Genomic DNA, 55,556 nt, shown 5'->3' with positions numbered 1-55,556 from the left:
GTGCACCGCCCCGACCCGGCCACCGATATCGACGAGACGCTCTCCGTGCTCTCCGATCTGGTGCGCGCGGGCAAGATCATGGCGATCGGCACCTCGGACTTCCCCGCCGAGCAGCTCGTCGAGGCCCAGTGGGCCGCCGACCGGCGCAATCACGTCCCCTTCCACACCGAGCAGCCGCCGTACTCGCTGTTCGTGCGTGGCATCGAGGCCGATGTGCTGCCCACGGCACGGAAGTACGGGCTCGGCGTGCTGACCTGGAGCCCGCTCAACAGCGGCTGGCTGACCGGGCGGTTCCGCGGCAACGAGCCGATCGAACTGGACGCCTTCCGCCGCGTGGTGGCGCACAAGTTCGACCTCGAACTGCCCGGCAACCGGCGCAAGCTCGAAGCCGTGGAGGAGCTGCTGGTCGTGGCGCGGGACGCGGGCATCCCCCTGACGCATCTGGCGCTGGCGTTCGCCGCGACGCATCCGGCGGTGTCCTCGGTGATCCTCGGGGCCCGCACCATCGACCAGCTGACCGACCAGCTCGCCGCCGCCGAGGTCCGGCTCGACGACGAGATCCTCGACCGCATCGACAAGATCGTCCCGCCCGGGGTCACTCTCAACCCCTCGGACGCCGACTACCGCCGCCCGGCCCTGGCCGCCGCGGAGCGACGGCGCAGGCCCACCGCCTGACCCGCCCTCAGGACGTCAGCCGGCACCACCGGCCGCCGCCGACCGCGGACCCAGCACGAACCAGCGTGCGGGCAGCGCGACCCGCGTACCGTCGGGCAGGTACTCGGTCTGGGCCAGGGCCGTCGCGCCCTCGTCCAGGGTGGTGAGGCCTGCGTCCCTGAGCAGCCGCCGCACCTCCTGCGCGGTGGCACTGGCCGGCTTGAGCCCGTGGGCCAGTACCCGGCGCAGCTTCTCCGGCGGGCCGTCCGGGCCCTGCGCCACCTGCCGGAGCACCTCTTTGGAGGCCGGGGTCGGCTCGGTGACGAAGGCCCGTCCCCGCTCCCCCAGCAGCGCCGCGACCGCCGCGGCGACGGCGGCCCTGGCCTCGGGCTCGCTCTGGTGAATGACGGCACGCATATAGACATTGGTGTCGCCGATCCGCTCGCGCAGGGCCGCCACGGCCTCCGCGTCGACGAGGTCGAGCTGGGCGAACTCCGCGACGCCCGCGGTGTCGGCCCGGCGGGCGTGCTCGACGGCCGCGTGCGAGAGGTCCACACCGATCGCGCGGGCGAAACGGGTGGCGAGGTAGCGGGTCTGGGTGCCGTTTCCGCAGCCGAGGTCGACGAGGGGCAGCGAAGTGTCGGCGTGCGGCAGCAGCAGTTCGGTGTGGGGTACGGAGGTGAGGGAGGGGTCGGAGTCCCAGATCGCCTCGCCGGGCGCGTCCGAGGTGGCGGACCAGTAGCCCTCCCACGCCTCGCGGTAGTGCTGTGACACGTCCATGCGCGCTCCCGGTCCGTTCGTCCCGCGACGCCGTGCGGTGTTCCGCGGCGCCCTGCTCAGGACCGGACTACCCTCCCGGGACGGCCCGGGCAAGACCCCGCACGGCATCCCCCGTTCCCTGGACGGGCTTTCACCAGGTGTGCGGCCTGGGGCCGGGGATCTTGCCGAGTGCCTGCTCGAACCAGACGGTCTTGCCGTGCGCGGTGGTGCTGGTGCCCCATTCGCGGGCGAGGCCGCTCACCACGCGCAGGCCTCGCCCGGACTCGTCGTGGGAAGTGGCGTCGAGCAGCGTGGCCGGGGCGGGTTCGTCGTCGCTGACCTCGCACAGCAGGGCGCCGGTGCGCACCAGCCGGAGCACGATGTGATGGGACCGGCCGTGCTTCACGGCGTTGGTGACGAGTTCGCTGACCATCAGCTCGGCCGCCTCCACCGCGTCCGGCAGGTTCCAGTCGAGCAGCTTCCCGCGCACCAGTCGTCGTGATCGCGCCACTTCGCGCGGGTCCAGGGCGAGTTGCCACTCCGCGACGTCGTCGCCCGGGATGCCGTTCAGCCGGGCCATCAGCAGCGCGACGTCGTCCTTGCGGCCTCCGCTCGGGTTCAGTGCGCGGATGATGGTGTCGCAGGCGTCGTCCATGGAGGCCGCCGGGTGGGCGGCCGAGGCGCAGAGCGCGGCGAGTCCGGCGCCGATGTCCTGGCCGCGCACCTCGACCAGCCCGTCGGTGCACAGGACCAGCCGGTCGCCGGGCCGCACTCGTACGGTCGCGGTCTCGAAGGCGACACCACCGACACCGATCGGGGCACCGGTGGGGAGGGTCAGGAGTTCGGCGCGGCCGTCCTCGGCCCGGACGAGCACGGGCGGGATGTGCCCGGCGTTGGCGATCTGGACCTCGGAGCGGATCGGGTCGTAGACGGCGTAGAGGCAGGTCGCCAGATACTGCTCGCCCAGGCGCTGTGCCAGGTCGTCCAGGTTGCGCAGCAGTTGGGACGGTGGCATCTCCATCGTGGCCATGGTCAGTACGGCGGTACGCAACTGACCCATCATCGCCGCCGAGTTGAGGCCGTGCCCCATGACGTCGCCGACCACGAGGGCGGTCCGGGAGCCGGGCAGCTTGACCGAGTCGAACCAGTCGCCGCCGATCCTGCCGAGCCGGGCGCCGGGCAGGTACCGGGTGGCGATGTCGCAGCCGGCCATCCGGGGAGCGACCTGGGGCAGCATGCTGTCCTGGAGCGTCTCCGCGACGTTCTCCTGGAAGGTGTACATGCGGGCGTTGTCGAGTACCAGCCCGGCGCGGGCGGCCAGTTCGGCGCCGGTGGTGCGGTCCATGTCGTCGAAGGGCTCACGGCCGGGGCGGCGCATCAGAACCATGAAGCCGAGGACCACGTCGCGGGCCTTGAGCGGCACGATCAGCAGGGAGCGGTGGGTGATCAGCGGGCGCAGGTCGCGTTTCTCGAACTCGCCCGAGATCCGGTTGCTCGCCTCCTCGCTGACGTACGGGACGAGGACGGGTTCGCCGGTGACCATGCACTGGAAGAACGGGGTGTGTTCGGGGAAGGCGATGGACTCGCCGACGGGGACGGTGTCGTCCCAGCGGCCCGGTTCGTCGTTGTGCTCGACCCAGACCCGGTGCCAGACGGTGGTGACGTCGGGCGGTCCGTCCGGGAAGCCCTCGCCGGCCAGGACCGCGGCACGCAGATGCGTACCCGCGAAGTCGGTGAAGCGGGGCACGGCGGCGCTGGTGACCTCGCGGATGGTGCGTGCCAGGTCGAGGGAGGAGCCGATGCGGCCGCTGACCTCGTTGAGGAACTCCAGCCGCTCGCGGACCGCCGCGTATTCGAGGTCCAGTTCGGGGCGGGGGACGGTGCGGGGAGCGGGCGTTGCCTCGCCGTCGCCGAGCGGGGAGCGGGCGGGGTGCCCGGAGTCGCGTCGCGGCACACCCCAGTCGGGGGTGACCGGGACCTGGCTGCGGTGGCTGAACTCCAGGACCGGGTATCCGAGTTCGAGTACCTGGGCGACGATTCTGGTCGCCTCGCCGACGCTCATGCTGGGCAGGATCTCGGGCAGCCGGCCCGCCAGCTCCCGGTAGCCGGGGAAGTCGGTGTGGAGTGCGAACGCGGGGGCGACGGTCCCCGTGTCCCGGCCCTCGCCCGTGCCGCCCCCGCCCAGCCGGCCGGCGTCCGCGGCGAGCACCAGCAGCCGTTCGGAACCCGGGCCGACCAGCGGATAGGCCCACCACAGCACGTCGATCCGGCCGCGCGCCGGTTCGTCGATCCGGGCCCGGCCCGCCATCGGGTACGACAGGCTCCCGCCCGGCGGTCCGTCGGGCTCGGCGCCGAGTCCGCAGTCCGGAACGGGACCGGCTCCGGGCCGCTCCGCTTCCTCCACCCGGCCCAGCACGCCGATGACCGGGAGGAGTTCACCGGCCGGGCAGCCGACCGCATCCTGTCTGGTGACCCCGAAGAGCCGTCGCGCGCCGCTCGACCAGTGCGAGACGAGGCCGTGCGTGTCGACCACCGCGACGGCCAGCGGCACACGGCCCGACATGACGTCGCTCGGCAACGGTGTCCGCTGCGGCGGCACCTCGGGTTCCATGGGCGGAAGGCTCCTTCCCCACCGCAACGTTCTGCGGTCAGTGACTCCACGGTACGGCTCCGTGACCGGCGTCCGCCGGGCATCGGCGGAATCGGCCCGGTGGGTTGTGCGCCCGGCGCACCGGGACGCGCACACAGCGGCGGGCCACAGGTACGGGCCGGCCCCGGAAAGCCGCCGGCCGGCCCGTCCTCGCTCCGGACGCTCAGTCCTCGTGGCCCAGTTGGAGGTCGCGTTCGGTGCGTCCGCCGCCCGCCACCTGGAGCACGGTGGCCACCGGCGGATACCCGGCCGCGATCACGGTGTACTCGCCGGTGGACAGGTCCACGAAGCGGAACGCCCCGTCGGGGCCCGTGGTGAGGGTGTCGACCACATTGCCGGCCGCGTCCAGGAGGGTGACCCGGGCGTCCTCGACGGGCCGTCCGCCGCCGGCCCGTACGATGCCGCGCAGCACCGCGCCGCCGGCGAGTTCGACGTCCTGCCGGGTCTCCCTGGCCGCCTGCACGCTCACCGGCAGCGCGGCGGGCCGGAAGGCCGGGGCACTGGCGGCGAGGGTGTACTCCCCGGCCACCAGCTCCGAGATCACATAGCCGCCTTCGCGGCCGCTCCGGGTCGACGCGACGACCTCGCCGCGGACGTCGGTGAGGGTGACGGCGGCGTCGCGGACCGGGATGCCGTCGGCGGTGACGACCGTCCCGGCGAGCCGCCCGGCCCCGCCGAGCACCACGTCGAGCTCGACGGGCCGTTCGCCCACGGTGACACTGACGGCCTGCGGCTGGTGGCCGCCGGCGGCGGCGATGAGCACGTACGAACCGGCGCCCGGCACGCTCAGCGCGTACCGCCCGTCGTCGCCGCTCGCGCCCCGTCCGACCTGCTGGCCCTGGACGTCGATGAGGGTGAGGGCGGCGCGCGGGACCTTCGTACCGTCGGGGTGCTGGACGCTCCCGCACACCGGTACGCCCGGGAGGTGGACGGACGGCGGCGCGGCGGCCTCGGTGCCCGTGGGGGTCGTGGTGGTGCGGGCGGCCGGAACGGTCACGGACTCGGCGGCGCTTTCGGGGCTGTGGTGGGACACCAGCGGTTTCTCCTTGAGGAAGAAGGCGAAGAACAGGCCGAGCGCGAGCACCGGCACGAGGTAGAGGAAGATCCGCGGCATCGCGTCGGCGTATGCCTGGATGTAGCTGTCGCGCAGCGCGGGCTCCATGGCGTGGACCAGCTGCGGGGTGATCGACTCGGGGTCGGGGAGGTCGGCGCCGGACGGCAGGCGGACGGCGAGCGCGTCCGCGAGGCGCCCGGCGAAGAGCGTCCCGAAGACGGCGGCTCCGACGCTGCCGCCGATCTGCCGGAAGTAGTTGTTGGCACTGGTGGCGGAGCCGATGTCGGCGGGCGCGACGGAGTTCTGCACGGCGAGCACCAGGACCGGCATGATCAGCCCGATCCCGATGCCGAGCACGGCCTGCGCGATGCTGTGTTCGAGGTGCGGGGTGTCGGTTTCGAGGCGGGAGAGCAGCCACATCCCGACCACCGAGATGCCGCTGCCGAGGATCGGGTGGATCCGGTAGCGCCCGGTGCGGGAGATCAGCTGGCCGGAGACGACCGACGCGATGACGATGCCGCCCATCATCGGGAGCATCAGCAGCCCGGACTCCGTGGCCGTGGCGCCGTCGACCATCTGGAGGAAGGTCGGCAGATAGCTGGCGGCGCCGAACAGCCCGACCCCGACGATCGCCCCGACGAGCGCGGTGACGTTGAAGATCGAGTCACGGAACAACCGCAGCGGAATGATGGGTTCGGCGGCCCGGTGCTCGACCACCAGGAACAGCAGGGTCGTTGCGACGGCCCCGGCCCCCAGCCCCAGGATGGTGCGCGAGCCCCACGCGTACTCCGTGCCGCCCCAGCTCGTCAGCAGCACCAGGCAGGTGGAGGCGGCCGCGAGCAGCAGCGCGCCCAGCACGTCGAGGCGGGGCCGGACGGTGGGCCTGGGGAGTTTCAGCACGACGGTGATGACGGCGAGCGTGGCCAGGCCGAACGGGACGTTGATGTAGAAGCACCAGCGCCAGGACGCGTGGTCGGTGAAGAAGCCGCCGAGCAGCGGGCCCGCCACGGACGCGAGGCCGAACGCGGCACCGATGAGGCCCATGAACCGGCCGCGTTCCCTGGGCGGCACGACGTCCGCGATGATCGCCTGGACCCCGATCATCAGCCCGCCGCCGCCGATGCCCTGGACGGCGCGGAAGGCGATCAGCTCGTCCATGGTGCGGGACCAGCCGGCGAGCGCGGAACCGATGACGAAGACGACGATGGCGAACTGGAAGACGCCCTTGCGGCCGAAGAGGTCGCCGAGCTTTCCGTAGATCGGCAGTCCGATGGTGGAGGCGAGCAGGTACGCGGTGACGGCCCAGGACATCTTCTCCAGGCCGTGCAGCTCGCCGACGATCTTGGGCAGCGCGGTGGCGACGATCATCTGGTCGAGCGCCGCGAGCAGCAGCGTGAGCATCAGCCCGATGAAGATCATCCGGATGCGACGGCGGTCCGTCTCCGGTTCGCCGTACGGGGCGGGAGCCGGTGCCGGTCCGGCCTCGACGGAAGGCGGCGAGGGCGGTGCGGCGGCCGTTCCGGCGGTCTCCGCGCCGCCCGGCTCCTCCTCCAACAGAGTGATCCCACCCACCACGTGCCGCTCCCCTCGTCGCGTCTGCGCCGCCCATTTCTGCATTGCGCAACAACGGAGGGCAAACGCGACGGGAGGGGCGCCGGAGGCGCACTCAGGTGCTTAGTTCCCGGTGGGAGCCACTACGGCGCACAACCGGCGGGCCGTGAAAACCACCCGAACCGGTGAGGCCGGTCAAGCACGAAGAGGGCTACTTCTCGACCTCGGTGGCGAGATTCTGCAGCAGCTCGTCGTAGATCCGCCCGAGCCCCTTGGGCGCGAAGGTCTTCTCGAAGAATCCGCCGATGCCGCCGGCACCGTTCCAGACGGTCGAGACGACGGCCTTCGACCGGCCCTCGCCGGCCGGGGTGACGGTCCAGGTGGTGACCATCGAGGAGTTGCGGTCCTTCTCCACGAGCTGTCCGTCGGTGGGCTCGGTGACCTCCAGCAGGCAGTCGCGCACCCGCTTGCTGGTGGCCTGGAGCTTCCAGTGGACGAGGGTGCCCTCGCCGTCACCGCCCTCGCGCACCTCGTACTCGCTGAAGTGTCCGGGCAGCACCTTGCCCCGGACCTCCTTGTAGTCGGCCAGCGCGTCGAACACCGTCTCCGCGTCCGCCGCGATGACTCGCTCTGTCGTGGCCTCGACCTGCGCCATGGCTGTTCCTCCAGCACTCGGTTGTTCGGGGGTGTGCTGAGCCAATCACCTCGGACACTCCGCTCAAAATCCGGCCCGGTACGAAGGGGAGAAAACGATCAAGGGAACAAGTGTTCTATTCTCTGTCCAGTACTACCGAGGAGGCGTCCATGCGCTGGGACAATCTGGTCGAGAACCCCGCCACGACCGGGAACAGCGCGCTCTTCACCGCCGACGCGGTGACCACGCGCACCTTTGACACCCCCGAATTCCGGGGCATCACCTTCCACGAGATCCGGGCCCGTTCGATCGTGAACCGGGTGCCGGGCGCATCGCGGATGCCGTTCGAATGGACGGTCAACCCGTACCGCGGCTGCTCGCACGCCTGTGTCTACTGCTTCGCCCGCAAGACCCACAGCTATCTGGACCTCGACACCGGCCTCGGCTTCGACTCCCAGATCGTCGTCAAGATCAACGCCCCGGAGCTGCTCCGCGCACAGCTGGCGTCCAGCCGCTGGCACGGCGCGCACATCGCGATGGGCACCAACGTCGACTGCTACCAGCGCGCCGAGGGCCGGTACCGGCTGATGCCCGGCATCATCTCGGCGCTGCGCGATCACGCGAACCCGTTCTCGATCCTGACCAAGGGGACACTGATCCTGCGCGATCTGGAACTGCTGCGGCAGGCCGCCGAGGTCACCGACGTCGGCGTCTGCGTCTCGGTCGGCTTCGTCGACGAGGCACTGTGGCGCACCGTCGAGCCGGGCACCCCGTCCCCGCCTCGTCGCCTGGACGCCGTCCGCACGCTGAGCGAGAACGGTATCGACTGCGGCGTGCTGATGGCCCCGGTCGTCCCGTTCCTCGGCGATCACCCGGACCAGCTGCGCGCCACGGTCCGGGCGATCGCCGCCGCCGGGGCGACCTCGGTGACCCCGCTCGTCCTCCATCTGCGGCCCGGCGCCCGGGAGTGGTACATGCAGTGGCTCGGCGACCACCACCCCCATCTGGTGCGGCGGTACGAGCGGTTGTACGCCGAGGGCGCCTACGCGCCCAAGTGGTACCAGCGCCGCATCACCCGGTACGTCCACGAGCTGGCGGCCGAGTTCGGCATCGGCCCCTCGCACCGCGGCACCGCCCGGCGGCTCCCCTCACGCAAGGAGCGGCCCTCGCCGCCGGACGCCCCCGGGGCCACACAGCTGACCCTGCTCTGATCCGCGGGCACCGTGACGGAGATCCTGGCGGAACAACACCGGCAAACGGGTCAACTCTCCACACAACAGGTCCTTCCTGGTGCGAATGCGGGGAGCATGCGGCGGGGGCTGCGCCACGCGCAGCCGTGTTTCCCCCACCACGGGAGGCCATATGACGAAACGTTCTGGAGTTCTGTTCGCCGTCGGTGCGACGGTCGCCGGTCTGGTGACCGCCGCACCGTCCCCGGCGGCCGCCGACAACGGTGCACGGCCCGCCGCCGCCGCACAGCTCGAATGGACCGACTGCGGCACCAAGTCGCATCCGCGGCTGCAGTGCTCATCGGTCAGTACCCCGCTCGACCATGACGACCCGTCGGGCCGGCGGATCACCCTCGCCCTGTCCCGCATCCCGCACACTTCGAAGACCTTCCAGGGCCCCCTGCTCGTCAACCCGGGCGGCCCCGGCGGCAGCGGTCTGTCGATGGCCGGGTTCGTGGCGTCCTCGCTGCCCAGGGCGATCGCCTCGCAGTACGACGTGATCGGCTTCGACCCGCGCGGTGTCGGAAAGAGCCGGCCGGCGCTGGACTGCGTGCCCAAGTACTTCGACCCGCTGCGCCCCGACTCGGTGCCCGGCTCGCCCGGTGTCGAGCAGGCCAACCGGAACCGGGCCCGTTCGTTCGCCGAGGCGTGCGGGCGCAAGTACCCGGGGCTGCTGCCGTACATGGACACGGTCAGCGCCGCGAAGGACCTCGATGTGATCCGGCGGGCCACCGGCTCCCGGCAGGTCAACTACTTCGGCTACTCCTACGGCACCTACCTCGGCGCCGTGTACGCGAAGCTGTTCCCGGACCGGGTGCGACGCTTCGTGCTCGACTCGAACGTGGACCCGGACGGCGTCTGGTACGACGACAACATCAGCCAGGACTACGCCTTCGACGCCCGCCACAAGGCCTTCGCCGCCTGGGTGGCGAAGCACGACTCCACGTACCGGCTCGGCAGCGACCCCGCGAAGGTCGAGGCCGCCTGGTACGCGATGCGCGAGGCCGTCCGGACGCGTCCGGCCGGCGGGAAGGTCGGCCCGAGCGAGCTGGAGGACACCTTCCTGCCGGGCGGCTACTACAACGGGTACTGGCCGCTGCTGGCCGAGGCGTTCGCCTCGTACGCGAACGACGGCGACGAGAAGGCGCTGGTGAAGGCGTACAAGAAGTTCGGCGCGGTCGACGCCGCGGGCGACAACGGGTATTCGGTCTACACGGCCGTGCAGTGCCGCGACGTCCAGTGGCCCCGGCAGTGGACCACCTGGCGCGGCGACAGCCGTCGGGTGCACGCCAAGGCGCCGTTCTTCACCTGGAACAACAACTGGTACAACGCCCCGTGCGCCGACTGGCCGGTGGAGCCGCTGAATCCGGTACGCGTCTCCAACAGCGCGCTGCCTCCGGTGCTGCTCTTCCAGGCCACCGACGACGCCGCCACACCCTACGAGGGCGGGGTCACCCTGCACCGCAGGCTGCGCGGTTCCAGCCTGGTCGTCGAACAGGGCGGCGGCAACCACGGCATCACGCTGAGCGGCAACGACTGCCTGGACACCTATCTGGCGGACTACCTCGCCAAGGGCACCGTCCCACGCGGCGAGGGCAGCCGGGCCGACGCGGACGCGGTGTGCGCCAAGTCCCCCGACCCGCAACCGCTGACCGGCGAGGCGGCGGCCAAGTCGGCCCCGCGTACCGGCTCGGGCAGCAGGGGCGGCGTCCTGCACGGGCTGCTCGGCTTCCGCGGCTGACGCCCCCGGTCCGGGCACGGGCCGTCCTGACGGATGCGCCAGGATGGCCCGTATGACGACAGAAGCCACACCTGCCGGGATCCGGGTCCGGGACATGACCGTCGACGACTGCGAGACGGTCACCCGGATCCGGGCACGCGGCTGGCAGAGCGCGTACGCGGGGCTGGTGCCGCAGTCGTATCTGGACGAGATGGCACTCGCCGTCGCCGACGACACGGAGCGACGGCGGGCGTCCTTCGCCCGGGGGACCACGATCGTGAACCTGGTGGCCGAACGGCCGGGCGCCGGAGTGATCGGCTGGGGCTGCTACGGCCCGTCCCGGGAGACGGGCGGGCCGGTCGCACGGGGCGAGCTGTACGCGCTCTACGTGACGCCCGAACAGATCGGCACCGGGGCGGGCCGCGCCCTGATGACCGAGATACTCGGCCGCACCGCGGCCGCCGGCTTCCCGGACCTGGCGCTGTGGGTGCTGAAGGAGAACGCCCCGGCCCGCCGCTTCTACGAACGCGCGGGCTTCCGCCCCGACGGCGCCGAGGAGTCCTTCGAGGCGGACGGTGCCCTGGTGCCCGAGGTCCGCTACGTACGCGCTCTCGGCGGCCCCGAGGCCCGCTGACCCCGGCGGCCGCTCAGGGCGCGTCCAGCCGGCCGAGCGCGTCGCGCGCGGCGCCACCCAGTCTCGGGTGCGGCAGCGCCGCCTCCAGGAGCGGGCGGGCCCGCTCGTCCCCCAGCTGCCCGAGCCCCTCCACACAGGCCAGCGCCACCCGCCAGTGCGGATCGCCGGGCGCGAGCAGCGGCTCCAGGGTGCTCATCAGCGCCGGTACGGACTCCGGGGCCCGCAACGCGGTGAGCAGCCGTACCGGGTGCAGCGCGTACGCGGTGCGCAGGGTATTGGTCGCCAGGGCCGCCGCGGCCCGGGGCGTACGGGGGTCGCCGAGGAGCGCCAGGGCGTGGGCGGCCGAGACGCAGCGCTCCGGGTCGCGGTGGTTGAGCAGCAGGACCAGCGCCTCGAAGGCCCGTCGGTCCCCGCCGCAGCCGAGCCGGAAGGCGGCGATCTCGCGGGCCCAGAGCGGGCGTTCGCGCTCCACCAGGACCCGGGCCAGTTCCTCCTCGTCCTCGGTGGCGAGCAGTCCTCGGCACTGCGCCGACTCCCCCGCCGCTTCCGCCTCGTCAGCAAGCCGGTCCGCCAGCGACCGGAACTCCTCGTCCATGACCGTCAGCGTATCGGCGGGGACTCTGCGTATCGAGGGGCGGGGGAAATGTGGCACGGGGCACAACGACTGGGGGCTGGCGCGCTCGTTACCGGGCAGTTAATCTCATGTGAGCGGGACATCATCCCCGCTTGCTCCGGTGGCCTGGTGACGCAGCCACCCGGAGTGCTTGTCGGTTCGGCAGTTGTGCCAGACGTGACTTTGGGACAGAGTCCGTCGCCCCTTTCCGGGTCCGGGTGCGTTCATCGCGCCGACGGCCCCGAGTACCACGACACGCAATTCCCGCACGTGTCGCGCCGGTTCCCCCTCTTCCAGTGCGCGCCGTGCCTCCTCACAGTCGTCACTCATTGTCTGGAGTCCCGTGATGGACACCCCGCTCAGCACCATTGCCGTCGTCGGTCTCGGCACCATGGGCACCGGCATCGCCGAGGTCCTGGCCCGCGCCGGCCACGAGGTCATCGGCATCGACACCAGTGACGCGGCCGCCCGCCGGGCCGTCGCCGCCCTGGAATCCGCCACCGCCCGCGCCGTGCGGCGCGATCGGATCACCGAGGAGGAGCGGAGCGACGTCCTCGCCCGGTTCCGTACGTTCGCCGACCTCCAGGCCGCCGCGGAGGCGGAGCTGGTCATCGAGGTCGTGCCCGAGTCGTACGAGATCAAGCAGCAGGTCTTCCGGGAGCTCGACGCGATCGTCTCCCCCACCGCGATCCTGGCGACCGGCACCAACGCCCTGTCGGTGACCCGGCTGGCCGCCGAGTCGCTGCACCCGGAGCGGGTGCTCGGCCTGCACTTCTTCAACCCGGCGCCGGCGATGAAGCTGGTCGAGGTGGTCTCCTCGGTGCTGACCGCGCCGCCGGCCGTCGAGGCGGTCACGGCGCTCGCCCGCAGCCTGGGCAAGCAGCCGGTCGCGGTCGGCGACCGGCCGGGCTTCGTCGCCGACGGGCTGCTGTTCGGCTACCTCAACCAGGCCGCCGCGATGTACGAGGCCGGTTACGCCTCCCGGGAGGACATCGACGCGGCGATGAAGCTCGGCTGCGGTCTGCCTATGGGACCGCTCGCCCTGCTCGACCTGATCGGGATCGACACCGCCCGTACCGTCCTGGAGGCGATGTACGCCGAGTCGCGCGACCGGCTGCACGCCCCGGCGCCCGTGCTCAGGCAGCTGAGCGAGGCGGGGCTGACCGGCCGCAAGTCGGGCCGCGGCTTCTACACGTACGAGGGGCCCGGCAGCCGGACCGTGGTGCCGGACGCGCTGACGCCGCGGGACGACGGGGCGGCGGCGGCCGGGCGCACGGTGCGCTCAGTGGGCGTCGCGGGTTCCGGGACGATGGCCTCGGGGATCGCCGAGGTCTTCGCGAAGGCCGGGTACGACGTGGTGTTGGCCGCCCGCGGCCAGGAGAAGGCGGACATCGCCAAGGGCCGGATCGCCAAGTCCCTGGAGCGTTCGGTCACCAAGGGGCGGCTGACGGCCGAGGCGCGGGACGCGGCGCTGGCCCGGATCACCGCGGCCGGTTCGCTGGACGCCTTCGCCGACGTCGACCTCGCGGTGGAGGCCGTCGCCGAGGACCTGGCGGTCAAGCAGCAGCTGTTCGGGACCATGGACAAGGTCTGCAGGCCGGGCGCCGTCCTCGCCACCACCACCTCGTCGCTGCCGGTGGTGGCGATCGCGCGGGCCACCTCGCGTCCCGAGGACGTGATCGGGATGCACTTCTTCAACCCGGCGCCGGCGATGAAGCTGGTCGAGGTGGTCCGTACGGTGCTCACCGCCGACGATGTGCACGCCACGGTCCGCGAGGTGTGCGGCAAGGTCCGCAAGCACCCGGTGGACTGCGGGGACCGGGCCGGGTTCATCGTGAACGCGCTGCTGTTCCCGTACCTCAACAACGCGATCAAGATGGTCGAGGAGCACTACACGACCATCGACGACATCGACGCCGCGATGAAGCTGGGCGGCGGCTACCCGATGGGCCCGTTCGAGCTGCTCGACGTCGTCGGTCTCGATGTCTCGCTGGCCATCGAGAAGGTGCTGCACAGCGAGTTCCGCGACCCGGGCCTCGCTCCGGCGCCGCTGCTCGAACACCTGGTGGCCGCCGGCTGCCTCGGCCGCAAGACGGGGCGCGGCTTCCGCGAATATGCCCGGCGCTGACCGGGCCCGGCGCCGCGGCACCGCGAAGCCCGCTGACGGGTCCTTCGAGGCCAGGGGCGGTTGGGGCGGGCTGCTCGATCCCTCGGGCGGCCCGCCCCCACGGGAGCACTCCCCCGGCCCGATGCAGTACGTTCACACCATGTCCCAGCCCGCCAGGTCCTCCCGTGTCTCCGCCGCGCCCGACGCCCAGGAAAGTGCCGCAGGCACGCGCGCCGCCGCCCAACGGCTCAAGATGCGCCGCGAGCTGGCCGCCGCGGCGATGGAACTCTTCGCCACGAAGGGGTACGAGGCGACCACGGTCGACGAGATCGCGGGCGCCGCCGGAGTCGCCCGGCGGACCTTCTTCCGGCACTTCCGTTCCAAGGAAGAGGCGATCTTCCCGGACCACGACGACACCCTCGTCAGGGCCGAGGCCGTCCTCAATGCCGCCCCGGCGCACGAGCACCCCCTCGACACCGTATGCCGCGGCATCAAGGAAGTCATGAAGATGTACGCGGCGAAGCCCGCGGTCTCCGTGGCCCGTTACAAACTGACCCGCGAGGTCCCCACCCTGCGCCAGGCGGAGATCGCCTCGGTGGCCCGCTACGAGCGGCTGTTCACCCGCTATCTGCTGGGCCACTTCGACGAGCGCGACCACCATGTCGGCAACGACGACCCGCTGCTGGCGGAGGTCGCGGCCTCGGCCGTGGTCACCGCGCACAACCATGTGCTGCGCCGCTGGCTGCGGGCGGACGGCGAGGGCGATGTGGAGGCGCAGCTCGACCACGCCTTCTCGATCGTCCGGGACACCTTCGGGTCCGGCATCGGGGCCGGCCGGACCGTCGGCGCCGAGCCCGCGAAGCAGCCGGCCGCCTCGGTGACGTCCCAGGGCGAGGTGCTGGTCGCCGTGGCGCGTACCGACGCACCGCTCGACGAAGTGATGCGCACGATCCAGCAGGCGCTCCAGGACCGCTGAACGGGTACGGGCGGGGCGGCACGCCCCCGCCCCGGTCCGCGCCGAAATCTGGTTGCCGCTCCCACGCACCGGTGTTGTGGTGGGCGGATGAATCCTGGACATGAAGCGCTTCTGGCCCTGTTCGACCGCGAGATGCGCGAGCACGCCCGCCCCGACGCCCCCGGGGGCCGGGTCGAACGCACCGGAGACGTCGTACGGCAGGTCGGCGCGGCCGACGACTGGAACGGGGTCGTCTGGTCGGCCCCGGACCTCGGTCCGGCCCGGGCGGACGCGGTGATCGCCGAACAGGTGGCGCACTACACGGCTCTGGGGCACGGCGAATTCGAGTGGAAGCTGTACGCGCACGACCGGCCCGCCGATCTGGCCCGGCGGCTGTCGGCGGCCGGTTTCGAGGCGGAGGAGCCGGAGACCCTGCTGGTCGCCCCGGTCGCGGAGCTCTCGACCCGGGTGGCGCTCCCCGAGGGCGTACGGCTGCGCGTCGTGCGGGACGCGGACGACGTGGAGCTGATGGCCCGCGCCCATGAGCGGGCGTTCGGCTCCGACTGGTCGCGGCTGCGGCATCAGGTGCTGGCCCGGCTGGCCGAGGACCCGGACGGATTCGTCGGTGTCCTCGCCATGGTGGGCGACGAGCCGGTCAGCTCGGCCCGGATGGAGCTGTACCGGGGCACGGGCTTCGCGGGGCTCTGGGGCGGCGGCACGGTCGAACAGTGGCGCGGGAGGGGCATCTACCGGGCGCTGGTGGCCTTCCGCGCCCGGATCGCGGCGGAGCGCGGCTACGGATACCTTCAGGTCGACGCCTCCGACATGAGCGCCCCGATCCTGCGGCGGCTCGGATTCCTCGCCCTGAGCACCACGACCCCCTACGTGTACCGGTCGCGCTGATCGATCATTCGCGGTTCATTACCGGGCACATCACTGTGAAACACCCTCCACGCTGCTCATACGTGCCCGGCGGGTGACAAGTGAGAGAAATTGTTGGCACCGAGTGCCTTGCCAGGTGTCACGGAGTGCCATACGTTGAAGGTGTCCGGGCGGCCGGCGTGCTGCGAACTCACGTACGCCGGCTGTCCCCGCAAGCGATTCGCCTGCGCGCCCGGACGCCTGCGTCACAGGCAAAACCTTCTGCTCCACAGAGCAAGCCGAAGCTTTGACAGCCGAACCGACGGCAGCACCCTCTCACCGTTCCCTCTCCTGCTCGCAGGGATCGCAAGCGTTCCCTCAGCGCCCCCATCCGCCGGAGGCACCCCGTGAAGGAAATCCTGGACGCGATCCAATCGCCGGACAGCACAACCGCGGACTTCGCGGCCCTGTCCATCCCCGAGTCGTACCGCGCGGTGACCGTGCACAAGGACGAGACCGCGATGTTCGACGGCCTCGCCACCCGCGACAAGGACCCCCGCAAGTCGCTGCACCTCGACGAGGTCCCGGTGCCCGAACTCGGGCCCGGAGAGGCCCTGGTGGCCGTCATGGCGAGCTCGGTGAACTACAACTCCGTCTGGACCTCGATCTTCGAGCCGATGGCCACCTTCGGCTTCCTGGAGCGCTACGGAAAGCTCAGCGAGCTCACCAGGCGCCACGACCTGCCGTACCACGTCATCGGTTCGGACCTGGCGGGTGTCGTCCTGCGCACCGGTCCCGGTGTCAACGCCTGGCACCCCGGCGACGAGGTCGTCGCCCACTGCCTCTCGGTCGAACTGGAGTCCTCGGACGGCCACAACGACACGATGCTCGACCCCGAGCAGCGCATCTGGGGATTCGAGACCAACTTCGGCGGGCTGGCGGAGATCGCGCTCGTCAAGTCCAACCAGCTGATGCCGAAGCCGCAGCACCTGAGCTGGGAGGAGGCCGCGGCTCCGGGCCTGGTCAACTCCACCGCGTACCGCCAGCTCGTCTCGCGCAACGGCGCGGGCATGAAGCAGGGCGACAACGTGCTGATCTGGGGTGCCAGCGGCGGACTCGGCTCGTACGCCACGCAGTTCGCCCTGGCCGGCGGCGCCAACCCGATCTGTGTCGTCTCCAGCGAGCAGAAGGCCGACATCTGCCGGCGGATGGGCGCCGAGGCGATCATCGACCGCACCGCCGAGGGCTACAAGTTCTGGAAGGACGAGCACAACCAGGACCCGCGCGAGTGGAAGCGGTTCGGCAAGCGCATCCGTGAACTCACCGGCGGCGAGGACGTGGACATCGTCTTCGAGCACCCGGGCCGGGAGACCTTCGGCGCCTCGGTGTACGTGACCCGCAAGGGCGGCACGATCGTCACCTGCGCCTCCACCTCCGGCTACAACCACGAGTACGACAACCGCTACCTGTGGATGTCGCTGAAGAGGATCGTGGGCTCGCACTTCGCCAACTACCGCGAGGCGTGGGAGGCCAACCGGCTGGTCGCCAAGGGGAAGATCCACCCGACGCTGTCGAAGGTCTACTCCCTGGAGGACACCGGCCAGGCCGCGTACGACGTGCACCGCAACCTCCATCAGGGCAAGGTCGGCGTGCTGGCCCTGGCGCCCACCGAGGGCCTGGGTGTGCGCGACGAGGAGCTGCGCGAGCAGCACATCGACGCCATCAACCGGTTCAGGAACATCTGACATGACCGGCCGTCAGAAGGACCGCCCGTGGCTCATGCGGACGTATGCCGGTCACTCGACCGCGGAGGCGTCCAACGAGCTCTACCGGCGCAACCTCGCCAAGGGCCAGACCGGCCTTTCGGTCGCCTTCGACCTGCCGACGCAGACCGGTTACGACCCCGACCACATCCTCGCCCGCGGCGAGGTCGGCCGGGTCGGCGTGCCGGTGTCGCACCTCGGTGACATGCGCCGGCTGTTCCAGGACATCCCCCTGGAGCAGATGAACACCTCGATGACGATCAACGCCACCGCGATGTGGCTGCTGGCGCTCTACCAGGTGGTCGCCGAGGAGCAGGGCGCCGATCCCACGAAGCTCCAGGGCACCACGCAGAACGACATCGTCAAGGAGTACCTCTCGCGCGGGACGCACGTCTTCCCGCCCGGCCCCTCGCTGCGGCTGACCACCGACATGATCACGTACACGGTCAACCGCATCCCGAAGTGGAACCCGATCAACATCTGCAGCTACCACCTGCAGGAGGCGGGGGCCACTCCGGTCCAGGAGATCGCGTACGCCATGTCGACGGCGATCGCCGTGCTCGACGCGGTCCGTGACTCCGGACAGGTGCCCGAGGAGAAGTTCGGCGATGTGGTCGCGCGGATCTCCTTCTTCGTGAACGCGGGCGTCCGTTTCATCGAGGAGATGTGCAAGATGCGCGCCTTCGGCCGCATCTGGGACCGTGTCACGCGCGAGCGCTACGGCATCGAGAACCCCAAGCAGCGGCGCTTCCGCTACGGCGTCCAGGTCAACTCCCTCGGGCTGACCGAGGCGCAGCCGGAGAACAACGTCCAGCGCATCGTCCTGGAGATGCTGGCCGTCACGCTCTCCAAGGACGCCCGCGCCCGCGCCGTGCAGCTGCCGGCCTGGAACGAGGCGCTGGGGCTCCCGAGGCCCTGGGACCAGCAGTGGTCGCTCCGCATCCAGCAGGTGCTCGCGCACGAGAGCGATCTGCTGGAGTACGAGGACATCTTCGCCGGGTCGCACGTCGTCGAGGCCAAGGTGGACGAGCTGGTCGCCGAGTCGCTCGCCGAGATCGGCCGGATCGAGCGGATGGGCGGCGCCATGGCGGCCGTCGAGTCCGGCTATCTGAAGTCCGAGCTGGTCTCCTCGCACGCCGCCCGCCGGGCCCGGATCGAGGGCGGCGAGGAGCGGATCGTCGGCGTCAACATCTACGAGACGACCGAGCCGAACCCGCTCACCGCGGACCTCGACGGGGCGATCATGACGGTCGATCCCGCCAACGAGGCCAAGGTCGTCGCCGCCCTGCACGACTGGCGCGACAACCGCGACGAGGCCCGCGCCACCGAGGCGCTGGCCGCGCTGAAGAAGGCCGCTGCGGGCACCGGCAACATGATGGAAGCGACCGTGGAGTGCGCCCGCGCGGGTGTCACCACCGGCGAGTGGTCCTGGGCGCTGCGCGACGTCTTCGGCGAGTTCCGGGCCCCGACGGGCGTCTCGTCCGCGCCGGTCGCGGTGACCGCCGAGGCGGGCACCCCGCTGGCCCTGGTCCGCGAGAAGGTCGCCCGGACCGCGGCCGACCTGGGCGCCGGGCGGCTGCGGCTGCTGGTCGGCAAGCCGGGGCTGGACGGGCACTCCAACGGCGCCGAGCAGATCGCCGTACGGGCCCGTGACGCCGGTTTCGAGGTCGTCTACCAGGGGATCAGGCTGACCCCCGAACAGATCGTCTCGGCCGCTCTCGCGGAGGACGTGCACTGCGTCGGTCTGTCGATCCTGTCCGGCTCGCACGCCGAACTCGTGCCGGACGTGCTCACCCGGCTGCGCGAGGCGGGCGCCGCCGACATCCCGGTCATCGCGGGCGGGATCATTCCGCCCGCCGACGCGTCGGCCCTGATCGCGGCCGGTGTCGCCGCCGTATTCACCCCGAAGGATTTCGGTATCACGGAGATCATCGGCCGTATCGTCGACGAGATCCGGAAAGCGAACAAGCTCGACCCTCTGGAGGTCCCCGCATGACTGCCGTCAACCGCCCGCCCGTCTCCCACCACCACCCTCAAGAGACGTCCCTGCGGGACGGCACCTCCCGCCTGCGTCCGCGCCGTTCGTGCCTGGCCGTGCCCGGCTCGAACCCGCGGTTCCTGGAGAAGGCCCAGGGCCTCCCGGCCGACCAGGTCTTCCTCGATCTGGAGGACGCCTGCGCGCCGCTCGCCAAGGAGGGGGCCCGGCACACCATCGTCGACGCGCTGAACAACGGCGACTGGACGGGCAAGACCCGGGTCGTGCGGGTCAACGACTGGACCACGCACTGGACGTACCGCGACGTCATCACGGTCGTCGAGGGCGCCGGCCAGAACCTCGACTGCATCATGCTGCCCAAGGTCCAGGACGCCCAGCAGGTCGTCGCCCTGGACCTGCTGCTGACCCAGATCGAGAAGACGATGGGCTTCGAGGTCGGGAGGATCGGCATCGAGGCGCAGATCGAGAACGCCAAGGGCCTCGTCAACATCGACGACATCGCCGCCGCCTCGCCGCGTCTGGAGACGCTGATCTTCGGCCCGGCCGACTTCATGGCCTCGATCAACATGAAGACCCTGGTCGTCGGTCAGCAGCCGCCCGGCTACGGCGCGGACGCGTACCACTACATCCTGATGCGCATTCTGATGGCGGCGCGCACCCACGACCTCCAGGCGATCGACGGCCCCTTCCTGCAGATCCGTGACGTGGACGCCTACCGCGAGGTCGCGGGCCGGGCGGCGGCGCTGGGCTTCGACGGCAAGTGGGTACTGCACCCGGGTCAGGTCGACGCGGCCAACGAGGTGTTCTCGCCCTCGCAGGAGGACTACGACCACGCCGAGCTGATCCTCGACGCGTACGAGTGGTGCACCTCCGAGGAAGGCGGCAAGAAGGGCTCGGCGATGCTGGGCGACGAGATGATCGACGAGGCGAGCCGCAAGATGGCCCTGGTCGTCGCGGGCAAGGGCCGCGCGGCCGGCATGCAGCGCACCTCCAAGTTCGAAGCGCCGGAGGCCTGACCATGCAGTTCGGACGCACATACGAGGAATTCGAGGTCGGTGCTGTCTACAAGCACTGGCCCGGAAAGACGGTCACCGAGTACGACGACCACCTCTTCTGTCTGCTGACCATGAATCATCACCCGTTGCACATGGACAGCAACTACGCGGAGCGGACCACCGATTTCGGAAAGAACGTTGTCGTCGGCAACTACATCTACTCGCTGTTGCTCGGCATGTCCGTTCCGGATGTCTCGGGAAAGGCGATCGCCAATCTTGAGGTCGAGTCGCTGAAGCATGTCGCGCCGACCTTCCACGGCGACACGATCTACGGCGAGACGACCGTTCTCGACAAGACTCCGTCAAAGTCCAGGAGCGACCGCGGAATCGTTTACGTGGAGACCAGGGGCTACAAGCATGACGGGACGCTCGTCTGCGTGTTCCGTCGCAAGGTGATGGTCCCCACCGAGACCTACATCAAGGAGCGCGGCGGCGAGCAGCCCGGCCGCCCCGAGTTGAACCAGCCTTCGCAGAAGAACGTGGAGAAGTAGCCATGACGCGACTCGCCCGGACCGCCGGCCTCAGCGACGTCCAGCAGGAAATCCTCTCCACGGTCCGGGATTTCGTCGACAAGGAGATCATTCCGGTCGCGACCCAGCTGGAACACCGTGACGAGTACCCCACGGAGATCGTCGAGGGACTCAAGGAACTCGGCCTGTTCGGGCTGATGATCCCCGAGGAGTACGGGGGCCTGGGTGAGTCGCTTCTCACATACGCGCTCTGCGTGGAGGAAATCGCCCGCGGCTGGATGAGCGTGTCGGGAATCATCAACACGCACTTCATCGTGGCGTACATGCTCAAGCAGCACGGCACCCAGGAGCAGAAGGACACGTTCCTGCCGCGAATGGCGCTGGGCGAGGTCCGGGGCGCGTTCTCGATGTCGGAGCCGGCGCTGGGCTCGGACGTCTCGGCGATCAGCTCCAAGGGCGTCAGGGACGGCGAGGAGTACGTACTCGACGGCCAGAAGATGTGGCTGACGAACGGTGGCACGTCCTCGCTCGTCGCCGTCCTGTGCCGGAGTGACGAAGGCCACCCCGAGGGGACCGCCCCGCACAAGTCGATGACCACGTTCCTGGTCGAGAAGGAGCCGGGCTTCGGCGAGGTCCGGCCCGGCCTCACCATTCCCGGCAAGATCGACAAAATGGGTTACAAGGGTGTCGACACGACCGAACTCATCATGGACGGACTACGAATTCCGGCCAATCGTGTTCTGGGGGGCACCACCGGCCGAGGGTTTTACCAAATGATGGACGGAGTAGAGGTCGGCCGGGTGAATGTGGCGGCGCGTGGCTGCGGTGTCGCGCAGCGTGCATTCGAACTGGGCGTTTCCTACGCCCAGCAGCGCCAGACCTTCGGAAAGCCCATCGCCCAGCACCAGGCGATCCAGTTCAAGCTGGCCGAAATGGCCACCAAGGTGGAAGCCGCCCATGCGATGATGGTAAACGCAGCGCGCAAAAAGGACTCCGGGGAACGAAACGACCTGGAGGCAGGGATGGCGAAGTACCTCGCCTCCGAGTACTGCAAGGAAGTCGTCGAGGACGCCTTCCGTATCCACGGCGGTTACGGCTTCTCCAAGGAGTACGAGATCGAGCGCCTCTACCGGGAGGCCCCGATGCTGCTTATCGGTGAAGGTACCGCCGAGATCCAGAAAATGATCATCGGGCGCCGACTCCTCGAGGAGTACCGGTTCCAGGGGTGATTGTCCCTTTCGAGGCGATTTAGCCGCGAAGAAGATCACACCCTGTCACCCTCGGCCGGTGCCTTCCCACCGTCCGACTCGGCTGCTGGCTTGCCCAGTTGTTGCTCGCAACCGATAACATCGCCGGAAAAGCCGCCGTCCCCCGTTGCCAGCGCGGCATCATCCGCTACGAAGGTCATCCATGCCCGACAGCCAAACCTCTGCACCACGCGGCGGGGTCCGCCTTGCGCGCGGAGCTTCGCCGTGGCTCCTCCCGACCGTCGCCACCGCGGCACTCAGCCTCGCCCGGGCCCGCAGGTCCGGGCGCTGGGCCGCGGTCGCCGTGCCCACCACCGCGCTCGCGGCGGGCATGCTGTGGTTCTTCCGCGACCCCGAGCGCGAGATCGCCCAGGGCCGGGTCATCTCGCCCGCCGACGGTGTGGTGCAGAGCATCATGCCGTGGAAGGACGGACGCACCCGCGTCGCGATCTTCATGAGCCCGCTGAATGTTCACGTCAACCGTGCGCCACTGGCCGGCACGGTGACCTCGGTCGAGCACGTCCCCGGCGGGTTCGTTCCGGCATTCAACAAGGAGAGCGAGAACAACGAGCGCGTCGTCTGGCACTTCGACACCGAGCTCGGCGACATCGAGATGGTGCAGATCGCGGGTGCGGTCGCCCGGCGCATCGTCCCGTACCTCCCGCAGGGCACGAAGGTGGAGCAGGGCGAGCGCATCGGCCTGATCCGCTTCGGTTCACGGGTCGACATCTACCTTCCGGAAGGTGTCGAGGTCGCGGTCGAGGTCGGCCAGGCCACCACCGCGGGGGTGACTCGAATTGACCGTGATTGATCCCGACACACAGGCAGGCTGGGTGCCCGAGGCCGAGTCCGAGGAGGACGCCGGCGAGGACATGCCGCTCTCTCTGCGGCTGTCGATAGCGGACACCCTGACTCTCGGTAACGCGACGTGCGGATTCATGGCGGTGTACTTCACCACCACCGGAATCCTGATCCCGCACCTCACCGGCAGCGACGAGAGCGGCATGGCCCGGCACTCCGCTGCCACCGCCGTGATCCTGATGCTCCTGGCGGCCGTCTTCGACCTCTTCGACGGGCTCGTGGCACGCAAGCTGCGCTCCTCGCCGATGGGGGCCGAGCTGGACAACCTCTCGGACCTGATCAGCTTCGGGCTCGCCCCGGCGTACTTCGTCCTCGTGTACGGCATGGTCGCGGACGACGCACACCAGCGGGTCTCCGCGCTGGCGGCCATCGTGGTGCTGCTGGCGGTGGTGCTCAGGCTTGCGAGATTCTCCTGCGTGACCATGAAGGACGGCATGTTCCAGGGCATGCCGAGCCCCTTCGGAGCGCTCACGGTCGTCTCGATCGTGCTCCTGGAGCTGCCCTTCGTGCCGACGCTGCTCGCGATCGTCGGAGTGGCGTGGCTGATGGTCAGCCGGGTCGAGTACCCGAAGCCGCGGGGTGTCCTCGCGGTGGCGATGCTCAGCTGGATCGTGGCCGCGATGGGGCTCCTCGCCGCGTGGGCGTTCGACGCCCCCGGCGGGCAGCTGCTCCTCCAGACCGGCTGCGCGCTCCAGGTGGTCCTGGGAGCGGTCATCCCGCTCTTCGCGACGGCCCGGCGGGTGAACACCTTCCGTGACAACCGGCGCGAGGCACGGACGGCACAGCTGCCGTAGCGGCACGCACGACACACAGAAGGACCCGGGTGCTCCCCAGCACCCGGGTCCTTCCGCGTTTCCGCCCCGCTCCGCCCAGTATGTTTGGCCCCACCGGCTTGCGGGCGCCGTCCCCGGAACCAGGCCTTGATGATGAAGGACTCGGAACCCGATGACAGACAACTCCGACATGATCGACTTCGTGCGCGCACGCCTCGCCGAGGAGGAGCGCATCGCGCAGGCGGCGGGCGGCGACAGCTGGCGGTGCCCGGCCGACGTGCCCGGCGAGGTCCATGACCGCTCCGGGGGCATCGCGTTCAGCGTGCGCAATCTCGGCTTCGACCAGCACATCGCCTTCCAGGACCCCGCACGCACGATGCGCCGCATCGAGACGAGCAGGGTGCTCCTCGACGAGTACGCGGAGGTCGCCGGCCTGGACACCGACCGCCCGGACCAGGACTTCCGGTCCGGGCGGGCGGTCGGGCTGGGTTTCGCCGTCCGGCAACTGGCCGCGGAGCACGCCGGCCATCCCGGGTACCGGGCCAGATGGCTCCCCCGGTTCATCCAGTAGCGGTGGTGGGCCGGTTTCGAGGGCCTCCCGCGCGAAGGCGCGCCCCGGAGCCCGGCCGCCGCGAATACGGCTCCCCGTGGGCACGGGGCACCGGCCCGGCCGTTCGCCGCGGGCTCCGTGTCCCGGCCACGTGACTGCTGCGGACGGCCGCAGGAGGGCTAAGGTTTCAGAAGGAGCCCGTCGCACCGCGCGGGGACGCCATGCACCGACACCGCAATACATCGGACAACACCCAGGAGCTCCTCCTCACCCTTGGGCGCCTTGTCGACCAGGCCCTGGAGAACATCAGGCTCCAGCGCGCCCGGGCGGAAATGGGCCTGGCCCTGCAGCGCCACATGCTCCCCACCGAGCTGCCCGACTTCCCGGGCATCAGGATCGGCGCCCGGTACTCGCCCTCGCAGGACGGCATGGCTGTCGGCGGCGACTTCTACGACGCCTTCCCGATGCGGGACGGGGTCGCGGGGATCACCATCGGCGACGTGCAGGGGCACGGGGTGGAGGCCGCCGCCTTCATGGGTGAGGCCCGTGCCAGCCTCAGAGCGCTCGCCAGCGTCACGACCGACCCCGGCACGGTGCTGTCCTGCGCCAACGATCTGCTGATCTCGCTGGGCGGTGACCTTTTCACGACCTGCTGCCTGCTGAGCATCGCCCCGCAGCGCGGCGAGCTGCTCGTGGCCCGCGCCGGACACGTGCCGATCGTATGGGGCACCGACGACGGCGACTCCGGCATCTCCCAGGACGACGGCGGGGTGCCCCTGGGCATCATGCACGAGCAGTGGTACCCCGTGACCCGCCGGCGGCTGGCCCAGCCCGGGTATCTGGTCCTGCTGACCGACGGGGTCGTGGAGGGGCCGTCGTACCCGATCGACGAGGGGCTCGCGGCGGTGGCCGAGGTGGTGGCCTCGGCCGGCGGGGCCGACCCCGGAGAGCTGGCCTCGCGGGTGCTCCAGGTCGCGGACCTGACCGGTCACGAGGACGACGCCGCCGTGCTCGTCGTCCGCTACGACGGTCCGCCGGAAGCGACCGGGCCGGGGAACGGGACCTGACCCGTTCGCGGACCGGGGCGGCGGGCGGGACGTATCGCGTTCACCGGCTCCGTACGCCTGCGGCGGCACACAGCGCCGCGGTGCACGATGCTGGAATGGTGGACAGAGCACGGCTCCGACAGCACGCGGTCGAAGTTCTGACGGTCATCGCGGTGGCGGCCTGCTACTACGCGACAGCCCGTCTGGGACTGCTCCAGCAACTGGTGCGCGGCCAGGTCACCCCGCTGTGGCCGCCGACCGGGATCGCGGTCGCGGCACTGCTGGTGCTCGGGGTACGGATCTGGCCCGGCATCGCCCTCGGCGCCCTCGCCGCCAACATCACCATCGGGCCCTCGCTGGTGCCGGTACTGATCATCGCCGCCGGAAACACGGTCGCCCCGATCTGTTCGTACCTGCTGCTGCGGCGTGCGGGGTTCCGTGACGGACTCGACCGGCTGCGGGACGCGCTGGCGCTGGTCTTCCTCGGGGCGCTGGCGGGCATGCTGATCAGCGCGACGGTGGGCACCGGCGCCCTGGTCGTCTCGGGGGCGCTCCCGCCCGAGGAGTTCTGGCCGACCTGGTCGGTCTGGTGGACGGGCGACGCCATGGGCGTCATGGTCGTGACACCCTTCCTGCTCGTCGTCCGCAACGCCCGCCTGCCGCGCGGCGTCAGCCCGGCGCGGTGGGCGGAGGCCGTCGCGCTGGGAGGTTGCACGCTGGGCGTCACCCTGCTGGCGACCGACACCAGCGCCTCGCTGCTCTTCCTCGTCTCCCCGTTCCTGATCTGGTCCGCCTTCCGCTTCGAGCGGGCCGGCGCCGCCTGCTGCGCGCTGGCAGTGTCCACGCTCGCGATCCTCGCCGCCGGACGGATGACCGGCCCCTTCGCCCACCACAGCCTGCTCACCAACATGATCACTCTCCAGGCGTTCAACGGCACCACCGCGCTCACCGCCCTGCTGCTGGCGGCGGTCGTCACCGAGCGGAGCCGCACATACCGCGAGATCAAGCGACTCTGCACGCAGCTCTCCGAGAAAGTGACCCGTCAGGACCTCTGAGTCACTCCATCGGTCCTGTGACGGGTGCGCCGCCCCCCGATCGGCGGCAGGCTGATGGGCGACGGCACCGCGACAAGGGCTGCCGGACGCCGGAACTCGGGCGTACGGGCGCCGTAAGAGGTGGAGCCATGCCCCATGTGTCTGCGAATGTCCATGTGTCCCGCCCCGCCGACGAGGTCTTCTCGTTCCTCCGGGATCCGCGCAACCTGGCCGAGTGGTCATCGAGCATAGACCGGGTGATAGAGGGCCCGATCACCACCGAACTGGGTGACGAGTACACCTGCAAGTTTCCGGGCAGACGACGGGCGCACCGCCTCCGGTGCACCGCGAGCACCCCCGTCGAGTACCTGGCCTTCCGCGGTGCGGGCATGTGGACGCCGCTGGGCCGTCACTCCCCGGAGCTGGAGTTCCGGCTGAGTCCGGGCCGGCTGGGCACGACGGTCACCGTCTCGGTCAAGCCCCATCTGGACGGCGGCATGATACTTCTCGCGCCGTTCGTGACGATGGCCTGGCGCCGGGACCTGCCCACCGAACTCCAGAGCCTGGCCGATCTGCTGAGCAGCCGGGACGGCCGGGACACCGGCGGCGGTCAGGGCACGACCCCCTCCGTGGGACGGCCGGGCTGATCTCCGGTGGCCGGGCGTGGCACCAGCGCCCCCGGCCACCGGAGAAGACCGTCGGAGCCGGGGCCTCTCGTTCGGATCGGGCCGGGCTCGCGCGCCCCGGTGCCGCGCCTCGCCGCGTTGTCGTCGGTTGCCGACGCTCCTCCCCGGGCTCTCGGCTCCGCCCTGCGACGCAGGGCACCGGACACCGCTCCCCGATCCGGCCCGATCCGAACGAAAGCGCCTAGACCAGGAAGTCGCGCGCGATCGACTCGGACGCCCGCTCCAGCAGCGGCCCCGCCTGGGCCATCGAGACCGCGGGGTCCGGTTCCAGGTCCGCGAGGGCGTACGCGCGGCGGATGCCCGCCCCGCTCAGAGCCTGCGGCGACAGGGCGAGGCGGCCGCAGACCGCCACGACCTCGATCCCCGCGGCACGGGCCGCCGCCGCCACTCCGGCCGGGGCCTTGCCGTGCAGGGTCTGCTCGTCGAGCGAGCCCTCCCCGGTGATCACCAGCGTGGCGCGCGCCAGCGCCGGGGCGAAACCGAGGACGTCGAGCATGACCTCGATGCCGGGGCGGAAGCGGGCGCCGAGGGCGACCAGCGCCCCGTAGCCGATGCCGCCCGCCGCGCCCGCTCCGGGCAGTGCGGCGTGGTCCGGGCCGAGGACGGCCGCGTAGTGGGCGAGCGCGGCGTCGAGCGTCGCGATGTCCTGCTCGGTCGCGCCCTTCTGCCTGCCGTAGACCTCGGGGGCGCCCTTCGGCCCCGTCAGCGGGTTGTCCACGTCGCTGGCGAGGATCAGGTCCACCCCGGCCAGTCGCGGATCGAGGCCGGACAGATCCGCCTCCGCCAGCTCGGCGAGCCCACCGCCCCCCGGGCCCACGGGCTTGCCGTCCGCGTCGAGGAAGCGGGCGCCCAGCGCGGCCAGCATGCCCGCGCCGCCGTCCGTCGTGGCGCTGCCGCCGACGCCGAACACGATCGTCCGGGCGCCCGCGTCGAGTGCGGCGGCAAGCAACTCGCCGGAACCGTACGTCGTGGCCGTGAGCGGGGCGAACACCCCTGCGGGCAGGTGCTGGAGGCCCGATGCCTCGGCCATCTCCACCACCGCCGTGGTGCCGCGCAGCGCGTAGGCCGCGGTCACCGGATCACCGAGCGGTCCGGTCACCCGCGCCTCGCGGCGCTCGAATCCGGCGGCCACCGCCGCCGCCACCGTGCCGTCGCCGCCGTCCGCCACGGGCAGGGTCTCGACCCGCACCTCGGGGACGACCCGCCGCAGCCCGGCCGTCACCCGCTCCGCGACCTGTACGGCCGTGAGCGAGCCCTTGAACTTGTCCGCCGCGACGAGCACACGTGCGGTCTCCATCACTGCTCCGTCCGCCACCTTGCATCCCTTGCTTTCGAACAGGCAGTCGCGCCGCCCCCGACCCTATCCGCAGCGGATACCCGCTGCCCAGAGCCGTCTTCGTCCGGGCCCGCCCCTGCCACTACGCTGCCCGCGTGACCACCACTGACTACACCTCCTACATCGCGGGGCTCCCCCGGGTGCTGGCCGCCGCGGCCACCGTGTTCCGGGACGGCCGGGGGCGAGTGCTGCTCGTCGAGCCGAACTACCGGGACGGCTGGGCGCTGCCCGGCGGCACGATCGAGTCCGACGACGGCGAGAGCCCGCGGCAGGCCGCGCGACGCGAGACGGCCGAGGAGATCGGCCTCGATCTGGCGCCGGGGCGGCTGCTGGCCATCGACTGGGCGCGCAGCTCCCGACGCCCGCCGATCGCCGCGTATCTGTACGACGGCGGAGTGCTGGACGAGGCTCAGCTGAAGGCGATCCGGCTCCAGGAGGAGGAGCTGCTGTCCTGGAAGCTGGTCGAGCGCGCCGAGTTCGGCCGCTATCTGCTCGGCCCGCTCGCGCTGCGCCTGAAGGCCGCGCTGGACGTGCTCGACTCCGGTGACGGTGCGGCGGAGCTGGAGGACGGCCGTCCGGTGGACGGCTGACGCCCGAGGGCGGCATTCCTCACGAACAACCGTTCTGTCCCGTTGTGCTGACCGCTCGTCGGCTGGTAGTCCGGTCGACGGCTGCCGGACTCGCGAGTTCATGTGCCATTGGTCCGCAGTGCACGCTCGACCGGCATCATCCGGACTCCACGACAGCGGAGGGATCATGCGTACGCACACGGGACACCTCGGCGGACGACCGGCCACGATCGTCGCGGCGCTCGCCTGTACGGCAGTTGTCGCCATGGCTCCGACGGCACTCGCGGACCCGGCGTCGGCCTCGGCCGCGGCCCGGGCCGCACACAGCAGGCCGCCGCTGTCGGTCGACGGCGGCGCCTGGCAGTCCGGCCATGTCCAGGGCATGGCCATCGACCGCCGCAAGGGCTTCATGTACTTCTCCATGACCAATCTTCTGGTCAAGACCGATCTCAAAGGCAAGCCGGTCGGCTCGGTCACCGGATTCACCGGCCACCTCGGCGATCTGGACTTCGACGAGAAGGACGGCCGGGTCTACGGCTCGCTGGAGTACAAGGAGGCGAAGTCCTTCTACATCGCGATCCTCGACGTCGACCGCATCACCCGGATGGACATGGACGCCCAGTCCACCGGGGTCGTCTCGACCGTCTACCTCAAGGAGGTCGTGAAGGACTTCACCGCCGACATGAACGGCGACGGGGTCTTCGACGGCGACACGGGCAACACCCCCGACCACCGCTACGGCTGCAGCGGCATCGACGGCGTCGCCTTCGGTCCGGCGTTCGGCGACGGGCGCGGCAAACGTGCCGCGAGGCGGCTCACGGTCGCGTACGGCGTGTACGCCAACGCGGGCCGCGCGGACAACGACCACCAGGTGCTGCTCCAGTACGACGTCACCGGGTGGAAGAAGTACGAGCGCCCGCTGACCGAGTCGGCCCCGCACACCAGCGGGCCCGCCCGGACCGACGGCAAGTTCTTCGCGTACACCGGGAACACCACCTACGGCGTGCAGAACCTGGAGTACGACGGGCACAGCGGGAACTGGCTGATGGCCGTCTACAAGGGGACCAAGCCGGGCTTCCCCGGCTACTCGGTCTTCGCCCTGGACGGTGCGCGCAAACCGGTGCGCGGGCCCGTCCGCGGGCAGCAGCGCCCCGAGCAGGGCCTGCTGCTCCCACTGCTGCGCAAGGGCGCGCACGACGCCGCCACGGACACGTACGGGTGGCCGGCGCCGGGACAGTACGGGCAGTACGGCCTGGTGTCGCTCGACGACGGGCGGTTCTACGTCGCGCGCAGCGGCACGCTCCAGGACGGCGGCGTCACCAAGCAGACGGCGCGGGCCGAGCTGAACACCTGGACGGGCCTGACCCCGTCACCGTTCAGGCCCGCCGGTCCGGCGGTCTGACGGAAATCGTCTCGCGGACGGTGACCGGCGCTGCTTAGGCTCTCGGCATGACTCTCGTCGCGATCTTCAGCGGCGCCGGCATCTCCACGGACTCCGGCATCCCCGACTACCGCGGGCCCAACGGTCTGTGGCGCAAGGACCCGGAGGCCGAGAAGCTCGTCACGTACGACTTCTACATGGGCGATCCGGAGATCCGCCGCCGCTCCTGGCTGATGAGGCGCGCCGGCGCGGCCCGGGCCGTGGAACCCAACGCGGCCCATCGCGCGGTGGTGGAGCTGGAGCGGTCCGGCACCCCGGTGCGGGTGATCACGCAGAACGTCGACGGGCTGCACCAGCGCGCCGGACTCCCCGGCCGCAAGGTACTGGAGCTGCACGGCACCGTGCACGAGGTGGTCTGCACCCGCTGTCACGCCCGTTCCGCGATGGCCGAGGCGCTGGCCCGGGTGGACGCGGGAGAGGCCGACCCGTCGTGCACGGTCTGCGGCGGCATCCTGAAACCGGCCACGATCATGTTCGGGGAGCGGCTCGACCCGGTGGTGCTGGGCCGGGCGGTGTCGATCGCGAAGGCCTGCGAGGTGTTCGTCGCGGTCGGTACGTCGCTCCAGGTGCACCCCGCCGCCTCGCTGGCCGGGGTCGCGGCGGACAACGGGGCGCGGCTCATCATGATGAACGCGGAGCCGACCCCGTACGACGAACTGGCCGAGACGATCGTCCGCGAGCCCATCGGTACGGCGCTGCCCGCGCTGCTGGGGCGGCTGGCCTCCGGTACGGAGCCGGGCACGGGTTCCGGCGGGGCTTCCGGGGGCTGAGCGGGCGGGTGGTGCCGTGGTCCGCCGGCCTCAGTGGTCGAGTTGCTGCTGTATCCGCCGCGAGGGGCGGAAGGTGTACAGGTCGAGGATCTCCGGCGGGTCCACCAGCCCCGGACCGCCCGCCTCGACCCAGGTGACGATGTCGGTCACGGCGTCCGGGTCGTTGACCAGGCCGAGCCAGACCGGCCTGCCGCCCGCGCGGCGCCCCTCGGCCGACGGCTGGACCACGATGACATTGGCCCGTTCGCAGGCGTCCAGGCACTCCACGGCACGTACCGTGGCGACCTCGCCGAGCGAGCGCCGCAGCTCGGCGAGCTGGCCGGCGTGGTCCACGTCCGGGATCTTGGGCGTTCCGCAGCAGCAGCCGCGGCAGACGCTTACGGTGGGGGCGGGCGTGCCCCCGGCGGGGGCCGCCCTGCGGGTGCGGCGGCTCATGCGGGGGCGCTTGCGGTGCGGGGGCGGGTGATCACCAGGGGACTGTACCGATCCCCGTCGCCGGATCGAACACCTGCTCTGGGCGGTGAGCGGGTGGGGTAGAGTTGATGGCTGCGAAGGGGAGTAGCCCCGCAAACCGGTCGTCGACACACTGGAGCCCTCGGGTTCCCGGTGGCCGGGCCCGTGGACCGTCACGGGCGGGCGAGACCTTCGGTCAGGTATGACACGCCCGCGTCCAGTGGGCGCCGACGTCATGCCGGGCCGAGTGGTCCTCCGGACGCCCGAGTGGCGCTTCGCGAAAGGCCCGGGGCCCGGCTCTCACAGAAAGCCACCCGGAATGCACCTCGACCCCTGGGCGATCCTCACCGCCTTCGGTCTGATCTTCCTTGCGGAGCTCCCCGACAAGACGATGTTCGCGTCGCTCGCCATGGGCACCCGCATGCGACCGCTGTACGTCTGGTTCGGCACGTCGTCCGCGTTCATCGTCCATGTCGCCATCGCGGTGGGGGCGGGCAGCCTGATCGGGCTGCTGCCCGACTGGATCGTCAAGCTCGTCTCGGCCTCCCTGTTCGGGTTCGGGGCCTTCATGCTGCTGCGTGCCGGCGGCGGCGATGACGACGAGGACGGCGGCACGAAGACGGTGACCGGCTTCTGGCCGGTCTACTCGACCGCGTTCATGGCCGTCTTCATCAGCGAGTGGGGCGACCTCACCCAGATCACCACGGCCAACCTGGCCGCGAGCAACGGCACCTGGTCCACGGCGATCGGGTCCGCGGCCGCTCTGATGTCCGTCTCGGCGCTGGCGCTGCTGGCGGGCCGGTTCATCGCGAAGCGGGTGCCGCTCAAGACGGTCCAGCGGATCGGCGGGCTCTGCATGCTGGGGCTGGCGATCTGGACCCTGGTGGAGATCTTCACCGGCTGACGGCCGCCACGCCCGCAGGTGGCTTCGGGGCGGGCCCGGACCTTGGTGTCCGGGCCCGCCCTCTTCGTTCCCCGGCGCTCGGGATGTCAGAACAGCGCCGGGGTGTCGTCCTGCGTGCCGCTCTCGAAGGCCAGCAGCCGCTGCTTGCGGTCGAGTCCGCCGCCGTAGCCGGTGAGGCCGCCCGAGGCGCCGATGACCCGGTGGCAGGGGACGATGATGCCCACCGGGTTCTTGCCGTTGGCCAGCCCCACCGCACGGGAGGCGCCCGGTCTGCCGAGGTTCTCGGCCAGTTCGCCGTACGAGCGGGTCTCGCCGTACGGGATCAGCCGCAGCTGCTCCCAGACGCTGCGCTGGAACGGGGTGCCGTCCAGGCGCAGCGGCAGGTCGAAGGTGCGCAGCTCCCCGGCGAAGTAGGCGTCGAGCTGGCGGACGGCCTCCCCGAAGGGCCGCGGGTCGGGTTCGCCGAAGGTCTCCTCGGGCGGGCGGTGCCGCTGGCCGGTCATGTAGAGGCCCGCGAGGACCCCGTCGGTGGCGACGAGGGTGAGGGGGCCGTACGGGCTGTCGACGACGGTGTGCTGCCGGTTCGCCGCGGGTGGATGCGGATCGGTCATGGCTGGACTTCCCGGCTTCTCAGGTGGGCAGGTGGTTGATGGGGTGGTCGTCCACGGTCCACAGGTACTGGACCGCGTACGCGCGCCAGGGGCGCCAGGCGGCCGCGCGGGCGGTGAGCGCCGCGGGTGTCGAGGGCAGGCCGAGTTCCTCGGCGGCGCGCCGGATGCCGAGGTCGGTGGGGAGGAAGGCGTCCGGGTCGCCGAGCGCCCGCATCGCGATCACCTCCACGGTCCAGGGGCCGAAGCCGGGCAGTGCGGTCAGTTCGGCCCGCGCCTGTTCCCAGTCGGTGTCGGTGCCCAGGCTCAGTGTTCCGTCGGCGAGTGCGCCGACGAGGGTGGTGAGGGTGGTGCGGCGGCTGCGCGGCAGGGCGAGCTGTTCCGGGTCGAGCCCGGCGAGTGCGCCGGGGTCCGGGAAGAGGTGGGTGAGGCCGCCTTCCGGGTCGTCGACCGGCAGGCCGTGCGCGCGGACCAGCCGGGCCGCGTGGGTGCGGGCGGCGGCGGTCGAGACCTGCTGGCCGAGCACCGCCCGTACGGCGAACTCCGCGCCGTCGACGGTACGCGGCACCCGCCGGCCCGGTGCCTTGCGGACCAGTGGGGCGAGCAGCGGATCGGTGGTCAGCTGCTCGTCGACGGCCTCCGGGTCGGCGTCCAGGTCGAGCAGCCAGCGGCAGCGGCTGATCGCGAGGGTGAGATCGCGGGGGTCGGTGAGGGAGAGCCGGGCGGCGATGTGGTCGGGGTGCGGGGTGAGGGCGGCGATGCCGTGCCCGTACCGCAGGGAGAGGGTGCGGCGGTAGGCGCCGTCGCGCCACTCCTCGACGCCGGGGACGGCGGTCGCGGCGAGGTGGCCGAAGAGGTTGCTGGGGTTGAGCGGGGCGCGGTAGGGCAGCCGCAGCGCGATCACGCCCGGGGTGGCCGGGGGCGTCCGGGACCGGGTGGCGCGGCTGCGCAGCTCGCCCGGGGCGAGTGCGAAGACCTGGCGGACGGTGTCGTTGAAGGTACGGATCGAGGAGAATCCGGCGGCGAACGCGACTTCCGCCATGGGGAGTCCGGTCGTCTCGATGAGCAGTCTGGCGGTCTGGGCGCGCTGTGCGCGGGCCAGGGCGAGCGGGCCGGCGCCGAGCTCGGCGAGCAGCTGGCGTTCGATCTGCCGGGCGGAGTAGCCGAGCCGGGCGGCGAGTCCGGGGACGCCCTCGCGGTCGACGACACCGTCCCGGATGAGCCGCATCGCGCGGGCGACGGAGTCGGCCCGGGCGTTCCACTCCGGGGAGCCTGGGCTGGTGTCGGGCCGGCACCGTTTGCAGGCCCGGAATCCGGCCTGCTGGCAGGCTGCGGCGCTGGGGTAGAAGGTCATGTTCTCGACCTTGGGCGGCACGGCCGGGCAGCTGGGACGGCAGTAGATCCGGGTGGTCAGGACCGCCGTGAAGAACCAGCCGTCGAATCGGGCGTCCTTGGAGCGGACGGCCCGCACGCAGCGCTCGGTGTCGGTGTGCATGGCTCAAGCATCGGTCACCCGGCACGTGGGGGCTGGCGAGAATCCGACATCGACGTCGCGCCGCCAGGAACTCCTCGACGCCCTGCCCCGGGGCCTGCCCGGCGGACCGGGCCCGGCCAAGGGCCCCGGCTCCGGGGCGAGAAGTCCGCGTCGGGGCGTACGCCCCGACGCGGGAGCGGCCGGACTTCCGCAGGCAGCCGTGCGGCACAGGTTCTTTCACCGGGTCCGGGACGGTACCGGGTTTCCAAGAATCGAACCCGGCGGATCAGGTTCCGTGAAGGTCGGCGCCAAGGACCTCGACCGGACCGGGACCGGGGCCGGGCCGGCACCGCTCACCGGCCCGGAGTCCGGCCTGCCGACAGCCCGCCCCCGACGTCGAGCCTCCCGCCCGGCGCGGCTTTCACCAGGAGGACTTGGTGACCCCCGGCAGGAATCCGGCGTGGGCCTGCTCGCGGACGCGGACACGGGAGAGGCCGAACTTCCGCAGATGACCGCGGGGCCTCCCGTCCACACTGTCCCGGTTGCGCACCCGGTTCGCGGCGGCGTCGCGCGGCTGGCGCCAGAGCTCGTCCGCGGCGGCCCGGCGTTCGGCGTCCGTGCTGGACGGCCGGCGCACGATCTCCTTCAACTCGGCGCGGCGGGCGGCGTACCGCGCGACGGTCGCCCTGCGCTGCTCGTTCTTGACGATCTTGCTCTTCCTGGCCATCAGACCTTCCCTCCCCGGGCCCGAATGCGGGCGACGGCCGCCTCGATCCCGATGCTGTCGACGGTCCGGATCGCCCTGGCGGCGAGCGTCAGCCGGACATACCGGCCCCCGCTCGGCAGCCAGTACCTCTTGCGCTGGATGTTGGGGTCGAAGCGGCGCGAGGTGCGCCGGTGGGAGTGGGAGATGTTGTTGCCGAAGCCCGGCCGGGCGCCGGTCAGTTGGCAGTGGGCGGACATGGTGCTACCTGCTTTCCGTGGACAACCACTTGTTGGAAATGGAAATCATTGCCATATAGTAGCGGTCATGGCTCGCAACGAACTACGCCCCGTCGTCAAGCTCCGCTCCACGGCCGGGACCGGCTACACCTACGTCACCCGCAAGAACCGCCGCAGCGACCCCGAGCGCATGGTTCTGCGCAAGTACGACCCGGTCGCCCGCCGGCACGTCGACTTCCGCGAAGAGCGCTGAACCTCCCCCACCGACCCAGAAGGACACCGCCATGAAGCCCGGAATCCACCCCGCGTACGGCCCTGTCGTCTTCCGCGACAAGGCGGCCGGCACCGCCTTCCTCACCCGATCCACCCTGACCGGTCCGAAGACGGTCGAGTGGGAGGACGGCAACACCTACCCCGTCGTCGACGTCGAGATCTCCTCCGCGAGCCACCCCTTCTGCACGGGCACGGCGCGGGTGCTGGACACCGCGGGCCGCGTCGAGCGGTTCGAGCGCCGCTACGGCCGAGGCGGGGCGAAGTGATGCGGGACGGCGACCGGTTGCCCGTGGTGATCGTCGCCGGGCTCCACTCCGACGCACGCAGGCAGGCCGTGGACCGGCTGCTGCACACCGTCCCCGGCAGCGTCGCGCTCCACCACGATCTGTCCGCGGCCGCGGAGGGCACCGTGCGGCGCCTGGTCCGCGACGCGGCGGGCGAGTTGTCGCACGGGCAGACCCCGCTCGTCGACGACTGCGCCTGCTGTGCGCTGCGCGAGGACCTGGTGCCGGAGCTGGAGCGGCTGGCCGCCGACGGGCGGACCCGGCTCGCGGTGGTCGAACTGTGGGACTCCGTGGAACCGAGGGCGATGGCCGAGGCCGTCGTCACGCACGGCGGCGAGGCCCTCGAACTCACCGGTGTGATGACGGCCGTCGACCCCGCCCTGGTGATGCCCTGCCTCGGCAACGGCGACGATCTGGCCGACGCGGGTCTCGCGGCCGCCGCCACGGACCGGCGGACGGTCGGCGACACCTGGGCGCGCCAGCTGGAATACGCGCCGGTGCTCGTCCTCACCGACGACGGGGCGGCCGACGACGAGGACCGCGCGCTGCTCTCACAGCTCCACCCGACGGCCCGTCAGGTGGAGGTCGGTTCCGCGGAACTGGGCCGGCTGGCCGTCGCGGGCTTCGACGTGGAATCGGCGGCCGCGGCCCAGCACCCCGCGTGCGCGCTGCTGCCGCAGGAAGCGGACGAGGCGGGGGTCGCCACCCTCGTCTGGCACCACCACCGACCGTTTCATCCCGAGCGGCTCTTCCGGGCGCTGGAGGAGCTGTGCTGTGCGGCCGCGCGCAGCCGGGGCCGCTTCTGGCTCGCCGACCGGCCCGACACCCTGCTGGCCTGGGACGCCGCCGGTGGTGCGCTCTGCGTGGAGAGCGCGGGACCGTGGCTGGCCTCGCTGCCGGACGCGGCGTGGGACCTGGTGCCTCCGGTCCGCAGGGCGGCGGCCGCCCTCGACTGGCACCCGGAGCACGGCGACCGCTGCCAGCACCTCGTCTTCACCTCCCCCGGCCTCGACCGGGACGCTCTGGCCCGGCTCCTGGAGTCCTGCCTGCTGACCGACACCGAGTACGCCGCCGGCCCCGAGGCGTGGAGACGGCTGCCGGCCCCGTTCGACTCGTTCCTCGACCCGGTCCGCTGACCCCGGGCGGCCGGTCGACTCCCGCCCCGGAAGAGGAGGATCACCACCCGGCGCCGGCCGGCCCCGCCCCCTCGGGCCGGTGCGGATTCCCGGGCCGGCGTCCGGAGCGCCGAGGCACGGGTACCGGTCCGGCGGCGGAGGCGAGGTGGCCCGGGTCGGCGTGGGCCAGGACGTCAGGCTGCCCTCGTCGCGGTCCGCAGTCCGCATATCGCGGGCGGACAGGCGGCCATGCGTCGGTGGCGCCCGAGGTCACAAGATCGTGTCACGAGCTCTTAGGCTCGCGCCATGACGAATCATCGCCGGGACGCCGCCGAGGTACGAGCGAGCGCCCTCGCATCGGGGGTGCGGCTCCGCATCATCCGGCTCACGCGCACGCAGGCCATGACGAACAAGGAGCTGGCCGAGCGGTTGGGCAGAGATCCGGCGACCACACTTCACCACGTACGCAAGCTGGTGGATGCGGGGCTCCTGGAACCGCAGCCCCCTCGTCGGGGGAATCGGGGCGCCAAGGAGATCCCCTATCGGTCCGGGGGTCTCCCCCGGGCCCGAGGACCCCGGAGCGAAGGCCCCGTCGCCGAGGCGATGTTGGAGGCCTTTCTTTCCGAGGCGGGCGAGCTCGACATGAAGGATGTCGATCAGGTCCGTTTCGTACTGGATCTCACACCGGAGCGGCGGGAGGAGTACGAACGGCGACTGGATGAGCTCTTCGAGGAGTTCGACCATGATCCCGTCGCGCCGGACACCGAGCGGACGGCGGTGTACATCGCCCTCTACCCGAGCCTGTGATCGCCGTCCGTCCACAGCTGTGAAAGACGCGCTCAGCCGTGGGAGGGGACCTCGTCCTCCGTGACCGCCGGAAACTCCCGCAGGGTGCGCAGCGGGGACAGGAGGAGTGGCAGAGGGGTCAGGGCGAGCGCGGAGCACGAGACCCACAGGGTGGCCCGGACGCCGATCCAGGCCCCGAGGACACCGCCCAGCAGGCCGCCCACGGGCATCGCGCCCCAGGTGATGAAACGTACGGTGGCGTTGACCCGTCCCAGCAGCCGGCGGGGACAGATCGCCTGCCGGTAGCTGACGTTGACGACGTTGAAGACCGTGGTGCCGTACGCGCGCAGGGCAAGGCCGAGAACGCAGAGAACGGTCAGCGGGCCGGGCTCGGCGAGGGGCACGACCAGCGCCGCGGGCGAGATGACCAGCGGAATCAGCCAGATGGCGCGGGCGGGACCGATCCACTTGGCGCAGCGACCGGCGGTGAGCGCCCCGAGCAACCCGCCCACACTGCTCAGTGCCAGGACTGCACCGACGACGCCCGGCGTCAGACCGAGGTCGCGCGTAAGGAACAGGATCTGCATCGACAGCAGAACCGTGACTGCCAGGTTGGAGAGGGCGGTGGAGACAGTGATGGCCCGTAACGACTCCTCTCCGAGTACGAACCCCATCCCCTCCTTCATCTGTGTGCGTACCCGATTGCCGTCGTGGCCCATGGGCTTGGGCTCCGGGGACCTGATACGGAGCAGCAGGAGGCCGGAGATCAGATGGCTGACAGATGTCGTCAGGACGGCGGTCGCCCCGCCGACCAGTTGCGCGAGCCCGCCCCCGACGCCGGGGCCGGTGACCTCGGCGGCGGAGAGGCTCGACTGAAGCCTGGTGTTGCCCTCCATGAGCTGGTCGCGCCCGACCACGGACGGCAGATAGGACTGGTGGGCAACGTCGAAAAGCACCGTGGCCGCACTGGTGAGCAAAGCCACCACGATGAGTTGAGTGAGCGTCAACGCATCGGCCCAGGCGGCAAGGGGAACGGTGAGAAGCAGGGCAGCCCGGGTGAAGTCGGCCGTCAGCATCACAGGCCTTCGTCGCACGCGGTCCACCAACACCCCGGTGGGCAGGCCGATCAGGAGGAAGGCGGCTGTCCCGGCCGCGGTCAGAACCCCCATCTGGAAGGGCGACGCCTTCAGCGTCGTCGCCGCGAGCAGGGGCAGCACGGTCTGTCCCACGTACGTGCCGAACTGACCGACTGTCTGCCCCGCCCAAAGCCGCCGGAACTCTTGATGGAACCAGAGGGAGTCTCGGTACATGGCTGCCAGCCTGGTGCAAGTGATTGATGATTGCCAATCACTTGGCGCGCAACCACGCATGCAGGACTGTCGCGTGGATACCCTGCGCCGGGCGTCACCGCGAAGGCGTTCCGGGTATTGCAAGTGGCGCCATTCAGACGTCGCTTCGCACGGTTGATTCCGTCGGGGTGAACGGGAGCCGCTGCATCGGCGATTCCGGGAGCCGATCTGCTCCGTCCGTGACGAGGATGAGCCCGGCACAAGTCCGTGATCGTCAACGGGTTCGGGAGCCGCCCCTGCCGGGTGTCATCACGTCTGTGGATGTGTGCCCGCCGTGGCCCGGAGGCGTTGGGCGACAGTCCGGCTGTCCCGGGTCCTGCTGGTCCGTGTCCCTGACAGGCGCGGTTCGGAAGGGCCCGGCCTCGCGTTCGGCCGTCCACTGGTCGGCGGTGTGTCCAAGGGCGTGCGCTCAGCCGTCCACGGGGATCGGTCGGTCCGGTGGGCCGTCGGTCAGCAAGGACGCCAGTAGTCTCGGCAGCTCAGCCGGCCGCAGCACATCCGAGGTCGCGGCCAGTTCCGCCATGGTCCACCAGCGGTGCCCGGTGATCGCGGCCTTCTCGATCTCTTCGAAGGCCGAGGTGTCGATCTGGAACGCAGGCACCCGGGCCACGTAGTAGCGCTGGCGAACCTCATAGGCGACGCCGCCCCGGACCGCTGTCCACGGGTGCCCTCGCCAAATCTCCGGACCCAGCGAGAGGTTCGTCAGCCCGGTTTCTTCTTGCAACTCCCGTAGAGCTGCTTGCTCGTGGCTCTCGCCTGGCTTGAGCCCTCCTCCAGGGGTGAACCACCGAACGGAACCGTCCTCCTTGTTCAGGGCAGAGAACAGCAGTAGCCGGCCGGCGTCGTCCAGCAACACCACGCGCGCGCCCGGGCGCGGCACCAGGCTTCCCTCCGGTTTCATCACCTCATCAGGTTAGAACCGCGGTCCCTGGATGACCAACGGAGTTGGTCACCGGGCTGAGCTTTCACGCAAGTCCGGTCAGAGCCGGATTCGGAGAGCCGGACGAAACTGCGCTCGAAGGCCCAGCGGCAGGTGCCCAGCCCTGTGTCGCGAAGTGGCCTGCGGTGCGCGATGGCCGGCCCGATCCGGCGTTGTCGGACCTGGTCGCGGTAGCTGCCGTGGCCCTCAGGCCGCCCGCAGGCGCCGCCAGACCGCCTTCGCCGCGTGGTGGCCCGACATTCCGTGCACCCCGGGGCCGGGCGGGGTGGCCGAGGAGCAGAGGAACACCGCCGGGTGCGCCGTCGCGTACGGCACCCGGGCGAGCTTGGGCCGGATCACCGTCTGGAGGCCGGAGAACGCGCCGCACGCGATGTCACCGCCCACGTAGTTGGCGTTGCGCTCCGCGAGCCGGGGCGGTCCGGCGATCGCGCGGGCGAGCACCAGGTCGCGGAAGCCGGGGGCGAAGCGCTCCAGTTGCCGTTCGATGACGTCGGTGGCGTCGCCCTCCCAGCCCGACGGGACGTGTCCGTACACCCAGAAGACGTGCCGGCCCTCGGGTGCGCGGGACGGGTCGACCAGGCTGGGCTGTGCGGTGATCAGGAACGGCACGCTCGGATCACGGCCGGTCACGGCGGCCGTCAGCGCGGCGTCGATCTCGCCGGCCGTGGGGCCGATGTGGACGGTACCGGCCCGGCGGGCTTCCTCGGCGGTCCAGGGGACGGGGCCCGAGAGCGCGTAATCGATCTTGAAGCAGGACGCACCGTACCGGTAGCCGCGGTAGGCGTGGCCCAGTCCGGCGATCCGGGCGAGGGCGGTCGGCGAGGTGTCGAAGACGTAGGCGCGGGCGGGCGGCAGCTCGTCCAGGCGCTTGACCTCCGTGCCGGTACGGATCGTGCCGCCCTGCTCGCGTATGTACGCGGCGAGGGCGTCGGAGATGGCCTGCGATCCACCGCGCGGCACGGGCCAGCCCTTCTCGTGGGCCGCGAGCGCGAAGAGCAGGGCGATCCCGCCGGTCGCCAGGCCGCTGGTGGGCGCTATGGCGTGGGCGGCGAGCCCGGCGAACAGGCCGCGCGCCTTGGCACCGCCGAAGCGGCGGGACAGCAGCGAAGCGGGCTGGAGCGCGTCGAGACCGAAGCGCACCCAGCGGTAGGGGTCACGGGGCAGCCCGTCCCACGGGGTGCGCAGGAAGTCCTGGGCGAGGGTGTCCCAGTGGCCGAGGTAGGGCGCGACCAGCCTGCGGTAGGCCCCCGCGTCCCCGGCCCCCAGCGACATGGCGCTCTCCCCCACCGAACCGGTGAGCACGGCGGCCGTGCCGTCCGGGAACGGGTGGGCGAGCGCCAGCTCGGGCTGGAGCCACTGAAGCCCGTGCCGGGCGAGCGGCATCGCGTCGAACGCGGGTGAGCCGATGCCCAGTGGGTGGACGGCGGAACAGGGGTCGTGGCGGAAGCCGGGGAGGGTGAGCTCCTCGGTCCGGGCACCGCCTCCGACGGTGTCCTGTGTTTCGAAGACCTCCACGGCGAAGCCGCGGCGGGCCAGTTCGGCCGCGGCGGTCAGTCCGTTGGGGCCCGCCCCCACGACGACTGCATCGAGCATCGACGGCACCTTCGGACTCCTTCGTCAGCCGACGGCCAGGGCACCCAGGATATTCCGAGGCGCCGACAGCACGGTGGCGGGTATCGTCGCCGCGCCATGAACACACCGAACAGCCGGGCCGTGCCCGCGACAGCCGGCGAAGCCGCCGTGCCCGCCCGTATCGCCGAGATGGCCGCCCGGCTCGGCTCGGTGCCCGGCATCCGTGCCGTCGCGCTGGGCGGCAGCCGGGCCCGCGGCACCCACCGTCCGGACTCCGACTGGGATCTGGGCGTGTACTACCGGGGCACCCCCGATGTGGCAGCGCTGACCGCGCTGGCCCGCGAGGTGCAGGGTTCGCCCGTCGAGGTGGCCGGTCCCGGCGGGTGGGGGCCCTGGGTCGACGGCGGGGCCTGGCTGCGGGTGGACGGCGTGCCGGTGGACTGGATCCTGCGCGATCTGGACCGGGTGGAGGCCGTCTGGGCCGACTGCCGCGAGGGGCGCTTCGAAGTGGGTGTGCAGCCCGGGCACCCGCTCGGGTTCTGGTCGCCCGCATACCCCGGCGAGGTTGCGCTGGGGCGCGTGATCGCGGACCCGCACGGGGAATTGTCGATGCTTCAGGAGCAGGTCCGGGACTATCCGGAGGCGCTGCGCACCGCGCTCGTGGATGCTGCCTGGGAGGCGGACTTCTCGGTGGCGGCCGCCCGCAAGTCGGCCCCCGGCGGGGATACGCTCCATGTCGCGCTGTGCCTGTCCCGGGCGTTCGGCGTCCTCGCCCAGTCCCTCCACGCCCACCACCGCACCTGGTGTCTGAACGAGAAGGGCGCGTCCGCGGCGGCTGCCGCGCTGCCGGACACCCCGGCGCGGTACACGGAACGGATCGGCGGGGCGCTGCGGGGCCTGGACCCGGCGGCGGTGGAACGGGCCGCGGAACTGGTACGGGATGTCCGGGCGGCGCTCGGGCCGGGCGGCGGGGAGCGCTGAGACAGGGCCGGGGCCGCTGCCGGGCGCCGGACGGACGCCCGCGCCCCGGCCCGCTCAGTCCCGCCGGATGGCCGTGCCGCAGCGCGCGAGCAGGGCCCGCAGGGTGTCCCGTTCCTCCGGGGTGAACTCGTCGGCGAGCCGGCGCTCGATCCGCACCGCCCGCTCGTCGGCGACCCGGAGCGCTTCACGGCCCGTGTCGGTGAGCCGGGTCTCCAGCATCTTCTGATGCCACCGGTGCGCGGAGCGGACGACCAGTCCGCGCTCTTCGAGGTGTTTCAGAACCGCCGCCATCGCCTGCGGTGTGACCAGGCAGGTCCGTGCCAGCGCGGCTCCCGAGATCCCCGGGCTGCCGTCGAGGGCGAACAGTGCCGCGTACTGGGCGACGGTGAGCCCCGCGTCCTTGAGAGCGGCGCTCTTGGCCGCCATGAGGACCTGCTCCGCGCGCTTGATGTCCGCGCCCAGGCGTTCGTCGGCGGTCATTCCCATGACGGCGAGCGTACAGCCACGCCCATCGGTCAAGGCTGGATGTTATGTCAAGGTCTTGATATAACCCAATCCATGGACACTCGCTCGGTGAAGAACCGCGCCACGGAGCCCGCTGCCGCGCGGGTCGGGCCGGATCCCGCCTTCGACAGGACCGTTCTGATCACCGGTGCCACCCAGGGAATGGGCCGCCACCTCGCACTCGACCTGGCGCGCCGGGGCGCGACGCTGCTGCTGCACGGCCGGGATCCGGCACGGCTGGACGAAACCGCCGCCGAGGTGCGTGCGGCCGGATCCGGAGCCGCTGTGCGCAGCTACCTCGCGGACCTGGCCGACCTGGACCAGGTCCGGGCCGTGGCAGCCGAGGTACGCGAGCGGGAACCCCGGCTGGACGTCCTGGTCAACAATGCGGTGGCGGGTGGCGGCGCCGCTCCGCTCCGGCGCGAGGTGAGCCGGCAGGGGCATGAACTCCGCTTCGCGGTCAATTACTTGGCGCCCGTCCTGCTGACCCGTGAGCTGTTGCCGCTGCTCACCGCGTCCGCGCCCGCCCGGGTGGTCGATGTGGCCTCGATGGGCCAGGCGCCCATCGATTTCGACGACGTCATGATGGAGCGCGGCTACGAGGGGCTGGAGGCGTACTGCCGCAGCAAGCTCGCGCTGATCATGTCGGTCTTCGACCTGGCGGACCGGATCTCGGACAGCGGAGTCACGGTCAACGCCCTGCACCCGGCGCACCTGATGGACACCCGGGGCGTGCGGGAGTACGGGCTCACGCCGGCCGTTCCGGTCGAGGAGGGCGTACGCCCCACCGTCCGGCTGATCACCGATCCGGCCCTCGCCCATGTCACCGGCAGATACTTCGACCGGTTCACGGAAGCGCCCGCGCATGAGCAGGCGTACGACCCGCAGGCCCGTGCCCGGCTCGCGGCGCTGACCCGTGAGCTCCTGGCCTGACCCGGAGCGCGCCGGTCAGGCCCCGCCGCGGAGCGCCCGGAGGACGCGTTCGACGGTCGCCTCGTCGCGGGCCGCCGTGAACGGCAGGGTGTTGCCGCCGGTGATGCGGTACGGCGCTCCGGAGAGGGTCGCCTGGGCGCCGCCCGCCTCGGCGACCAGCAGCAGGCCCGCCGCGTGATCCCAGGCGTACTCCCAGTTGAAGGCCACCGCGTCCTGCTCGCCGAGGGCCACGTAGAGGTATTCGAGCCCGGCCGATCCGCAGGGCCGGGTCTCGAACCCCTCGGTGCGCAGGCCGAGCAGGGCGCGCTTCTGGGCGTCGGTCGTGTAGTCGGGGTGCGACATCGCCACGTGCAGCACCGCGCCGGGGACGGGCGAGCCGGCGCGTATCGGTTCGCCGTCGAGGGTGGCGCCGCGGCCACGGACCGCGATCGCCATCTCGTCCAGGGCCGCGGCGTAGGTCCACGAGGCCAGGAGCTCGCCGTGGTGGGCGAGGGCGACCAGGGTGCAGAAGCCCGGTTCGCCGCGGACGAACTGGCGGGTGCCGTCGACCGGGTCGACGATCCACACGGGGGCGTCGCCGCCCAGCGCCTCGTACACGGCCGGGTCGGCGTGGACCGCCTCCTCGCCGACGACGACCGAGCCGGGCAGCAGCTCGGTCAGCGCGGCGGTGAGGTGCTCCTCGGCGAGGCGGTCGGCGACGGTGACGAGGTCGTGCGGGCCGTTCTTCTCGACAATCTCGTGCGCGGCGAGCTGCCGGAAGCGGGGCATGATCTCGGCGGCGGCCGCTGCGCGTACCGCTGCCTCGACCCGGGTCAGGTCTCCTGCCAGGAATTCATCGATCATGCCCCCAGCCAATCACGTCCCGCCGGAACCCCGACAACCTGGTCATGTCGGGGAAGTGGCCGCTCAGCGTCCTACGGCGTACCCCTGCATGCCGCGCGGGTTGGCGGCCGCGGACAGCACCCCGGTCTCCGGGTCGCGGGCCACGGCGCACATCCGGCCCTCGGACCAGGGGTCGCCGACGGTGATGTCATGGCCGCGGCGACGCAGCTCCGCGACGACCTCCGGGTCCATGCCCTCCTCGACGGTGACGCTGCCGGGGCGCATCCCGCGCGGGAAGAAGGAGCCCGGGAAGCTGTCGTTGTGCCAGTTCGGGGCGTCGATGGCGCCCTGGAGGTCGAGTCCGCCGCGTATCCCGGCGCGCAGCGCCACCGCCAGGAAGAAGTGCACCTGCCACTGGTCCTGCTGGTCGCCGCCGGGGGTGCCGAACGCCATGACGGGGACGCCGTCGCGCAGCGCGAGGGACGGGGTGAGGGTGGTGCGGGGGCGCCGGCCCGGGGTGAGGGTGTTCGGCAGGCCCTCGTCCAGCCAGGCCATCTGGAGCCGGGTGCCGAGCGGGAAGCCGAGTTCGGGCACGACCGGGTTGGACTGGAGCCAGCCGCCGCTGGGCGTCGCGGAGACCATGTTGCCCCAGCGGTCGACCACATCGACGTGGCAGGTGTCGCCACGGGTCGTGCCGTCCTTGGCGACGGTCGGCTCGCCGACACCCGCCGTCGGGATGCCCAAGGCGTCGAAGCCGCTCTCGCCGGCGGCGACCGCGTGGGCGTGGCCGCTGAGCACCGGGGTGCGGCCGTCCGGGCTGCCGGGGCGCAGCTCGTACGAGGCCTCGGCGGTGACGAGGGCGCGGCGCTCGGCGTTGTACGGCTTGGAGAGCAGGGTGTCCAGGGGTACGTCGGCGGCGTCGCCGTACCAGGCCTCGCGGTCGGCCATGGCGAGCTTGCAGCCCTCGATGAGCAGATGGACGTAGTCGGCGCTGCCGTACCGGGGCAGCTCGGCGGGGAGCAGGGCGAGCTGCTGGAGGAAGGCGGGGCCCTGGCTCCAGCCCGCCGCCTTGGCGAGCGTCCAGCCGTTCCAGTCGTACGTGACGGGCGCCTCGTAGGACGCGGACCAGCCGGCCAGATCGGCGGCGGTGAGGGTGCCGGTGTGGCGGGTGCCGCTGGTGTCCATGGTGGGGCGGGCGGCCTGACGGACCAGTGCCCCGGCGATGAAGCCCTCGCTCCAGATCTTGCGGGCGGCCTCGATCTGGGCGGTCCGGTCCGTGCCGCCGGTCTCCTCCGCCTCGGTGATCAGCCGGCGCCAGGTGGCGGCGAGTGCGGGGTTGCGGAACAGCCGGCCCGTTCCGGGCGCCTTGCCGCCGGGCAGGTACACCTCGGCGGAGGACTGCCACTCGGTCTCGAAGAGTTCGCGGACGGTCTCCACGGTCTGGCCGACCCGTTCGACGGGGGCATGGCCGTGCTCGGCGTAGCCGATGGCGTACCGCAGTACCTCGGCGACGGTCTTCGTGCCGTGGTCGCGCAGCAGCAGCATCCAGGCGTCGAAGGCGCCGGGCACGGCGGCGGCGAGCGGGCCGGTGCCGGGGACCAGGTCGAGGCCGAGGGAACGGTAGTGGGCGACGCTCGCACCCGCGGGGGCCGGGCCCTGGCCGCACAGCACCCGCACCTCGCCGTCCTTCGGCGCCAGGATCATCGGCACCTCGCCGGCCGGTCCGTTGAGGTGCGGTTCGACGACGTGCAGGACGAATCCGGCGGCGACGGCCGCGTCGTAGGCGTTGCCGCCGTTCTCCAGGACCGCCATCGCGGACTGCGAGGCGAGCCAGTGGGTGGAGGAAGCCATGCCGAAGGTGCCCTGAAGGGTGGGCCGGGTGGTGAACACGGATGCGACTCCTTGCTGCGGCGTGCGGAAGGGGTGGAACGGATCGTATGTACGGGGCGGTCGGGCGGCGGCGTCCGGTGCCGCGCCGTCGTCGCCGACGAGGTGGCGGGAGACCTGCCGGGCGTCGGGGAGTGCACGCGGCTTCGGGACCTCGGTGCGGCACCGCTCGGTGGCGAGCAGGCAGCGGCTCCGGAAGCGGCAGCCCGGCGGGAGGGCCGGCGGGCCGGGGACTCGCGGTGCGGCGCGATGCGTTCGCGGGAAGGCTGCTCGACCGGGTCGGGGCCTGGGACGGGGCATGGGGCAGGGCATGGTGGGACCGGGGCGGCGGAGCCCCTGCCGGACTCGTCGACGAGTCCGACGGCTTCTCCGCGTCCGATGGCGACGGAGACGCCCTCGACGGCGCGACGGTGCCGCCGCAGGAGGCGGCGGGTCAGCGGTCGAAGGCGGCGAAGGCGGCGAAGCAGCGGTCGGATTCCGCTGACGATCGGACGAGCGTGGCGCGGGCCCCCATGTCCGGATGGCCGGCCAGCGCGGCGACGAACGGCAGCGCGGCGGTCGCGACGGCGGTCACGCCCCGGAGGTCCGGCGCGACACAGTCGGACAGCGGGCCGCGGTCCTCCTCGGTCGCCGACGCCCCCTTGTCCGCCGGCCTCCGCGGGGCGCGCCGCGACTCCGCAGCGGCGTCGCGCCCGAGCTCCGACTCCAGCTGCTCCCACGGCAGTTCGTCCAGCATTTCGCCCACGGTGCGTGCCACACATCCCCCTCGTCGCATCACGGCGTCGCCGCCCCGCCGCGTCGCCGCCTCGCCGCCTCGACCGTCCGGCTCCCCGCCGGACATCCTGTCACCACGGAGCGGGGCGTCCTGGACCGCGCACCATAGGCGGGCGGGCCCGCACTGTTCAGTCGCCGCTGTCAGCGCGGGCGCCGGAGCCGGCATCGGCCTGTGCATGCGCCTGGTCCGCAGCGGCCAGGGCGCCCGGTACGCCGCTCATGCCGCCCGGACGATGGTCCTGCCCCACCGCGAGGGTGGGCAGTTGCGGGTGCGCGGCGCCGCCGCATCCCACGCGGATCGACGGCACACCGGCCCCGTCGCCGGAGCGGGTGGCCGGGCGGCCCGGCGAACAACGGCCGTCTAGGACCCGGCCGCGCACGCGGGCCTCTCGGTGCGCGCCCTCGTCCGCCGCGCCGGACTCCCCTCGGCCACCTGCCTCCGCAGGTGCTTCCTCAACTCTCCGGGGCACAACACCGGGCACACACACCGCCGGGCGTTCCGCGCCGGGCCGGGCCGCGATGACGACCGCCCCGTGCTCGGGGCACCAGGAATGTGACGTCCTATTCGGTGCGCAGGGCCGTGGCGGTCCGGGCCCCGGCAGCCCAGCCGGCGGGCAGGAGCGCCCCCAGGACGGCGATGAGCAGCCCACCGAGTGCGAGCGGGAACAGTTCGGCCGCGTGGTGGACGGCGATGACGGAGTCGGGGAGGCGCAGCCCGACGCTGTCGCCCATCGCGGGGAGGACCCGGCCGTGCAGGGCCACGCCGAGCGGCACCCCCAGACCACCGGCGACAAGGCCGGTCACGACGACCGAGGTGAGGACCGTCACGATGGTCTGACGGGGCGTCATGCCGAGTGCCTTGTGGACGCCGATCTCCCGGACGCGCTCGCGGGTGTCGAGCAGCACTCCGTTCAGGACGCCGAGCGCGGCGACGGCGACGAGCATCAGCGTGAGGATCACGGACAGCGTGTTGAGCGTGACGACCATGTCGCTGCCGCCGTCGGGCCCGCCGGCCCGGGCGGTCACCCCCAGCGGCGCCAGGTCCTTGTTCAACGCGTCGACGTAGCCGGTCACTTCGGTGCCCGGCGTGACCACGAGGTGATGGCTCGTCTCCGTCAGGTCGGGATGTGCGGCGGCGAGGGTCGAGACGTCGGTGAAGACCTGCATGCCGTCGTTGCGGGGGTCGAGGACCTCGCCGACGATGCGGACCGTCACCGGCTCGGCCAGACCGTTCAGGGTCACGGTGGCGCCGATGCGGGTGCCGGTGGCGGCCAGGAAGGGGGTCGGGACCACGGCCTCGCCGGGCCCGTCGATCCAGCGGCCCGCGACCATCGTGTAACCGCCCCAGGAAGCGTCGCCGGTGAAGGCGATCACGTCGGTGGTGCCGTTCAGACCGGACACGGTCGCCCGGACCCGCGCGGCGCGGTAGTACTCCCCGGTCCCGGCGGCGGCCTCGATGGCAGCGGCGACCGCGGCCGGGTCGGCCCTGGACCGCTTCCCGGGGCCGGGCCCACCGGGTCCGAAGTCCGGCGCGGGCACGGGCACCACGACATCGGCGGCGTCGTGGGCCTTGGCCTTCATCACCTGACCGAGCGAGGCACCCATACCCACGGTGAACGTGACGGCGATCGTGCCGAACAGGATCGCCGTGCCCATGGCCAGTGCGCGGGCGGGCCGCGCGAAGGGCCGGGCCAGGCCCAGGGCGACCGGCTGCGGCAACGGCAGCCGTCCGGCCAGGCGGGCCGCCCACCGGCCGCGCCCCGCCGAAGCGGTACGCCCGACGGCCAGCGCATCGACCGTACGCAGCCGGCCGGCCCGCCAGGCCCCCGCCCACCCGGTCGCCGCCACCAGGCCGAGCACCCCGGCGATCACCCCCAGGTCGACCTGGGGGGCTACGGCCAGGGAGGAGGTGCCGTAGATCTCCCCGGTCTCGGCCAGCACGGGGACGGCGAGCAGGTGGCCGGCAAGGACGCCGAGGACCGTACCCGCGGCGGCCGGGATCAGCGCCTGTCCCACGTAGGCCCGCACGACCTGGGCCGGGGTGAAGCCGACGGCCTTGAGGATGCCGATGCGGCGCGTCCCCGTGCCGACGGCCGACGCCACGACGTTGCCGACGACGAGCACCGACATGATCAGGCCCAGGGCGCCGAACGCGATGAGGAACGGGACGTAGAGGGCGGTGTCGCGCTCGGCGCTCTTCCTGACGGTGAGCCATGACTGTTCGCCGGCGGCGGCTGTTCCCGGTGGCAGGGATTGCCTCACGGCCCTGCCGCCCGCGGTGATCCGCGCGACGGTGTCCGCTTCGGTGAAGCGGTAGAGCATCTGGTAGCCACCACCGCCGGGCGCCGTGAGCGCCGGCATCTGGGACGGAACCACCCAGGCGTCAGCGGTCCGCGTGACCGAGCGGGCCACACCTACCACCGTCAGTGTCGGGCCGCCGGGCAGATGGGAGAAGGCGATTCTTCTGCCCAGGTCGGGGATGAGAGAGGAGTCGGCGGACAGCACGACCTCACCGGAACGGGTGGGCCACCGGCCGTCGAGCAGCGCCACCTCGTCCACCTCCCGCCCGGGACCGGAACGACCGGCCACGGTCATCGGCCAACCGGGGCCCGCCCCGTCCTCCCGCGGGGTCACCGTCGCCGTACGAAACGGCCCGGCCGCACCGCTGACCCCCTCGGTCTCCCTGGACTCCGAGAGTTGCCCGGCACTCACCTCGCCCGCGTCGAACTGCACGGCCAGATGCGCGCCGTGCTGCCGGGCGAAGGCGTCGTCGAAGGGCGCGCCGGACACCACGAGCAGCGAGCCGCCGAGGACGGAGGCGGCCACCGCCATCATCGTGGCGAGCCCGATCACCAGCGTCTGCACCCGGCGTCGTCCCACCCCCGAACGCACCACCTTGCCGAGCGCGCTCATCGCACGGCCTCCGGGGCGACGGAGGCCGACCGGACGTCCTCGGTGATCCGGCCGTCGGCGATCCGGACGGTCCGGTTCGTGCAGGACCGGGCCAGAGCCAGGTCGTGGGTGACCACGACGACGGTCTGGCCCTCGGCGTTGAGGCCGGCGAGCAGCCTGCTGACGTCCTGTCCGGCGGCCGTGTCCAGGGCCCCGGTCGGTTCGTCGGCCAGGAGCAGCGCGGGCCGGTTCATCAGCGCCCTGGCCACCGCGACGCGCTGCCGCTCGCCGCCGGACAGCCGCCCGGGGTAGGTGCGGGCGTGCCGGTCGATGCCCAGCAGTTCGAGGAGTTCCACCGCCCGGCGGTCCGCCTTGCCACGCGCCGTGCCCGCGAGGCGCGCGGGCAGGACGACGTTGTCGGTGACGGTCAGATCGTCGAGCAGGTTGAAGAACTGGAAGACCATGCCGATCTTCGACCGCCGGTAGAGCGCCGATCCGGCCTCGCCCAGCAGGTCCACCCGCACCCCGTCCACGGTGACGGTCCCCGTGTCCGGCCGGTCCAGGCCCGCGATCAGATTGAGCAGCGTGGACTTGCCGCTGCCGGAAGGGCCGAGGATCGCGACGGCCTCGCCGGGCCGCACGGTCAGCGACGCCTCGTGCAGAGCGGGCGGACCGTCGTCGTACCGGCGGCTCACCTCGCACAGTTCGATCACCGGCATGGTCATGAAGGGCTCCTCGGGTACGGGCGGTCGGCTGCGTGAACGCTAGGAGCCGGCCGGGCCGTTGCGCGTCGCCCGCCCGAACCCCATGCGGTACCGAGCCGGTACGAGCCCCGAAGCCGTCATCCCTGAGATGTAGGCGGGCGATGTATCCGGTGCGGCGGCAACGACCGTCGAGACGGACTCCCACGGCTCCGCCCGGCGGCGACAATGAACCGGTGATGACCGTACGTACGACGGTGGAGCAGCTGCGGGATGCCGCCCGCCGCACCGTCCGCGACGCCGGGCTTCCGAGCGGTCCGCCGCTGCGGCCCGCCCGCCGCGCCCGGCAGTTCGACGTGCTGGTGGCACTGACGCTCGGAGTCGTCACCGTCTACTACGGCATCGACAACGCCGGCAACGTCGTGGTGCGTGAGATCGCGCCGGGCGTGGAGCACGTCATGGCGCGGCCCTCCGGCCCCGGCGGACTGGCCTTCATGGTGACCCTCGCGGCGATCGCCTCGGGGGCCCTGGCGCTGCGCCGCCGCTACCCGCTCGCCGTGCTGTGCGTGGTGACGGCCGCGACGCTGGCGACACCGCAGAGTGTCCTCAGGCTGACCTTCTACGCGTTCGTCGTCGCCGTCTACAGCGCCGCCGTGTACAGCCCGTACCGGGTGGCGGCCCTGGCGGCGCTGCCGGTGTCGGTCGTCCTGGTCGGCACCGCGGGGAACTCGGTGACACCGATCGTCCCCAACGAATACATCGCGCTGCTGATCCTGATCCCGATGGCCGTGGCCGCGGTCGGCCTGCGCACCTGGAAGATCCGGACCGACGAGGGCCGCACCCGGCTCTCCGCCCTGGAACGCGAACAGGCCGAGGTGCTGCGCCGGGCCGTCGAGCACGAGCGGGCCAGGATCGCCCGCGAACTGCACGACGTCGTCACGCACAACGTCAGCGTGATGATCATCCAGGCCGGTGCCGCCCGCAAGATCATGAGAACCTCCCCCGAGCAGGCGGGCGAGGCACTGCTCGCCGTCGAGTCGGGAGGGCGGGCGGCCATGACCGAGCTGCGGCACGTCATGGGGCTGCTCACCATGGCCGACGAGGGCGAGGGAGCGGACGAAGGTGCAGGCCCGGCCGATGCGGCGGCGGAGCTGGCCCCGCAACCCGGCCTGGGCCAGCTGGAAACGCTGGTCGGACGGGTCCGGGACACCGGGCTGCGCGTCGATCTGACCGTGACCGGCCCGTCCCGCCCCCTCCCGCCCGGCCTCGAACTCGCCGCGTACCGCGTGGTCCAGGAAGCCCTGACCAACACCGTGAAGCACGCCTCCGGCGCCACCGCCGCCGTGACCGTCGCATACGGACCGGAACGGCTCAGGGTGGAGGTCACCGACAGCGGTGGACACCCGGGCGCGGCCGCCGGAAGCGGCCGGGGGCTGATCGGTCTGCGCGAACGCCTCGCCGTCTACGGCGGAACCCTGAACACCGGCCGCCGTCCGACCGGCGGCTACCGTGTGGAGGCCCTGATCCCCCTGGAGACACCGTGACCGAGCCGCTGCGTGTGCTTCTCGCCGACGACCAGACCCTGGTCCGCACCGGATTCCGGTTGATCCTCGGCGCCGACGGCATCGACGTCGTCGCCGAGGCGACCAATGGGGCCGAAGCGGTCGAAGCGGTCCGCCGCACACGCCCCGACGTGGTGCTGATGGACGTCCGGATGCCCGAGATGGACGGTCTGGAGGCCACCCGCCGCATCCTCGCCCCTCCCCGGGCCCACGACTGCGTTCCAGCAGGGCGGACGCCGCTCCCCGACAGCCCCCGAGTCATCATCCTGACCACCTTCGACCTCGACCGATACGTCTACGCGGCACTGTCCGCCGGGGCCAGCGGCTTTCTCCTCAAGGACGTCACCCCCGAGCAGCTGACCGCGGCGGTCCGCACGGTCCGCACCGGCGACGCCCTGCTCGCCCCCGCCATCACCCGCCGCCTCGTGCAGCGTTTCGCCGGGGGCGAGCATCGATACGGCACCCGGCACGACAGCGAAACCGCCGCCCTCCACCGCGACCTCGACGCGCTCACCCCGCGCGAACTGGAGGTCTTCGGCCTGCTGGCCCGCGGGCTGAGCAACGCCGAACTCGCCAACCGCCTCCACCTGGCCGAGACGACCGTCAAGACGCACGTGGCCCGCATCCTCGCCAAGCTCGGGCTGCGGGACCGTGTTCAGGCCGTCATCGTCGCCTACGAGACGGGGCTGGTCAGCGCCGGTGAACGCGAGGCCACCGAGCGGACGACCGAGCGGTCCGCCTGGCAGCCCACCGGGCCGGCGTAGACCGGCGCCCGGCCGTGATGTCACGTCCGGCCCGGCCCCGGGGACCCCCTCAGAACCAGTCGTCTTCCCCGGGCGGCTCGCAGAGCTCGAAGACCACTTCGCCCGTGTCCGCACCGTCCGTCACGACGGGTCGCACCCGGGCGCCGACCGACACCCGGTGCGGTGCCGCGCCCACGACACGGCAGCGGAACACGAAGCCCTCGGGGAGCCGGACGAGCGACTCGTTGCGCGCGGCCTCCGTGTAGCGGTGGACGACACCGGACCTGACCACAACACCCAGGCCGGCGCTGCGTTCGGGCTTCAGGTCGCCCGACGCGCACACCGGGCAGAGCAGCCTGCGGAAGGAGGCCGTGCCGCACCAGCGGCACCGGTTGTACTCCAGGCCGGCTTCCTCATGCACCGTCTGCACGGTGCCACTTGATGACTGGGACACGTTCGACCCCCTGCGCTCGGCTCGGATGCGCCGCACCTGCGCGTCGGCGCGTCCGCACCATAGGGCACTGAGTGCCGAACAGTAAAGACACTCAGTGCCAGTTCAGACGGGACCGGGGCTCAGTCCTGCCCGATGGCCGACTCGATCTGCTGCACCACGCGCCACATCGGAGCGCCCTTCGAGGCGACCATCACCACCACGTCGCCGTCCACCGAGGGCGCGGCCCGGCCCTCCTCCGCCGCACTCCCCCACACCCGGTGCACCATCGCCAGGGCGTGGTCGACGGCGGCCTCCGCGTCCCCCTCGCCGCCCGAACGCAGCCAGGTCCGCAGCCCGTTGTTGTGCGCGGCGACCACGGACGCGGCGATCACCTCGGCGCGCAGCGCCCCGTCGCCCGACTCGCCGTACCTGCCGCGCAGATATCCGGCCATCGTCTGCTCGTACCGCCGCACCACGGACAGTTCGTAGGTGCGGAGCCCGGGGACCTCCCGGGTGAGCCGGTACCGCTGGACGGAGAACTCGGGATCGGCGGAGTACATGCGCAGCACCAGCCGGGCCGCGTCGCTCACCGCGTCCACCGGGTCGGCGTCGCCGGCCCGCCCCAGGAACGCGGTCATGTCGGCGAGGCACCGCTCGTGGTCCGGGAAGACCGCGTCCTCCTTGGACGGGAAGTACCGGAAGAACGACCGTCGTCCGACCCCGGCCCGCGCCACGATGTCGTCCACCGTGGTCTGCTCGAAGCCCCGCTCCAGGAAGAGCTGGAAGGCCGCCTGGGCGAGCACCTCCCGCATCGGTGCCTTCTTCGCCGGTCTGCGCGCGTCAGTCATGCCGGGAACGTAGCACCGGAAGGCGCATTCTGGCACCAGGTTCCTTTACAGAGGGTACTGAGTGCCATATTGTCATCCCTACGAACCACACCCAGGTAGGAGAGCCGGCGTGAGCTTGAGGATCGTTGTCTGTGTGAAGTACGTGCCCGACGCCACCGGTGACCGGCATTTCGCCGATGACCTGACGGTGGACCGTGAGGATGTGGACGGTCTGCTGTCGGAGCTCGATGAGTACGCGGTGGAGCAGGCGTTGCAGATCGCGGACGAGGCGGACGAGGCGGAGGTCACCGTGTTGACGGTGGGTCCGGAGGATGCCAAGGACGCGTTGCGCAAGGCGTTGTCGATGGGTGCGGACAAGGCGGTTCACGTCGAGGACGACGGTCTGCACGGCAGTGATGTGATGGGTACGTCGCTGGTGCTGGCGAAGGCTGTGGAGAAGGCCGGGTACGACCTGGTGGTGTCGGGGATGGCGTCGACGGACGGGTCGATGGGTGTGGTTCCGGCGTTGCTGGCGGAGCGTCTGGGTGTGCCGCAGGTGACGTTGCTGTCCGAGGTGTCGGTCGGGGACGGGGTGGTGCGGGGCCGTCGTGACGGTGACAGTGCTTCGGAGCAGCTGGAGGCTTCGTTGCCGGCGGTGGTGTCGGTGACGGACCAGTCGGGTGAGGCGCGGTATCCGTCGTTCAAGGGGATCATGGCGGCGAAGAAGAAGCCGGTCGTGTCGTGGGATCTGGACGATCTGGGGATCGGGTCGGACGAGG

53 protein-coding genes (1 of these 53 running past the window's edge) are annotated in these 55,556 nt (G+C 71.7%); 31 read left to right on the top strand and 22 right to left on the bottom strand.

From position 1 onward, the window contains the following. Window positions 1-675, top strand: the 3' portion of a protein-coding gene (locus AADR41_RS14720) for an aldo/keto reductase (RefSeq protein WP_342281833.1). Its footprint begins 366 nt before the window's first position; the window shows 675 of its 1,041 coding nt (coding positions 367-1,041); the start codon falls outside the window, past its left edge; it ends in the stop codon at window positions 673-675. A 15-nt stretch (window positions 676-690) separates the two neighbouring features. Here AADR41_RS14720 and AADR41_RS14715 read toward each other — a convergent pair whose 3' ends face one another. From AADR41_RS14715 to AADR41_RS14700, 4 genes are all read right to left on the bottom strand, one after another. Further along, on the bottom strand, window positions 691-1,434 hold the full coding sequence (locus AADR41_RS14715) for a class I SAM-dependent methyltransferase (protein ID WP_342281832.1): 744 nt from the start codon (window positions 1,432-1,434) through the stop codon (window positions 691-693). Between the two features lie 130 nt (window positions 1,435-1,564). Beyond that, window positions 1,565-4,024, bottom strand: coding sequence for an ATP-binding SpoIIE family protein phosphatase (locus AADR41_RS14710; RefSeq protein ID WP_342281831.1), 2,460 nt, complete (start codon window positions 4,022-4,024; stop codon window positions 1,565-1,567). A 202-nt stretch (window positions 4,025-4,226) separates the two neighbouring features. Continuing rightward, window positions 4,227-6,692 carry an MFS transporter gene (locus tag AADR41_RS14705; protein WP_342281830.1) on the bottom strand — a complete coding sequence of 822 codons (2,466 nt, stop codon included), beginning with the start codon at window positions 6,690-6,692 and terminating at the stop codon, window positions 4,227-4,229. A gap of 187 nt (window positions 6,693-6,879) precedes the next feature. Continuing rightward, window positions 6,880-7,323, bottom strand: a complete 444-nt coding sequence (locus tag AADR41_RS14700; protein WP_124721496.1) for an SRPBCC family protein — start codon at window positions 7,321-7,323, stop codon at window positions 6,880-6,882. A 149-nt stretch (window positions 7,324-7,472) separates the two neighbouring features. Between AADR41_RS14700 and AADR41_RS14695 the strand changes: the two genes are divergently transcribed. The 3 genes from AADR41_RS14695 to AADR41_RS14685 all read left to right on the top strand — a co-directional run bounded on the left by AADR41_RS14695 (window position 7,473) and on the right by AADR41_RS14685 (window position 10,885). Beyond that, window positions 7,473-8,513 carry an Rv2578c family radical SAM protein gene (locus AADR41_RS14695; protein ID WP_342281829.1) on the top strand — a complete coding sequence of 347 codons (1,041 nt, stop codon included), beginning with the start codon at window positions 7,473-7,475 and terminating at the stop codon, window positions 8,511-8,513. Window positions 8,514-8,664: 151 nt separating this feature from the next. Then, complete coding sequence (locus tag AADR41_RS14690) at window positions 8,665-10,272, top strand: alpha/beta hydrolase (RefSeq protein WP_342281828.1); 1,608 nt, start codon at window positions 8,665-8,667, stop codon at window positions 10,270-10,272. A gap of 43 nt (window positions 10,273-10,315) precedes the next feature. After that, window positions 10,316-10,885, top strand: coding sequence for an N-acetyltransferase family protein (locus AADR41_RS14685; protein ID WP_446751041.1), 570 nt, complete (start codon window positions 10,316-10,318; stop codon window positions 10,883-10,885). 13 nt (window positions 10,886-10,898) lie between these two features. On the opposite strand, the gene AADR41_RS14680 is transcribed toward AADR41_RS14685, so the two are convergent. Next, complete coding sequence (locus AADR41_RS14680) at window positions 10,899-11,480, bottom strand: HEAT repeat domain-containing protein (protein ID WP_342281826.1); 582 nt, start codon at window positions 11,478-11,480, stop codon at window positions 10,899-10,901. A 364-nt stretch (window positions 11,481-11,844) separates the two neighbouring features. On the opposite strand from AADR41_RS14680, the gene AADR41_RS14675 reads away from it, so the two are divergent. The 14 genes from AADR41_RS14675 to AADR41_RS14610 all read left to right on the top strand — a co-directional run bounded on the left by AADR41_RS14675 (window position 11,845) and on the right by AADR41_RS14610 (window position 26,863). Continuing rightward, window positions 11,845-13,626 (top strand): 3-hydroxyacyl-CoA dehydrogenase family protein, encoded by a 1,782-nt coding sequence (locus AADR41_RS14675; RefSeq protein ID WP_342281825.1) that lies wholly within the window; start codon window positions 11,845-11,847, stop codon window positions 13,624-13,626. A 139-nt stretch (window positions 13,627-13,765) separates the two neighbouring features. Beyond that, the gene (locus AADR41_RS14670; protein WP_342281824.1) at window positions 13,766-14,581 is read left to right on the top strand and encodes a TetR family transcriptional regulator; all 816 of its coding nucleotides are present in this window, start codon (window positions 13,766-13,768) and stop codon (window positions 14,579-14,581) included. Between the two features lie 87 nt (window positions 14,582-14,668). After that, window positions 14,669-15,463: a GNAT family N-acetyltransferase gene (locus tag AADR41_RS14665; protein ID WP_342281823.1), complete on the top strand. Its 795-nt coding sequence runs from the start codon at window positions 14,669-14,671 to the stop codon at window positions 15,461-15,463. A gap of 365 nt (window positions 15,464-15,828) precedes the next feature. Further along, a complete protein-coding gene (ccrA, locus tag AADR41_RS14660) occupies window positions 15,829-17,166 on the top strand; it encodes a crotonyl-CoA carboxylase/reductase (RefSeq protein WP_342281822.1) in 1,338 nt (445 codons plus the stop codon). 1 nt (window position 17,167) lies between these two features. Beyond that, the gene (locus AADR41_RS14655; protein ID WP_342281821.1) at window positions 17,168-19,180 is read left to right on the top strand and encodes a protein meaA; all 2,013 of its coding nucleotides are present in this window, start codon (window positions 17,168-17,170) and stop codon (window positions 19,178-19,180) included. Beyond that, window positions 19,177-20,196 carry an HpcH/HpaI aldolase/citrate lyase family protein gene (locus AADR41_RS14650; protein WP_342281820.1) on the top strand — a complete coding sequence of 340 codons (1,020 nt, stop codon included), beginning with the start codon at window positions 19,177-19,179 and terminating at the stop codon, window positions 20,194-20,196. The genes AADR41_RS14655 and AADR41_RS14650 overlap by 4 nt, the downstream gene beginning before the upstream one ends. A gap of 2 nt (window positions 20,197-20,198) precedes the next feature. After that, window positions 20,199-20,726 carry a MaoC family dehydratase gene (locus AADR41_RS14645; protein ID WP_342281819.1) on the top strand — a complete coding sequence of 176 codons (528 nt, stop codon included), beginning with the start codon at window positions 20,199-20,201 and terminating at the stop codon, window positions 20,724-20,726. A 2-nt stretch (window positions 20,727-20,728) separates the two neighbouring features. Beyond that, window positions 20,729-21,934 (top strand): acyl-CoA dehydrogenase family protein, encoded by a 1,206-nt coding sequence (locus AADR41_RS14640; RefSeq protein ID WP_342281818.1) that lies wholly within the window; start codon window positions 20,729-20,731, stop codon window positions 21,932-21,934. A gap of 181 nt (window positions 21,935-22,115) precedes the next feature. Then, window positions 22,116-22,763 carry a phosphatidylserine decarboxylase gene (locus tag AADR41_RS14635; protein WP_342281817.1) on the top strand — a complete coding sequence of 216 codons (648 nt, stop codon included), beginning with the start codon at window positions 22,116-22,118 and terminating at the stop codon, window positions 22,761-22,763. A gap of 22 nt (window positions 22,764-22,785) precedes the next feature. Then, complete coding sequence (pssA, locus tag AADR41_RS14630) at window positions 22,786-23,607, top strand: CDP-diacylglycerol--serine O-phosphatidyltransferase (RefSeq protein WP_371094961.1); 822 nt, start codon at window positions 22,786-22,788, stop codon at window positions 23,605-23,607. 151 nt (window positions 23,608-23,758) lie between these two features. Next, window positions 23,759-24,157, top strand: a complete 399-nt coding sequence (locus AADR41_RS14625; RefSeq protein WP_259929501.1) for a DUF6221 family protein — start codon at window positions 23,759-23,761, stop codon at window positions 24,155-24,157. Between the two features lie 200 nt (window positions 24,158-24,357). Next, window positions 24,358-25,203, top strand: coding sequence for a PP2C family protein-serine/threonine phosphatase (locus AADR41_RS14620; RefSeq protein ID WP_342281816.1), 846 nt, complete (start codon window positions 24,358-24,360; stop codon window positions 25,201-25,203). A gap of 95 nt (window positions 25,204-25,298) precedes the next feature. Then, on the top strand, window positions 25,299-26,237 hold the full coding sequence (locus AADR41_RS14615; RefSeq protein ID WP_342281815.1) for an MASE1 domain-containing protein: 939 nt from the start codon (window positions 25,299-25,301) through the stop codon (window positions 26,235-26,237). Between the two features lie 128 nt (window positions 26,238-26,365). Next, complete coding sequence (locus tag AADR41_RS14610) at window positions 26,366-26,863, top strand: SRPBCC family protein (protein WP_342281814.1); 498 nt, start codon at window positions 26,366-26,368, stop codon at window positions 26,861-26,863. 220 nt (window positions 26,864-27,083) lie between these two features. Here the strand turns inward: AADR41_RS14610 and AADR41_RS14605 are convergent, their stop codons facing one another. After that, window positions 27,084-28,199 (bottom strand): glycerate kinase, encoded by a 1,116-nt coding sequence (locus AADR41_RS14605; RefSeq protein WP_342281813.1) that lies wholly within the window; start codon window positions 28,197-28,199, stop codon window positions 27,084-27,086. A 134-nt stretch (window positions 28,200-28,333) separates the two neighbouring features. Between AADR41_RS14605 and AADR41_RS14600 the strand changes: the two genes are divergently transcribed. From AADR41_RS14600 to AADR41_RS14590, 3 genes are all read left to right on the top strand, one after another. Beyond that, the gene (locus AADR41_RS14600; protein WP_342281812.1) at window positions 28,334-28,828 is read left to right on the top strand and encodes an NUDIX hydrolase; all 495 of its coding nucleotides are present in this window, start codon (window positions 28,334-28,336) and stop codon (window positions 28,826-28,828) included. 166 nt (window positions 28,829-28,994) lie between these two features. After that, on the top strand, window positions 28,995-30,209 hold the full coding sequence (locus AADR41_RS14595; RefSeq protein WP_342281811.1) for a hypothetical protein: 1,215 nt from the start codon (window positions 28,995-28,997) through the stop codon (window positions 30,207-30,209). 47 nt (window positions 30,210-30,256) lie between these two features. Next, window positions 30,257-31,018 carry an SIR2 family NAD-dependent protein deacylase gene (locus AADR41_RS14590; protein ID WP_342281810.1) on the top strand — a complete coding sequence of 254 codons (762 nt, stop codon included), beginning with the start codon at window positions 30,257-30,259 and terminating at the stop codon, window positions 31,016-31,018. Between the two features lie 30 nt (window positions 31,019-31,048). On the opposite strand, the gene AADR41_RS14585 is transcribed toward AADR41_RS14590, so the two are convergent. Next, on the bottom strand, window positions 31,049-31,453 hold the full coding sequence (locus tag AADR41_RS14585; RefSeq protein WP_342281809.1) for a (2Fe-2S) ferredoxin domain-containing protein: 405 nt from the start codon (window positions 31,451-31,453) through the stop codon (window positions 31,049-31,051). Window positions 31,454-31,790: 337 nt separating this feature from the next. Here AADR41_RS14585 and AADR41_RS14580 point away from each other — a divergent pair, with 337 nt between their 5' ends. Beyond that, window positions 31,791-32,375: a TMEM165/GDT1 family protein gene (locus AADR41_RS14580; RefSeq protein WP_342281808.1), complete on the top strand. Its 585-nt coding sequence runs from the start codon at window positions 31,791-31,793 to the stop codon at window positions 32,373-32,375. Between the two features lie 86 nt (window positions 32,376-32,461). Here the strand turns inward: AADR41_RS14580 and AADR41_RS14575 are convergent, their stop codons facing one another. From AADR41_RS14575 to rpmB, 4 genes are all read right to left on the bottom strand, one after another. After that, complete coding sequence (locus tag AADR41_RS14575) at window positions 32,462-32,986, bottom strand: methylated-DNA--[protein]-cysteine S-methyltransferase (protein ID WP_342281807.1); 525 nt, start codon at window positions 32,984-32,986, stop codon at window positions 32,462-32,464. Window positions 32,987-33,005: 19 nt separating this feature from the next. Next, window positions 33,006-34,478, bottom strand: coding sequence for an AlkA N-terminal domain-containing protein (locus tag AADR41_RS14570; RefSeq protein WP_342281806.1), 1,473 nt, complete (start codon window positions 34,476-34,478; stop codon window positions 33,006-33,008). 400 nt (window positions 34,479-34,878) lie between these two features. Further along, on the bottom strand, window positions 34,879-35,184 hold the full coding sequence (gene rpsN, locus AADR41_RS14565) for a 30S ribosomal protein S14 (RefSeq protein ID WP_342281805.1): 306 nt from the start codon (window positions 35,182-35,184) through the stop codon (window positions 34,879-34,881). Then, on the bottom strand, window positions 35,184-35,420 hold the full coding sequence (rpmB, locus tag AADR41_RS14560; RefSeq protein WP_342281804.1) for a 50S ribosomal protein L28: 237 nt from the start codon (window positions 35,418-35,420) through the stop codon (window positions 35,184-35,186). Before rpmB ends, rpsN begins: the two co-directional genes overlap by 1 nt. A 67-nt stretch (window positions 35,421-35,487) precedes the next feature. Here rpmB and rpmG point away from each other — a divergent pair, with 67 nt between their 5' ends. From rpmG to AADR41_RS14540, 4 genes are all read left to right on the top strand, one after another. Beyond that, window positions 35,488-35,652 carry a 50S ribosomal protein L33 gene (gene rpmG, locus AADR41_RS14555; RefSeq protein ID WP_266687626.1) on the top strand — a complete coding sequence of 55 codons (165 nt, stop codon included), beginning with the start codon at window positions 35,488-35,490 and terminating at the stop codon, window positions 35,650-35,652. 31 nt (window positions 35,653-35,683) lie between these two features. Further along, on the top strand, window positions 35,684-35,938 hold the full coding sequence (locus AADR41_RS14550) for a type B 50S ribosomal protein L31 (RefSeq protein ID WP_342281803.1): 255 nt from the start codon (window positions 35,684-35,686) through the stop codon (window positions 35,936-35,938). Next, entirely contained in the window at window positions 35,938-37,092 is a 1,155-nt protein-coding gene (locus AADR41_RS14545; protein WP_342281802.1) for a CobW family GTP-binding protein, read from the top strand. Before AADR41_RS14550 ends, AADR41_RS14545 begins: the two co-directional genes overlap by 1 nt. A 285-nt stretch (window positions 37,093-37,377) precedes the next feature. Beyond that, entirely contained in the window at window positions 37,378-37,878 is a 501-nt protein-coding gene (locus AADR41_RS14540) for an ArsR/SmtB family transcription factor (RefSeq protein WP_342281801.1), read from the top strand. Between the two features lie 32 nt (window positions 37,879-37,910). Here the strand turns inward: AADR41_RS14540 and AADR41_RS14535 are convergent, their stop codons facing one another. The 3 genes from AADR41_RS14535 to AADR41_RS14520 form a co-directional block, all read right to left on the bottom strand. Continuing rightward, window positions 37,911-39,167 (bottom strand): MFS transporter, encoded by a 1,257-nt coding sequence (locus AADR41_RS14535; protein WP_342281800.1) that lies wholly within the window; start codon window positions 39,165-39,167, stop codon window positions 37,911-37,913. Between the two features lie 448 nt (window positions 39,168-39,615). Then, window positions 39,616-40,107: an NUDIX hydrolase gene (locus AADR41_RS14530; RefSeq protein WP_342281843.1), complete on the bottom strand. Its 492-nt coding sequence runs from the start codon at window positions 40,105-40,107 to the stop codon at window positions 39,616-39,618. Between the two features lie 225 nt (window positions 40,108-40,332). After that, window positions 40,333-41,748: a phytoene desaturase family protein gene (locus tag AADR41_RS14520; RefSeq protein ID WP_342281799.1), complete on the bottom strand. Its 1,416-nt coding sequence runs from the start codon at window positions 41,746-41,748 to the stop codon at window positions 40,333-40,335. 159 nt (window positions 41,749-41,907) lie between these two features. Here AADR41_RS14520 and AADR41_RS14515 point away from each other — a divergent pair, with 159 nt between their 5' ends. Beyond that, window positions 41,908-42,699, top strand: coding sequence for a nucleotidyltransferase domain-containing protein (locus AADR41_RS14515; protein WP_342281842.1), 792 nt, complete (start codon window positions 41,908-41,910; stop codon window positions 42,697-42,699). Between the two features lie 54 nt (window positions 42,700-42,753). Here AADR41_RS14515 and AADR41_RS14510 read toward each other — a convergent pair whose 3' ends face one another. Beyond that, window positions 42,754-43,185 (bottom strand): MarR family winged helix-turn-helix transcriptional regulator, encoded by a 432-nt coding sequence (locus AADR41_RS14510; RefSeq protein WP_342281798.1) that lies wholly within the window; start codon window positions 43,183-43,185, stop codon window positions 42,754-42,756. A 72-nt stretch (window positions 43,186-43,257) separates the two neighbouring features. On the opposite strand from AADR41_RS14510, the gene AADR41_RS14505 reads away from it, so the two are divergent. Further along, entirely contained in the window at window positions 43,258-44,136 is an 879-nt protein-coding gene (locus AADR41_RS14505) for an SDR family NAD(P)-dependent oxidoreductase (RefSeq protein WP_342281797.1), read from the top strand. 15 nt (window positions 44,137-44,151) lie between these two features. Here the strand turns inward: AADR41_RS14505 and AADR41_RS14500 are convergent, their stop codons facing one another. From AADR41_RS14500 to AADR41_RS14480, 5 genes are all read right to left on the bottom strand, one after another. Next, complete coding sequence (locus tag AADR41_RS14500; RefSeq protein WP_342281796.1) at window positions 44,152-44,979, bottom strand: inositol monophosphatase family protein; 828 nt, start codon at window positions 44,977-44,979, stop codon at window positions 44,152-44,154. A gap of 63 nt (window positions 44,980-45,042) precedes the next feature. Further along, entirely contained in the window at window positions 45,043-46,848 is a 1,806-nt protein-coding gene (locus AADR41_RS14495) for a gamma-glutamyltransferase family protein (protein WP_342281795.1), read from the bottom strand. Between the two features lie 430 nt (window positions 46,849-47,278). Further along, entirely contained in the window at window positions 47,279-47,602 is a 324-nt protein-coding gene (locus AADR41_RS14490; protein WP_342281794.1) for a hypothetical protein, read from the bottom strand. 578 nt (window positions 47,603-48,180) lie between these two features. Next, on the bottom strand, window positions 48,181-50,532 hold the full coding sequence (locus AADR41_RS14485) for an ABC transporter permease (RefSeq protein ID WP_342281793.1): 2,352 nt from the start codon (window positions 50,530-50,532) through the stop codon (window positions 48,181-48,183). Further along, a complete protein-coding gene (locus AADR41_RS14480; protein WP_342281792.1) occupies window positions 50,529-51,236 on the bottom strand; it encodes an ABC transporter ATP-binding protein in 708 nt (235 codons plus the stop codon). Before AADR41_RS14480 ends, AADR41_RS14485 begins: the two co-directional genes overlap by 4 nt. Window positions 51,237-51,451: 215 nt before the next feature. Between AADR41_RS14480 and AADR41_RS14475 the strand changes: the two genes are divergently transcribed. Beyond that, a complete protein-coding gene (locus AADR41_RS14475; RefSeq protein ID WP_342281791.1) occupies window positions 51,452-52,756 on the top strand; it encodes a sensor histidine kinase in 1,305 nt (434 codons plus the stop codon). Next, window positions 52,753-53,538, top strand: coding sequence for a response regulator transcription factor (locus tag AADR41_RS14470; protein WP_342281790.1), 786 nt, complete (start codon window positions 52,753-52,755; stop codon window positions 53,536-53,538). The genes AADR41_RS14475 and AADR41_RS14470 overlap by 4 nt, the downstream gene beginning before the upstream one ends. 49 nt (window positions 53,539-53,587) lie before the next feature. On the opposite strand, the gene AADR41_RS14465 is transcribed toward AADR41_RS14470, so the two are convergent. Both AADR41_RS14465 and AADR41_RS14460 read right to left on the bottom strand, forming a co-directional pair. Then, a complete protein-coding gene (locus tag AADR41_RS14465; RefSeq protein WP_342281789.1) occupies window positions 53,588-53,947 on the bottom strand; it encodes a Zn-ribbon domain-containing OB-fold protein in 360 nt (119 codons plus the stop codon). A gap of 143 nt (window positions 53,948-54,090) precedes the next feature. Beyond that, window positions 54,091-54,762, bottom strand: a complete 672-nt coding sequence (locus tag AADR41_RS14460; RefSeq protein WP_342281841.1) for a TetR family transcriptional regulator — start codon at window positions 54,760-54,762, stop codon at window positions 54,091-54,093. Between the two features lie 145 nt (window positions 54,763-54,907). On the opposite strand from AADR41_RS14460, the gene AADR41_RS14455 reads away from it, so the two are divergent. Beyond that, on the top strand, window positions 54,908-55,556 hold a 649-nt coding region (locus AADR41_RS14455), incomplete at its 3' end, for an electron transfer flavoprotein subunit beta/FixA family protein (RefSeq protein ID WP_342281788.1).

Source organism: Streptomyces sp. CLV115, from assembly GCF_038448545.1.
Classification (GTDB): Bacteria; Actinomycetota; Actinomycetes; order Streptomycetales; family Streptomycetaceae; genus Streptomyces; species Streptomyces sanglieri.
Note: the sequence above shows the minus strand (reverse complement) of the source record. Positions and strands in the feature narration are given on the sequence as shown.

What these genes read in the sequence shown, in the direction of transcription:
- AADR41_RS14715 (WP_342281832.1), bottom strand. Translation starts at nt 1,434, where the DNA reads ATGGACGTGTCACAGCACTACCGCGAGGCGTGGGAGGGCTACTGGTCC.
- AADR41_RS14710 (WP_342281831.1), bottom strand. Translation starts at nt 4,024, where the DNA reads ATGGAACCCGAGGTGCCGCCGCAGCGGACACCGTTGCCGAGCGACGTC.
- AADR41_RS14700 (WP_124721496.1), bottom strand. Translation starts at nt 7,323, where the DNA reads ATGGCGCAGGTCGAGGCCACGACAGAGCGAGTCATCGCGGCGGACGCG.
- AADR41_RS14695 (WP_342281829.1), top strand. Translation starts at nt 7,473, where the DNA reads ATGCGCTGGGACAATCTGGTCGAGAACCCCGCCACGACCGGGAACAGC.
- AADR41_RS14690 (WP_342281828.1), top strand. Translation starts at nt 8,665, where the DNA reads ATGACGAAACGTTCTGGAGTTCTGTTCGCCGTCGGTGCGACGGTCGCC.
- AADR41_RS14685 (WP_446751041.1), top strand. Translation starts at nt 10,316, where the DNA reads ATGGCCCGTATGACGACAGAAGCCACACCTGCCGGGATCCGGGTCCGG.
- AADR41_RS14680 (WP_342281826.1), bottom strand. Translation starts at nt 11,480, where the DNA reads ATGGACGAGGAGTTCCGGTCGCTGGCGGACCGGCTTGCTGACGAGGCG.
- AADR41_RS14675 (WP_342281825.1), top strand. Translation starts at nt 11,845, where the DNA reads ATGGACACCCCGCTCAGCACCATTGCCGTCGTCGGTCTCGGCACCATG.
- AADR41_RS14670 (WP_342281824.1), top strand. Translation starts at nt 13,766, where the DNA reads ATGTCCCAGCCCGCCAGGTCCTCCCGTGTCTCCGCCGCGCCCGACGCC.
- AADR41_RS14665 (WP_342281823.1), top strand. Translation starts at nt 14,669, where the DNA reads ATGAATCCTGGACATGAAGCGCTTCTGGCCCTGTTCGACCGCGAGATG.
- AADR41_RS14655 (WP_342281821.1), top strand. Translation starts at nt 17,168, where the DNA reads ATGACCGGCCGTCAGAAGGACCGCCCGTGGCTCATGCGGACGTATGCC.
- AADR41_RS14650 (WP_342281820.1), top strand. Translation starts at nt 19,177, where the DNA reads ATGACTGCCGTCAACCGCCCGCCCGTCTCCCACCACCACCCTCAAGAG.
- AADR41_RS14645 (WP_342281819.1), top strand. Translation starts at nt 20,199, where the DNA reads ATGCAGTTCGGACGCACATACGAGGAATTCGAGGTCGGTGCTGTCTAC.
- AADR41_RS14640 (WP_342281818.1), top strand. Translation starts at nt 20,729, where the DNA reads ATGACGCGACTCGCCCGGACCGCCGGCCTCAGCGACGTCCAGCAGGAA.
- AADR41_RS14635 (WP_342281817.1), top strand. Translation starts at nt 22,116, where the DNA reads ATGCCCGACAGCCAAACCTCTGCACCACGCGGCGGGGTCCGCCTTGCG.
- AADR41_RS14625 (WP_259929501.1), top strand. Translation starts at nt 23,759, where the DNA reads ATGACAGACAACTCCGACATGATCGACTTCGTGCGCGCACGCCTCGCC.
- AADR41_RS14620 (WP_342281816.1), top strand. Translation starts at nt 24,358, where the DNA reads ATGCACCGACACCGCAATACATCGGACAACACCCAGGAGCTCCTCCTC.
- AADR41_RS14615 (WP_342281815.1), top strand. Translation starts at nt 25,299, where the DNA reads ATGGTGGACAGAGCACGGCTCCGACAGCACGCGGTCGAAGTTCTGACG.
- AADR41_RS14610 (WP_342281814.1), top strand. Translation starts at nt 26,366, where the DNA reads ATGCCCCATGTGTCTGCGAATGTCCATGTGTCCCGCCCCGCCGACGAG.
- AADR41_RS14605 (WP_342281813.1), bottom strand. Translation starts at nt 28,199, where the DNA reads ATGGAGACCGCACGTGTGCTCGTCGCGGCGGACAAGTTCAAGGGCTCG.
- AADR41_RS14595 (WP_342281811.1), top strand. Translation starts at nt 28,995, where the DNA reads ATGCGTACGCACACGGGACACCTCGGCGGACGACCGGCCACGATCGTC.
- AADR41_RS14590 (WP_342281810.1), top strand. Translation starts at nt 30,257, where the DNA reads ATGACTCTCGTCGCGATCTTCAGCGGCGCCGGCATCTCCACGGACTCC.
- AADR41_RS14585 (WP_342281809.1), bottom strand. Translation starts at nt 31,453, where the DNA reads ATGAGCCGCCGCACCCGCAGGGCGGCCCCCGCCGGGGGCACGCCCGCC.
- AADR41_RS14580 (WP_342281808.1), top strand. Translation starts at nt 31,791, where the DNA reads ATGCACCTCGACCCCTGGGCGATCCTCACCGCCTTCGGTCTGATCTTC.
- AADR41_RS14575 (WP_342281807.1), bottom strand. Translation starts at nt 32,986, where the DNA reads ATGACCGATCCGCATCCACCCGCGGCGAACCGGCAGCACACCGTCGTC.
- AADR41_RS14570 (WP_342281806.1), bottom strand. Translation starts at nt 34,478, where the DNA reads ATGCACACCGACACCGAGCGCTGCGTGCGGGCCGTCCGCTCCAAGGAC.
- rpsN (WP_342281805.1), bottom strand. Translation starts at nt 35,184, where the DNA reads ATGGCCAGGAAGAGCAAGATCGTCAAGAACGAGCAGCGCAGGGCGACC.
- rpmB (WP_342281804.1), bottom strand. Translation starts at nt 35,420, where the DNA reads ATGTCCGCCCACTGCCAACTGACCGGCGCCCGGCCGGGCTTCGGCAAC.
- rpmG (WP_266687626.1), top strand. Translation starts at nt 35,488, where the DNA reads ATGGCTCGCAACGAACTACGCCCCGTCGTCAAGCTCCGCTCCACGGCC.
- AADR41_RS14550 (WP_342281803.1), top strand. Translation starts at nt 35,684, where the DNA reads ATGAAGCCCGGAATCCACCCCGCGTACGGCCCTGTCGTCTTCCGCGAC.
- AADR41_RS14545 (WP_342281802.1), top strand. Translation starts at nt 35,938, where the DNA reads ATGCGGGACGGCGACCGGTTGCCCGTGGTGATCGTCGCCGGGCTCCAC.
- AADR41_RS14540 (WP_342281801.1), top strand. Translation starts at nt 37,378, where the DNA reads ATGACGAATCATCGCCGGGACGCCGCCGAGGTACGAGCGAGCGCCCTC.
- AADR41_RS14535 (WP_342281800.1), bottom strand. Translation starts at nt 39,167, where the DNA reads ATGTACCGAGACTCCCTCTGGTTCCATCAAGAGTTCCGGCGGCTTTGG.
- AADR41_RS14530 (WP_342281843.1), bottom strand. Translation starts at nt 40,107, where the DNA reads ATGAAACCGGAGGGAAGCCTGGTGCCGCGCCCGGGCGCGCGCGTGGTG.
- AADR41_RS14515 (WP_342281842.1), top strand. Translation starts at nt 41,908, where the DNA reads ATGGCCGCCCGGCTCGGCTCGGTGCCCGGCATCCGTGCCGTCGCGCTG.
- AADR41_RS14510 (WP_342281798.1), bottom strand. Translation starts at nt 43,185, where the DNA reads ATGGGAATGACCGCCGACGAACGCCTGGGCGCGGACATCAAGCGCGCG.
- AADR41_RS14505 (WP_342281797.1), top strand. Translation starts at nt 43,258, where the DNA reads ATGGACACTCGCTCGGTGAAGAACCGCGCCACGGAGCCCGCTGCCGCG.
- AADR41_RS14500 (WP_342281796.1), bottom strand. Translation starts at nt 44,979, where the DNA reads ATGATCGATGAATTCCTGGCAGGAGACCTGACCCGGGTCGAGGCAGCG.
- AADR41_RS14485 (WP_342281793.1), bottom strand. Translation starts at nt 50,532, where the DNA reads ATGAGCGCGCTCGGCAAGGTGGTGCGTTCGGGGGTGGGACGACGCCGG.
- AADR41_RS14480 (WP_342281792.1), bottom strand. Translation starts at nt 51,236, where the DNA reads ATGACCATGCCGGTGATCGAACTGTGCGAGGTGAGCCGCCGGTACGAC.
- AADR41_RS14475 (WP_342281791.1), top strand. Translation starts at nt 51,452, where the DNA reads ATGACCGTACGTACGACGGTGGAGCAGCTGCGGGATGCCGCCCGCCGC.
- AADR41_RS14460 (WP_342281841.1), bottom strand. Translation starts at nt 54,762, where the DNA reads ATGCGGGAGGTGCTCGCCCAGGCGGCCTTCCAGCTCTTCCTGGAGCGG.